66 protein-coding genes (1 of these 66 cut by a window edge) are annotated in these 55144 nt (G+C 45.3%); 36 read left to right on the plus strand and 30 right to left on the minus strand.

The genetic code is table 11. From position 1 onward, the window contains the following. The coding region (locus ICN21_RS03430; protein WP_216123889.1) for an IS3 family transposase at nt 1-96 on the plus strand (96 nt) is incomplete at its 5' end. Between the two features lie 72 nt (nt 97-168). On the opposite strand, the gene ICN21_RS03435 is transcribed toward ICN21_RS03430, so the two are convergent. From ICN21_RS03435 to ICN21_RS03455, 5 genes are all read right to left on the minus strand, one after another. Beyond that, nucleotides 169-1212, minus strand: coding sequence for a fumarylacetoacetate hydrolase family protein (locus ICN21_RS03435; RefSeq protein ID WP_215318296.1), 1044 nt, complete (start codon nt 1210-1212; stop codon nt 169-171). 113 nt (nt 1213-1325) lie between these two features. After that, nucleotides 1326-3239: a ferrous iron transporter B gene (locus ICN21_RS03440; RefSeq protein ID WP_216176755.1), complete on the minus strand. Its 1914-nt coding sequence runs from the start codon at nt 3237-3239 to the stop codon at nt 1326-1328. Continuing rightward, a complete protein-coding gene (locus tag ICN21_RS03445) occupies nt 3232-3477 on the minus strand; it encodes a FeoA family protein (RefSeq protein WP_215318298.1) in 246 nt (81 codons plus the stop codon). Before ICN21_RS03445 ends, ICN21_RS03440 begins: the two co-directional genes overlap by 8 nt. A 191-nt stretch (nt 3478-3668) precedes the next feature. Then, entirely contained in the window at nt 3669-4436 is a 768-nt protein-coding gene (gene modA, locus ICN21_RS03450) for a molybdate ABC transporter substrate-binding protein (protein ID WP_216176757.1), read from the minus strand. A gap of 34 nt (nt 4437-4470) precedes the next feature. Further along, nucleotides 4471-5487 carry a substrate-binding domain-containing protein gene (locus tag ICN21_RS03455; RefSeq protein WP_215295088.1) on the minus strand — a complete coding sequence of 339 codons (1017 nt, stop codon included), beginning with the start codon at nt 5485-5487 and terminating at the stop codon, nt 4471-4473. Nucleotides 5488-5562: 75 nt separating this feature from the next. Between ICN21_RS03455 and ICN21_RS03460 the strand changes: the two genes are divergently transcribed. Continuing rightward, complete coding sequence (locus ICN21_RS03460) at nt 5563-6387, plus strand: substrate-binding domain-containing protein (protein WP_216176759.1); 825 nt, start codon at nt 5563-5565, stop codon at nt 6385-6387. Nucleotides 6388-6467: 80 nt separating this feature from the next. Here ICN21_RS03460 and ICN21_RS03465 read toward each other — a convergent pair whose 3' ends face one another. The 3 genes from ICN21_RS03465 to ICN21_RS03475 form a co-directional block, all read right to left on the minus strand. Next, a complete protein-coding gene (locus ICN21_RS03465; protein ID WP_216176761.1) occupies nt 6468-6917 on the minus strand; it encodes a thioesterase family protein in 450 nt (149 codons plus the stop codon). Beyond that, a complete protein-coding gene (locus tag ICN21_RS03470) occupies nt 6914-8062 on the minus strand; it encodes an iron-containing alcohol dehydrogenase (protein WP_216176763.1) in 1149 nt (382 codons plus the stop codon). Before ICN21_RS03470 ends, ICN21_RS03465 begins: the two co-directional genes overlap by 4 nt. Nucleotides 8063-8212: 150 nt before the next feature. Next, nucleotides 8213-8794, minus strand: coding sequence for a hypothetical protein (locus tag ICN21_RS03475; RefSeq protein ID WP_255534192.1), 582 nt, complete (start codon nt 8792-8794; stop codon nt 8213-8215). 145 nt (nt 8795-8939) lie between these two features. Here ICN21_RS03475 and ICN21_RS03480 point away from each other — a divergent pair, with 145 nt between their 5' ends. From ICN21_RS03480 to selD, 5 genes are all read left to right on the plus strand, one after another. Continuing rightward, nucleotides 8940-9380 (plus strand): GNAT family N-acetyltransferase, encoded by a 441-nt coding sequence (locus tag ICN21_RS03480; RefSeq protein WP_216176765.1) that lies wholly within the window; start codon nt 8940-8942, stop codon nt 9378-9380. A gap of 21 nt (nt 9381-9401) precedes the next feature. Next, nucleotides 9402-9824 carry a YbgC/FadM family acyl-CoA thioesterase gene (locus ICN21_RS03485; protein WP_216176767.1) on the plus strand — a complete coding sequence of 141 codons (423 nt, stop codon included), beginning with the start codon at nt 9402-9404 and terminating at the stop codon, nt 9822-9824. Nucleotides 9825-9834: 10 nt separating this feature from the next. Beyond that, entirely contained in the window at nt 9835-10413 is a 579-nt protein-coding gene (locus tag ICN21_RS03490; RefSeq protein WP_216176769.1) for a hypothetical protein, read from the plus strand. 142 nt (nt 10414-10555) lie between these two features. After that, nucleotides 10556-11836, plus strand: coding sequence for a DEAD/DEAH box helicase (locus ICN21_RS03495; protein WP_216176771.1), 1281 nt, complete (start codon nt 10556-10558; stop codon nt 11834-11836). A 25-nt stretch (nt 11837-11861) separates the two neighbouring features. Next, the gene (gene selD, locus ICN21_RS03500) at nt 11862-12929 is read left to right on the plus strand and encodes a selenide, water dikinase SelD (protein ID WP_216176773.1); all 1068 of its coding nucleotides are present in this window, start codon (nt 11862-11864) and stop codon (nt 12927-12929) included. Here the strand turns inward: selD and ICN21_RS03505 are convergent. Further along, complete coding sequence (locus ICN21_RS03505; protein ID WP_216176775.1) at nt 12926-13201, minus strand: cupin domain-containing protein; 276 nt, start codon at nt 13199-13201, stop codon at nt 12926-12928. The two genes, selD and ICN21_RS03505, sit on opposite strands and share 4 nt — an antisense overlap. A 65-nt stretch (nt 13202-13266) precedes the next feature. On the opposite strand from ICN21_RS03505, the gene ICN21_RS03510 reads away from it, so the two are divergent. Next, the gene (locus tag ICN21_RS03510; RefSeq protein ID WP_216176777.1) at nt 13267-13560 is read left to right on the plus strand and encodes a DUF1330 domain-containing protein; all 294 of its coding nucleotides are present in this window, start codon (nt 13267-13269) and stop codon (nt 13558-13560) included. 53 nt (nt 13561-13613) lie between these two features. On the opposite strand, the gene ICN21_RS03515 is transcribed toward ICN21_RS03510, so the two are convergent. Beyond that, nucleotides 13614-13802, minus strand: coding sequence for a hypothetical protein (locus ICN21_RS03515; RefSeq protein WP_087909716.1), 189 nt, complete (start codon nt 13800-13802; stop codon nt 13614-13616). Nucleotides 13803-13961: 159 nt separating this feature from the next. On the opposite strand from ICN21_RS03515, the gene ICN21_RS03520 reads away from it, so the two are divergent. Together ICN21_RS03520 and ICN21_RS03525 are read left to right on the plus strand one after the other, a co-directional pair. Then, nucleotides 13962-14945 (plus strand): tripartite tricarboxylate transporter substrate binding protein, encoded by a 984-nt coding sequence (locus ICN21_RS03520; protein ID WP_216125318.1) that lies wholly within the window; start codon nt 13962-13964, stop codon nt 14943-14945. Between the two features lie 19 nt (nt 14946-14964). Continuing rightward, the gene (locus tag ICN21_RS03525) at nt 14965-16554 is read left to right on the plus strand and encodes a rhodanese homology domain-containing protein (protein WP_216176779.1); all 1590 of its coding nucleotides are present in this window, start codon (nt 14965-14967) and stop codon (nt 16552-16554) included. Between the two features lie 7 nt (nt 16555-16561). On the opposite strand, the gene ICN21_RS03530 is transcribed toward ICN21_RS03525, so the two are convergent. Then, entirely contained in the window at nt 16562-17362 is an 801-nt protein-coding gene (locus ICN21_RS03530; protein ID WP_251369953.1) for a fumarylacetoacetate hydrolase family protein, read from the minus strand. A gap of 85 nt (nt 17363-17447) precedes the next feature. Here ICN21_RS03530 and ICN21_RS03535 point away from each other — a divergent pair, with 85 nt between their 5' ends. Next, the gene (locus ICN21_RS03535; protein ID WP_215318312.1) at nt 17448-17759 is read left to right on the plus strand and encodes a hypothetical protein; all 312 of its coding nucleotides are present in this window, start codon (nt 17448-17450) and stop codon (nt 17757-17759) included. 12 nt (nt 17760-17771) lie between these two features. Beyond that, on the plus strand, nt 17772-17993 hold the full coding sequence (locus ICN21_RS03540) for a TIGR02450 family Trp-rich protein (RefSeq protein WP_215295114.1): 222 nt from the start codon (nt 17772-17774) through the stop codon (nt 17991-17993). 49 nt (nt 17994-18042) lie between these two features. Here ICN21_RS03540 and ICN21_RS03545 read toward each other — a convergent pair whose 3' ends face one another. Continuing rightward, nucleotides 18043-18570, minus strand: coding sequence for a hypothetical protein (locus tag ICN21_RS03545; RefSeq protein WP_215295116.1), 528 nt, complete (start codon nt 18568-18570; stop codon nt 18043-18045). Nucleotides 18571-18679: 109 nt separating this feature from the next. Between ICN21_RS03545 and ICN21_RS03550 the strand changes: the two genes are divergently transcribed. Both ICN21_RS03550 and ICN21_RS03555 read left to right on the plus strand, forming a co-directional pair. Continuing rightward, nucleotides 18680-19066, plus strand: coding sequence for a group II truncated hemoglobin (locus ICN21_RS03550; protein ID WP_215295118.1), 387 nt, complete (start codon nt 18680-18682; stop codon nt 19064-19066). 104 nt (nt 19067-19170) lie between these two features. Next, a complete protein-coding gene (locus ICN21_RS03555; protein ID WP_216176781.1) occupies nt 19171-19938 on the plus strand; it encodes a TerC family protein in 768 nt (255 codons plus the stop codon). A 12-nt stretch (nt 19939-19950) separates the two neighbouring features. Here ICN21_RS03555 and ICN21_RS03560 read toward each other — a convergent pair whose 3' ends face one another. The 3 genes from ICN21_RS03560 to ICN21_RS03570 are packed head-to-tail and all read right to left on the minus strand — an operon-like array spanning nt 19951 to nt 22591. Continuing rightward, entirely contained in the window at nt 19951-21168 is a 1218-nt protein-coding gene (locus ICN21_RS03560) for an NAD(P)/FAD-dependent oxidoreductase (RefSeq protein WP_216176783.1), read from the minus strand. A gap of 3 nt (nt 21169-21171) precedes the next feature. After that, nucleotides 21172-21684 carry a hypothetical protein gene (locus ICN21_RS03565; RefSeq protein WP_216176785.1) on the minus strand — a complete coding sequence of 171 codons (513 nt, stop codon included), beginning with the start codon at nt 21682-21684 and terminating at the stop codon, nt 21172-21174. Between the two features lie 49 nt (nt 21685-21733). Then, nucleotides 21734-22591, minus strand: a complete 858-nt coding sequence (locus tag ICN21_RS03570) for a TIGR00730 family Rossman fold protein (RefSeq protein WP_216176787.1) — start codon at nt 22589-22591, stop codon at nt 21734-21736. A 179-nt stretch (nt 22592-22770) separates the two neighbouring features. On the opposite strand from ICN21_RS03570, the gene ICN21_RS03575 reads away from it, so the two are divergent. From ICN21_RS03575 to ICN21_RS03590, 4 genes are all read left to right on the plus strand, one after another. After that, on the plus strand, nt 22771-22983 hold the full coding sequence (locus tag ICN21_RS03575; protein WP_215318317.1) for a hypothetical protein: 213 nt from the start codon (nt 22771-22773) through the stop codon (nt 22981-22983). Nucleotides 22984-23037: 54 nt separating this feature from the next. After that, nucleotides 23038-23859, plus strand: coding sequence for an ABC transporter substrate-binding protein (locus ICN21_RS03580; RefSeq protein WP_255534193.1), 822 nt, complete (start codon nt 23038-23040; stop codon nt 23857-23859). 62 nt (nt 23860-23921) lie between these two features. Further along, nucleotides 23922-24824, plus strand: a complete 903-nt coding sequence (locus tag ICN21_RS03585) for an NAD(P)H-hydrate dehydratase (protein ID WP_216176790.1) — start codon at nt 23922-23924, stop codon at nt 24822-24824. 6 nt (nt 24825-24830) lie between these two features. Then, the gene (locus tag ICN21_RS03590) at nt 24831-25808 is read left to right on the plus strand and encodes a DMT family transporter (protein ID WP_216176792.1); all 978 of its coding nucleotides are present in this window, start codon (nt 24831-24833) and stop codon (nt 25806-25808) included. Between the two features lie 14 nt (nt 25809-25822). Here ICN21_RS03590 and ICN21_RS03595 read toward each other — a convergent pair whose 3' ends face one another. The 3 genes from ICN21_RS03595 to ICN21_RS03605 all read right to left on the minus strand — a co-directional run bounded on the left by ICN21_RS03595 (nt 25823) and on the right by ICN21_RS03605 (nt 27636). Further along, nucleotides 25823-26071 carry a protein tyrosine phosphatase gene (locus ICN21_RS03595; RefSeq protein ID WP_216176794.1) on the minus strand — a complete coding sequence of 83 codons (249 nt, stop codon included), beginning with the start codon at nt 26069-26071 and terminating at the stop codon, nt 25823-25825. Nucleotides 26072-26145: 74 nt separating this feature from the next. Next, complete coding sequence (locus tag ICN21_RS03600) at nt 26146-27294, minus strand: aminotransferase class V-fold PLP-dependent enzyme (protein ID WP_216176796.1); 1149 nt, start codon at nt 27292-27294, stop codon at nt 26146-26148. Nucleotides 27295-27348: 54 nt separating this feature from the next. Then, the gene (locus tag ICN21_RS03605) at nt 27349-27636 is read right to left on the minus strand and encodes a tripartite tricarboxylate transporter substrate-binding protein (RefSeq protein ID WP_216176798.1); all 288 of its coding nucleotides are present in this window, start codon (nt 27634-27636) and stop codon (nt 27349-27351) included. A 25-nt stretch (nt 27637-27661) separates the two neighbouring features. Between ICN21_RS03605 and ICN21_RS03610 the strand changes: the two genes are divergently transcribed. Beyond that, nucleotides 27662-28630, plus strand: coding sequence for a tripartite tricarboxylate transporter substrate binding protein (locus ICN21_RS03610; protein ID WP_216176800.1), 969 nt, complete (start codon nt 27662-27664; stop codon nt 28628-28630). Between the two features lie 11 nt (nt 28631-28641). Here the strand turns inward: ICN21_RS03610 and ICN21_RS03615 are convergent, their stop codons facing one another. The 3 genes from ICN21_RS03615 to tcuA are packed head-to-tail and all read right to left on the minus strand — an operon-like array spanning nt 28642 to nt 32188. Beyond that, entirely contained in the window at nt 28642-29616 is a 975-nt protein-coding gene (locus tag ICN21_RS03615; RefSeq protein ID WP_215295144.1) for a tripartite tricarboxylate transporter substrate binding protein, read from the minus strand. A gap of 38 nt (nt 29617-29654) precedes the next feature. After that, the gene (tcuB, locus tag ICN21_RS03620) at nt 29655-30797 is read right to left on the minus strand and encodes a tricarballylate utilization 4Fe-4S protein TcuB (protein ID WP_215295146.1); all 1143 of its coding nucleotides are present in this window, start codon (nt 30795-30797) and stop codon (nt 29655-29657) included. After that, complete coding sequence (tcuA, locus tag ICN21_RS03625; protein WP_216176802.1) at nt 30785-32188, minus strand: FAD-dependent tricarballylate dehydrogenase TcuA; 1404 nt, start codon at nt 32186-32188, stop codon at nt 30785-30787. Before tcuA ends, tcuB begins: the two co-directional genes overlap by 13 nt. Before the next feature lie 112 nt (nt 32189-32300). Here tcuA and ICN21_RS03630 point away from each other — a divergent pair, with 112 nt between their 5' ends. Beyond that, the gene (locus ICN21_RS03630) at nt 32301-33254 is read left to right on the plus strand and encodes a dihydrodipicolinate synthase family protein (protein WP_215318326.1); all 954 of its coding nucleotides are present in this window, start codon (nt 32301-32303) and stop codon (nt 33252-33254) included. Here the strand turns inward: ICN21_RS03630 and ICN21_RS03635 are convergent. Then, complete coding sequence (locus ICN21_RS03635; protein WP_216176804.1) at nt 33251-34171, minus strand: DMT family transporter; 921 nt, start codon at nt 34169-34171, stop codon at nt 33251-33253. The genes ICN21_RS03630 and ICN21_RS03635 overlap by 4 nt on opposite strands. 141 nt (nt 34172-34312) lie before the next feature. On the opposite strand from ICN21_RS03635, the gene ICN21_RS03640 reads away from it, so the two are divergent. The 5 genes from ICN21_RS03640 (at nt 34313) to ICN21_RS03660 (ending at nt 37307) form a co-directional block, all read left to right on the plus strand. Then, complete coding sequence (locus ICN21_RS03640; protein ID WP_216176807.1) at nt 34313-35458, plus strand: L-lactate dehydrogenase; 1146 nt, start codon at nt 34313-34315, stop codon at nt 35456-35458. A gap of 192 nt (nt 35459-35650) precedes the next feature. Beyond that, nucleotides 35651-36259, plus strand: coding sequence for a hypothetical protein (locus ICN21_RS03645; protein ID WP_251369955.1), 609 nt, complete (start codon nt 35651-35653; stop codon nt 36257-36259). A gap of 25 nt (nt 36260-36284) precedes the next feature. Beyond that, on the plus strand, nt 36285-36473 hold the full coding sequence (locus tag ICN21_RS03650; RefSeq protein WP_215295156.1) for a hypothetical protein: 189 nt from the start codon (nt 36285-36287) through the stop codon (nt 36471-36473). Between the two features lie 102 nt (nt 36474-36575). Then, nucleotides 36576-37118 (plus strand): cytochrome b, encoded by a 543-nt coding sequence (locus ICN21_RS03655; protein WP_216176809.1) that lies wholly within the window; start codon nt 36576-36578, stop codon nt 37116-37118. A gap of 12 nt (nt 37119-37130) precedes the next feature. Beyond that, nucleotides 37131-37307, plus strand: a complete 177-nt coding sequence (locus ICN21_RS03660) for a hypothetical protein (protein ID WP_216176811.1) — start codon at nt 37131-37133, stop codon at nt 37305-37307. 57 nt (nt 37308-37364) lie between these two features. Here the strand turns inward: ICN21_RS03660 and ICN21_RS03665 are convergent, their stop codons facing one another. Beyond that, on the minus strand, nt 37365-38465 hold the full coding sequence (locus ICN21_RS03665; RefSeq protein ID WP_216176813.1) for an alkene reductase: 1101 nt from the start codon (nt 38463-38465) through the stop codon (nt 37365-37367). Between the two features lie 70 nt (nt 38466-38535). Then, nucleotides 38536-39456 (minus strand): hydrogen peroxide-inducible genes activator, encoded by a 921-nt coding sequence (locus tag ICN21_RS03670; RefSeq protein ID WP_215318331.1) that lies wholly within the window; start codon nt 39454-39456, stop codon nt 38536-38538. Nucleotides 39457-39606: 150 nt separating this feature from the next. Between ICN21_RS03670 and ICN21_RS03675 the strand changes: the two genes are divergently transcribed. Both ICN21_RS03675 and ICN21_RS03680 read left to right on the plus strand, forming a co-directional pair. Next, nucleotides 39607-39771 (plus strand): rubredoxin, encoded by a 165-nt coding sequence (locus ICN21_RS03675; RefSeq protein ID WP_215295166.1) that lies wholly within the window; start codon nt 39607-39609, stop codon nt 39769-39771. 65 nt (nt 39772-39836) lie between these two features. Continuing rightward, complete coding sequence (locus tag ICN21_RS03680; protein ID WP_216176815.1) at nt 39837-41006, plus strand: NAD(P)/FAD-dependent oxidoreductase; 1170 nt, start codon at nt 39837-39839, stop codon at nt 41004-41006. 76 nt (nt 41007-41082) lie between these two features. On the opposite strand, the gene ICN21_RS03685 is transcribed toward ICN21_RS03680, so the two are convergent. Further along, on the minus strand, nt 41083-41676 hold the full coding sequence (locus ICN21_RS03685; RefSeq protein WP_215295169.1) for a urate hydroxylase PuuD: 594 nt from the start codon (nt 41674-41676) through the stop codon (nt 41083-41085). Between the two features lie 169 nt (nt 41677-41845). Between ICN21_RS03685 and ICN21_RS03690 the strand changes: the two genes are divergently transcribed. Further along, nucleotides 41846-42826, plus strand: coding sequence for a tripartite tricarboxylate transporter substrate binding protein (locus ICN21_RS03690; RefSeq protein ID WP_215318333.1), 981 nt, complete (start codon nt 41846-41848; stop codon nt 42824-42826). A gap of 45 nt (nt 42827-42871) precedes the next feature. Here ICN21_RS03690 and ICN21_RS03695 read toward each other — a convergent pair whose 3' ends face one another. From ICN21_RS03695 to ICN21_RS03715, 5 genes are all read right to left on the minus strand, one after another. Continuing rightward, complete coding sequence (locus tag ICN21_RS03695) at nt 42872-43648, minus strand: 3-hydroxybutyrate dehydrogenase (protein WP_216176818.1); 777 nt, start codon at nt 43646-43648, stop codon at nt 42872-42874. 129 nt (nt 43649-43777) lie between these two features. Beyond that, complete coding sequence (locus ICN21_RS03700) at nt 43778-46174, minus strand: xanthine dehydrogenase family protein molybdopterin-binding subunit (RefSeq protein WP_216176820.1); 2397 nt, start codon at nt 46172-46174, stop codon at nt 43778-43780. A gap of 19 nt (nt 46175-46193) precedes the next feature. Next, nucleotides 46194-46703, minus strand: coding sequence for a (2Fe-2S)-binding protein (locus ICN21_RS03705; RefSeq protein ID WP_215318336.1), 510 nt, complete (start codon nt 46701-46703; stop codon nt 46194-46196). Nucleotides 46704-46730: 27 nt separating this feature from the next. Continuing rightward, nucleotides 46731-47585 carry a xanthine dehydrogenase family protein subunit M gene (locus ICN21_RS03710; RefSeq protein ID WP_216176822.1) on the minus strand — a complete coding sequence of 285 codons (855 nt, stop codon included), beginning with the start codon at nt 47583-47585 and terminating at the stop codon, nt 46731-46733. Nucleotides 47586-47687: 102 nt separating this feature from the next. After that, nucleotides 47688-48164 carry a CoxG family protein gene (locus tag ICN21_RS03715; RefSeq protein WP_215295181.1) on the minus strand — a complete coding sequence of 159 codons (477 nt, stop codon included), beginning with the start codon at nt 48162-48164 and terminating at the stop codon, nt 47688-47690. A 112-nt stretch (nt 48165-48276) separates the two neighbouring features. Between ICN21_RS03715 and ICN21_RS03720 the strand changes: the two genes are divergently transcribed. The 8 genes from ICN21_RS03720 to ICN21_RS03755 all read left to right on the plus strand — a co-directional run. Then, nucleotides 48277-48969: a TetR/AcrR family transcriptional regulator gene (locus ICN21_RS03720; protein ID WP_216176824.1), complete on the plus strand. Its 693-nt coding sequence runs from the start codon at nt 48277-48279 to the stop codon at nt 48967-48969. A gap of 14 nt (nt 48970-48983) precedes the next feature. Beyond that, nucleotides 48984-49442 carry a glyoxalase gene (locus ICN21_RS03725; protein WP_216176826.1) on the plus strand — a complete coding sequence of 153 codons (459 nt, stop codon included), beginning with the start codon at nt 48984-48986 and terminating at the stop codon, nt 49440-49442. Between the two features lie 10 nt (nt 49443-49452). Further along, nucleotides 49453-50694: an FAD binding domain-containing protein gene (locus tag ICN21_RS03730; RefSeq protein ID WP_216176828.1), complete on the plus strand. Its 1242-nt coding sequence runs from the start codon at nt 49453-49455 to the stop codon at nt 50692-50694. Between the two features lie 74 nt (nt 50695-50768). Further along, nucleotides 50769-52004 (plus strand): ABC transporter substrate-binding protein, encoded by a 1236-nt coding sequence (locus ICN21_RS03735; RefSeq protein WP_251369956.1) that lies wholly within the window; start codon nt 50769-50771, stop codon nt 52002-52004. Nucleotides 52005-52120: 116 nt separating this feature from the next. After that, entirely contained in the window at nt 52121-52975 is an 855-nt protein-coding gene (locus ICN21_RS03740) for a branched-chain amino acid ABC transporter permease (protein ID WP_251369957.1), read from the plus strand. Between the two features lie 13 nt (nt 52976-52988). Continuing rightward, a complete protein-coding gene (locus ICN21_RS03745) occupies nt 52989-53948 on the plus strand; it encodes a branched-chain amino acid ABC transporter permease (protein ID WP_215295189.1) in 960 nt (319 codons plus the stop codon). After that, nucleotides 53948-54700: an ABC transporter ATP-binding protein gene (locus ICN21_RS03750; protein ID WP_216176830.1), complete on the plus strand. Its 753-nt coding sequence runs from the start codon at nt 53948-53950 to the stop codon at nt 54698-54700. Before ICN21_RS03745 ends, ICN21_RS03750 begins: the two co-directional genes overlap by 1 nt. 13 nt (nt 54701-54713) lie before the next feature. Further along, nucleotides 54714-55144, plus strand: the 5' portion of a protein-coding gene (locus ICN21_RS03755) for an ABC transporter ATP-binding protein (RefSeq protein WP_216176832.1). 274 nt of this gene lie beyond the right edge of the window; 431 of the gene's 705 nt are visible here — the first part of the coding sequence; the start codon lies at nt 54714-54716; its stop codon lies beyond the right edge, outside the window.

Consider the following 55144-nt stretch of genomic DNA (forward strand, 5'->3'; position numbering starts at 1 on the left):
GAATATATCCACTACTACAACCATGATCGAATCAAGCAAAAACTAAAGGGATTGAGCCCGGTGCAATACCGAACTCAATCCCTTGTGCTAACCTAACTAAACTGTCCAACTACTGGGGGTCAGTTCATAGGGTGACTTTTCTAATGTACGGCTTAGTTTTAAGTTAGCTTATGCCAAGGTAAATTTGAGTTCACCAAGATTTCCTACTGAACTGACTACCTTATCGCCCTTCTTTAGCCAGACTTGTTTGTCTTTCGGCATCCCTGCAATTACGCCTTCCGGAGTTCCCGTAAAGATAATATCGCCAGGCTCTAGAGTCCAATAGGTACTGATATAAGAGATCATCTTTTGGGTGTTATGAATAAAGTCTGAGGTATTTGAGTTTTGACGTAACTCACCATTGACCCAAGTTTTGACCGTCAAGTTGTTAGGGTCACCCACTAAATCAGCCGTCACAAAATAAGGACCGATTGGTGCGTACTGATCTAAGGTCTTACCTACCATCCACTGACCATTGGGTAGATCTAGCTGCAAGTCACGTGAGGAGAAGTCATTAGAGGTGCAATACCCGCCAATATAATCGAGCGCCGCAGATTCAGGGATGTTACGTCCTTGCTTGCCCACCACAATCAACAGCTCAGTCTCATAGTCAAGCTTGTAAGACACTGATGGCGGAGGAATCTGCAATAAGCTGTTATGCGCAGTCAGAGTGTTATTGTATTTATTAAACAATGGTGGAACGCGTGGGTAACCACGACCAACCTCATCGGCATGGGCACGGAAATTTAAGCCAACACAGATAATCTTGCCTGGATTTTTAAATAGACGTCCAAAAGTAATGTCAGATTCTTTTAAGTAAGGAACACCAGATTTATCTGCGCTAGCCACTACTCTATTAAATCCTGCAGCATTACCTTCTTGCAACAACTGATCTAGCGTAGTTGGAGCGGCAATCTTCATCTTCTTGGCTACAGCGCGGACATCAATTACACCCTTTGGAGTTACAACCCCTAAAGTCTCTGTACCGTCAGAATTCATGATGGAGAGGATCTTGCTGTTCTTCACCATTTCACGAGGACCCTTGTATGGCTCACCACCCCATACTGAAGTTTGATGTGCAGAAGCTTCTTGCATTACACCCATAGTGGAAGCTGCTACTAAACCAGCACCTGCTGCTGATGCGGTTTTCATAAATTGACGGCGTGAACTCATCCATTTCTCCTTTTGTTTTAATAAATTATTTCAATTACTAATTAATCACTACAAAAGGAATATTACTGCAGCAAAATATGCGGTGGTGCAGCAAATAGAATGAAAGCGGACGACTAAGCTAAGCCGAGGAAAGTCGCAATGCGGTAGGTAATGAATGAAGCAATGTAAGCTAGTCCGAACAAGTAGCTCAGCATAATGATTGGAATCTTCCAACCGCCTGTTTCGCGCTTAACCGCAGCAATGGTTGAAAGGCACTGCGGCGCAAACACAAACCATGCCAGCAAAGAAAGAGCCGTCGCTAACGACCAACCACTAGAGATCAATGGAATCAATGCTTCTGCTGCATCAGCACTAGAGCTTGATAAGGCGTAAACCGTTGCAAGTGAACTCACGACTACCTCGCGCGCAGCCATGCCAGGCACTAAGGCAATGCTGATCTGCAAGTTAAAACCAATTGGCGAGAAGACATGCGCTAGGGCCTGTCCGATGACGCCAGCAAAACTATATTGAATTGGAGATCCAGTTGCGCCTTCTGGTGGCTGCGGAAAGCTCGATAAAAGCCATAGACTAATGGTCATGATCAAAATAATGCCGCCCACACGACGCAAGAAAATTTCTGCGCGTTGCCATAGACTGATGGCTAAATTGCCTAAGCGTGGCAAGTGATAACTCGGTAACTCCATCATGAGGGCATTCATTCTGAACTGCTCACTAGTAAATCGTTTCAGCACCCAGGCTACAGCCATGGCCCCCAAGATACCGGCCAAGTACAACAAAAACAGTACTAAGCCTTGCAAATCAATGCCGGCCCATAATTTCTGTTCCGGAATAAATGCAGAGATTAATAAAGCGTACACCGGCAGACGCGCTGAACAAGTCATCATCGGTGCGATCAAGATGGTGACTAAACGATCGCGCGCATTAGAGATACTACGCGTTGCCATGATGCCAGGAATAGCGCAGGCAAAGCTAGATAGAAGGGGAATGAATGAGCGCCCCGATAAACCAACGGAGCCCATCACGCGATCCAAGAGATAGGCCGCTCTGGGCAAATAACCAGACTCTTCTAGTAACAAAATAAAGAAGAACAAAATCAAGATCTGCGGTAGAAAGATCACAACCCCACCTAATCCAGCCAAGATGCCATTAATCAACAAGCTACGTAACCAGGTGTCTGGCAGAACCTCACTCATTTGTGTGCCAAGATATTCAATCGAGGTCTTGATCAATTCCATCGGCATGGTTGCCCAAGTAAAGACGGCTTGGAAAATGCAAAAGAGTAAGACAACCAAAATCATCGGACCAACTATTGGGTGTAGCAATACTGCATCCAAGCGATCACTCAGTTGATCGGGAATAATTTGGTCAAGACCCAAGTTCTGCAATATACGTTGTACCTGCACGTTGTCAGATTCTGTATGGGCAATATGCGAAGCAACATTTTCTAAGGTGGCATCACTAGTACCGGTGCGCAAGGCATTGAGATTGCGCCAATCTAATTCTGATAAGAACTGCTTGATACCATCTGCGCCATCTGACTGTATGCCAACACTCGTAATCACCGGTAGCCCCAGTTCCTGAGAGAGTGCAGCTGTATCAATCTGCAAGCCTTGGCGTTTAGCGATGTCGAGCATATTGAGCACTACAACGCATGGCAATCCCAAGCGCTTCGCAGCTAATACTAGGCGTAGATTGCGACGCAAGTTCATAGCACTCAAAATGCACAAAACTAAGTCAGGACGTTTCTCCCCTTCTGCTCTGCCCAAGAGGACATTACAAGTAACACGCTCATCCAAAGATCTTGGATAAAGACTATAAGCACCTGGCAAATCTAAGATACGAATATTTTTTCCAGACCCAAGTGCTAGTCGACCCTCTTTACGCTCAACAGTTACACCAGAATAATTGGCGACTTTCTGGCGACTGCCAGTGAGTAAATTAAATAATGCGGTCTTTCCACAATTGGGATTACCCAATAAAGCGACGATTGGTTCGTTGGGGAAAAAATGGACGGTAGATTCAGACATGAGGAATTAACTCAACCTCAATCATCCGAGCTTCTGATTGACGCAAGGCAAATGTGGAAATACCAACTCGAACTAGATAAGGCCCTTTTTTCAGCAGACCTTTGCGCAGCAAAGTGACCTGCTCACCGGGAAGAAAACCAATATCTTCCAACTGCCCCTTAATTTGAGGGGCGCCTTTGGGGGCATTCACTTCACTCACCCGATAGAGGTTACCAAGGTCGACCTGATCTAAATTCATTCAATATGCTTTTTAGCTAGCTAAGAAGGGATTATAGCTTTAAATGAGAATGAATATCATTCATTCAAAAGCGAAATTATTCCCTTTAATAATGAGGCATCCTAAGCCTTTAGGATTTGATCCAAAGCAAAAGTAATAGGCTTAATCCAGACTCATTTGAATTGATTGAGAAGAGACGCAAATACCTGAAATCAATTCAGTGCAGTAGGTGTTGTGAAGCCGTATTTACGCAGAATCGATTTTGCCTGCGGGCCCTGCATAAATTGATATAGATCTTGCGCCTCTTGTGGGGCATCTTTGATCAACACCATTCTTTGTTGAATGGGGGGATAGAGTTTGCTATCGACCAATATGAAGTTGGTCTCTTTTGCGACCCCTGATGACTTCACTAATGACAAAGCAGTAAAGCCAATATCTGCAGCACCACTCACTACGTATGTTGTAGCCACGCCAATGTTATCGGCATAGACCAGTTTATTTTTCGCCAGATCCCATAAGCCCTCTGCTTTGAGATATTCCATCGCCGCTTTTCCATAAGGCGCTAACTCAGGTTTTGCGATAGCAATCTTGTTTGCCTTCATGATGACTCTGCTGACCTCCGCCTTGCTGTTAACTAGCTGAATGCCAGCAGAGGTTTTGGCAATCAAGGCAAGCTTGCCAATGGCGTAGACAACTCCTTCATTGATCGTCTTGCCATTTTTATAAAGCTCAAGAGGAAAATACTCATCAGCGGCGATCAAGAGATTGAATGGCGCACCATTCATAATTTGAGCTGTGAAATTACCAGAGGAGCCATATACTATTCTCAACTCTGATTTACCAGTAGCCTTAAACGCACCGGCAATCTCACTAAAGGCATCTTTCATATTGGCAGCAACAGCAACCGTTGCACCCTGAGCAAAAGCAAAGTTTGCAAACAGCAGGAGTGATGCGAATAGCGATAGTAGGCGCAAAGACATATTCAAAGAGATTGTAGCCTTCGATCAAACTCGCTCAAAGCCAGTCTTTTACCTGTCTATTAAGGCTAACTGCCTTATAGCCTGGTGTATTTCCAGAATAGCTGCGAATTTTACGAATCAACTTTGAAGATTCAGGCTGAGACACCATCTCCTTGTGCATGGCAATGAAGAAAATTTCATCTTGCAAAGGCACAAAGCCAAGACCATTTTCAAGTGCAATATTTTTTACTCCGATTCCAACGTCAGCCTTATCAGCCAGAATCGCATTAGCTACTGCAGAGTGCGTGAACTCTTCTTGTAGGTAACCATTAATCTCAAAGGGATCAATTCCCTCATTAATCAATAAGGTGTCGAGCATTAATCTAGTGCCTGAACCTATTTGACGGTTGATGAAGCGAATTTTTTGATTGAGCAAGTCCTCAATTGATCGAATGTGTCGTGGGTTCCCCTTTTTAACGATCAGACCCTGCGTTCGCTTCATTACTGGATATATTTGAATATCGCTTTTGGATAAACGCTGATAAATGGCCTTTGAGCTCTGCTCATTCGATACATGGTAGCCAGCAATATCAGCCTCATTATTGAGAAGCCTTTCTAGAGACTCTCCAGAGCCAGCAATTTTCAGATTAAAGCCTTTTACTTCTCTGACAGCCTGCTGAATAATCGAATCGCTACTCGACAAAAACTTCCAGCGAGCGCTTTCTGATTTTTGTACGCGATTCATTTCTTTCATCAAGGCTTCTTGATAGGCGTTGCCGTACTTCAAGTGCCCAGCCTGCATGTCATCAATAAATTTAAAGAGAAAAGATCCAAACTCCGTTAACTTAGATCCATGTCCTTTAGTACGAACAATCAGAGGCATTCCCAAAGTAGCTTCAACCTCATTCAATTTGCCCCAAGCACCCCGATAGGAGGTGCCCGCCCTTTTGCTGGCTACCACTAAGGAGCTGCCACTCTCAATGTCCTTAAGGAGTTGAGATAGCCAAATGAGATCCACAGAGTTTTTGCCCTGGCTTTGCACGACAAGAGATGGACGAACTTCAATTTGCATATGTAATTTTTTGCATATTCATTAAGTATTAATGTATGAGATGATATCCGCCTAGTCAACTCTTTGGTATGTTTTATGAAAAAACTGATTCCTAATCTCTTCTTTAGCTTACTAATCGCTTTTTCTTTCAATGCCCCACAAGCACTCGCACAAGAAAAGAGCATTGTGGTTTCCTCAACTACCTCAACCGAACAATCTGGTCTATTTGGTTTCATCTTGCCAATCTTCAAGATGAAGACTGGGATAGATGTCAAAGTGGTTGCCGTTGGTACTGGCCAAGCATTAGATATCGGTCGTCGTGGCGATGCAGATGTTGTCTTCGTTCATGACAAACCAGCAGAAGAGCTATTTGTCCAAGAAGGCTATTCCACCAAACGCAATGAGGTGATGTACAACGACTTCGTATTAATTGGACCCAAATCTGATCCTGCAAAAGTTGGCGGTGGCAAAGATATCCAAGCGGCATTCCAAAAAATTGCATCCGCCCAAGCACCCTTTGTTTCTCGTGGTGATAAAAGCGGTACACATGCGGCAGAATTGCGTTACTGGAAAGGTGCCGGCATCGCAGTCTCGCCAAGTCAGACTTGGTACAAAGAAACTGGCTCCGGTATGGGCCCTGCCCTCAATACCGCCTCAGCAATGAATGGCTATATCTTGGCAGACCGCGCAACCTGGTTAAGCTTTAAGAATCGTGGTGACCTCACTATATTGGTTCAAGGCGACCCCAAGCTCTTTAATCAATATGGCGTGATGCTAGTCAATCCAGCCAAGTACCCGTCAGTGAAAAAGGCTGAGGGCCAAGCATTTATAGACTGGCTCATTTCTAAGAATGGTCAAGACGTGATTGCGAGCTATCAAATTGGTGGCGAACAACTCTTTTTTCCTAATGCTAAGAAATAGACTTATTGGGAAAAAATCTTGATGCTTCTATGCGCGCTTTGCCAACCATGTCCATCTAAATACTTCGGTTAAGCATGTATTCATTTATCTACTTTTACAAGTTTCTGTAACACCTCGCGAACATCCTGTGGAATTGGTGTTGGTTTATTAGTCTTCCGATCAACATAAACATGGACAAAATATCCCATCGCTGAGGCAAGGTCATCTTCATTCTTAAAAATGGCGACTTCATATTTGACGCTACTATTTCCTAAATGTGCTACTTTCAATCCAACATGAATCATGTCGGGATAGGCAATTGGTGAAAAATATTGGCATTGGGTCTCAATCACCAAGCCGATAGCGCTGCTTTCAAGTACATCCAAAACATTTTGCTCAATGAGATAACGATTTACTGCTGTATCAAAAAAAGAGTAGTACACCACGTTATTAATGTGCCCATAAACATCATTATCCATCCATCTAGAATGAACCTCTTCAAATGCTACAAAATCAGCGCGAACTGGTGGACTAGCTTTTTTATCGCTCATAAAGCCTCTCTATAAAGCAGTGCGGCATCATTCAAAGTAATTTCACGAGGACTATTTTGTAATAAGCGTGTTTGCAGCATTGCATCCGCAGCCAACTGATCAATATCCTCTGCGGTGATACCAACCTCAATTAATTGTTTTGGCAACCCCAACTCACCAGCAAGACCGCCAAGATAGTTGGCCAGTTGAGTAGCCTGTTCAATGGATGAGCCTTGTAAGCCAGGCTTGATAATTTGACCCAACTCGGCATACATACTGTGCGCAGCTTCTAAATTAAAGCGCATCACAGGCCCCAGCATTAATGCATTTGATAGACCATGCGGCACATGAAATCTTGCGCCAATTGGATAAGCTAATGCGTGTACACCTGCTACAGGGGCATTCGTAAATGCCATTCCCGCGAGACAAGCACCTAATAACATGTTTTCACGTGCATCAATATCGCTACCAGTTCTAACCGCTTTATGAAGATTACCGGCCAATAGACGCAAAGCCTCTTTGGCTAAACAATCAGAAACAGGATTTTTTAAGCGTTTGGTTGTAAAGGCTTCAATAGCATGAACCATGGCATCAATACCAGTTGCAGCTGTGACATGGGCTGGAAGTCCCAGCGTTAACTCGGCATCAAGCAATGCAAGGTCTGGGAGCAATTGAGGGGAAACGACGCCTTTCTTTTCACTCTCGCTAACAGTAACAATAGAAATGGTGGTTACCTCAGAACCAGTGCCTGCTGTTGTAGGAACCAAGATCAGGGGTAAGCGCGGCCCTTTCGCCATGCCTACACCATAGACATCTGCTAACTTTTCTTTACCGGGGGCTAATAGGGCAACTAATTTGGCTACGTCCATTGAGCTTCCACCACCAAAACCAACGATGTAATCCGCTTTGGCATCTTGAGCTGCTTTTACAGCAGCATCAATCACTGATTCGGGCGGATCAGCCTGCACATCAGAAAATATTTGCACTGGCAAACCAATTTCTTTGAACTGAGGTAAGGCTTTCTCAAGCAAGCCAGAGGATAGAACTCCTGGATCAGTAATGATTAGTACAGATTTTCCACCCCGCTCGGCAATTCTCTTGGCAAGATGATGAGTGCCGCCTCTTTCTACCAGGATGGAGCGGGTTGAGTGAAAGTCAAATTGCATATTTGCCTCTTACTAATTTTCTAAATTACTTCTTTTAATTTAAAACGCTTTATTTTTCAGGGCCTGCTCTCGACATCTCTTTCGCCAGATGAACATCTGTATGAAGAAAGATAAGGATGGGTCCCAGGTCTTGAACCTGGGGCCAAAGGATTACTTCTTAGGTGTTACGAAACCAATCGCTGTGTCGTCAACAAACTCAACGATCACATCATCACCAGCTTTAAATTTCTCAAGACCTAACACTGCTGGATCTACTTTCACTTTTTGCTTCTCGCCGCTAGGCATTGTGAAAGTGACGATACGGGTCTTTTGATCGATCGTTGAAATCTTCACAGTTGCATAAATAGTGTCTGTTGTTTCTTCGAATGGCTTAGCAGAACCTTTGCCAGCGATCGTTACAGAACGCACACCAGAAACGCCTGGCTTAGCATCTTTAGCAGCAGCAGTTAATCCAACCGCAACCGCTTGTGCATGCTCAACCAAGAATACGTCACCTTTTTTGACTTTATCCAAGTCATTGATTGCTTTAGATACATTCATCTGTGCCAAGTTACCATTTGCATCTTTCAAGACAACAATACGTTTTTTAACATCTACAGAATCCACGGTTGCGCTAAGCACAATCACTTCAGCAGCTAAGGGCAACATTTTTGCAGGCGTTTGCGCAAAAACAGAAGTTGCACAAGTAATACCAACGGTAGCGAATAAACCAGCAAGTAAAGATTTCTTCAAGATAACTCCTAATTGAAAGGGTTCGATGGAACTAGATTCGGGCTTGATACGCCACTAGTGCATTGTAACCATGGCATATTTAATTAAAGTTTCTTATTTGGTAAATTAAACCTATTTACACATTGCATTTCATACTGTCAAACCATTGAAAACTATAGAAATCTTCCTTTTGCCCTGGGAGCGCGCCTCAGAAGCCGCTTACTCCATCCGCAAGCAGGTGTTTATTGAAGAGCAAGGGGTTCCAGAAGAGCTTGAGCTTGATGAGTACGATCCCTCAGCAATTCATGTTCTGGCTCACCAAGACGGCCAATGTGTTGGCACCGCAAGACTAGTCGATTTGGGTAATGGGCAAGCCCAGATTGGGCGTATGGCTGTCTTGGCAAACTTTCGAGGCCAAAACATCGGCAGGCAAATACTAGAAAAGCTACTGCTGACTGCCAAATCAAAAGACTTCTCTTCTCTGATCTTGCACTCTCAATTAACAGCAATGCCTTTCTATGAAAAACTGGGTTTTGTAGCTACCGATCAAACCTACGATGAGGCGGGCATTCCCCATCGTAATATGATGCTTATATTATCTAAATAAATTAAAAACCAATCGCTAATAATGAGTTTGCCAAGCACTTTTATCTACACTCATCGGGTCTGCTATGCCGATACTGATGCTGCAGGATTTATCTATCATGCGCGCTACCTTGATATCTTCGAACGTAGTCGGGCTGAATGGTTAGCTCAAAAAAATCTCAGCCCCAGCAAGCTGATTACTGAATTCAAAATTTTGATGCCCGTTCGTGAGCTTCAGATGGAATTTCATAAACCAGGTCGCCTCGATGATATGCTGCATATCGATCAAGTCATTGAACGCCGAAGTAGAGCTCAGGTTAGCGTTCGACAAACCGCAAAACGAGCTACTTTAAAGACTGCTATGGAACTGGAATTAATTGCCAGCGTTTTAATTAATATCGCCTGCCTGGATGTTGATACCTTAAAACCCAAAGCTTTTCCTGATTTTCTATTTGCTGCTGAATAAAAGGTATCCCATGTCTGATGGAACATTACTCACCTTCGTTAAAGAACTCAGCCTATTACTTGAGCAAAAACCAAGTGAAGCAGTGATTTTCACTAAAGGCAAAAAGCTCTTAGAGAATCTCATTGCTGTCGACGATTGGCTACCAGTCGAATTTACTAAACCACATCCTCAGTATTACCAACAATATCTTCTCTATGCAGATCCATTGGATCGCTTTTCGGTTGTGAGTTTTGTCTGGGGCCCAGGTCAAAAAACACCCTTACATAACCATACCGTCTGGGGCATGGTCGGTCAATTACGCGGAGAAGAAAAAGGGACTCCATACCATCGTCAAGCAGAGGGTGGCTTTAGAGCTGGCGAAGCTTGTATTTGTCCTCCGGGTTACGTGGATACCGTCTCACCGAATACGCATGACATCCATGTTGTTGAAAACAATCATCTCCATCAAACGTCCATCAGCATTCATGTGTATGGTAGCAATATCGGCAGAATTCAGCGCTCGGTATTTGACCCAGTGACTGGTGCAGAAAAATCGTTTGTCTCTGGTTATGCCAATACCGTTGTTCCTAACCTCTGGAATCCGGGTTAATTCAATAAAGTGAGTTCTTTGAGGTCAATGACTTAAAATAGAAGCTCTTACTGCAAACGCGCTTGCGTGGCAGCTCACCCCATTGACCGGGATAGTCGATTTTTAATTACGTTGAATACGGGTCAATACTTTATTGGTCCCTATGTTATTTGCAGATCTTGGTTTATCAGAACCCATTCTTCGCGCTATTGCAGAAGAAGGCTATACCAGCCCTACCCCTATTCAAGCGAAATCCATCCCCGCAGTTCTGAAGGGTGGAGATCTTTTAGCAGCAGCGCAAACTGGCACTGGCAAAACTGCTGGCTTCACACTGCCTATCTTGCAACGCCTCAGCAGCACTCCCAAAGCGAGTGGCAAAAGACTGTTACGGGTATTAATTTTGACCCCTACTCGCGAATTAGCCGCGCAAGTTCAAGAGTCTGTGCTGACTTACGGCAAGTACACGGGCCTAAAGTCAACTGTCATCTTTGGCGGTGTTGGCGCCAATCCCCAAATTAAAGCGATTGCTGGTGGCCTTGATATTTTAGTTGCTACACCAGGTCGCTTGTTGGATTTGATGTCGCAAAAATGTGTCTCACTCAACGATATTGAAATTCTGGTGTTGGATGAAGCTGATCGCATGCTCGACATGGGCTTCTTACGCGATATCAAAAAGATCTTGGCTGCCTTACCCAAGAAACGTCAGAACCTACTCTTCTCGGCAACCTTCTCAACCGAGATTAAACAATTAGCCGATGGCTTACTCAACTCACCAGAGTTGATTGAAGTCGCCCGTAGCAATAGTGCGAATGAAGCCATTGCGCAGTTAATCCATCCCGTTGATAGAACCAAAAAGCATCCGCTCTTAGCGCATCTTATTAAGAGCAATGACTGGAAACAGGTTCTAGTATTTACACGTACCAAGCATGGCGCCAATAAGCTCGTCACCCAATTAGAAAAAGATGGCATCACCAGCATGGCCATTCATGGGAATAAAAGTCAAACTGCGCGCACCAAAGCGCTAGCTGATTTTAAGGCGGGTAAATTAACAGCATTAGTAGCCACTGATATTGCTGCGCGGGGTATTGATATTGATCAGTTACCGCATGTGGTGAACTATGACTTGCCAAACGTATCCGAAGATTACGTCCATCGTATTGGTCGTACTGGTCGTGCTGGCTCTAATGGGGTTGCCGTTTCTTTAGTTTGCGTTGATGAGCACCAGATGCTGCGGGATATTGAAAAACTCATCAAACAAAAACTTCCTCAAGAAGTGATTGCGGGATTTGAGCCAGATCCAAACGCAGTAGCCCAACCCATACAACTGCGTAGCCAACAACACCAACAATCCAGAAAGCCCCGTGGTGGTGGCTCAGGAAGCGCTCCAGCTCGTCAGGCGCCAGCTAAGCGTAGCAGCCCACCGAAAAGAAGCTTCAATCGCTAACATTCTTACGGATTAAAATGTTTGTATGACACAAACAACCATTGCCGAAACACTTGAACCACGCTTAACCTCCCTCTCTCATGGTGGCGGCTGTGGCTGCAAGATTGCACCAGGGGTACTCGCAGAGATTTTGAAGAATGTTCCTCAGTTGCCCTTCCCCAAGGAATTGCTGATCGGCATTGAAACCTCGGATGATGCTGCGGTTTATCAAATTAATGAGTCGCAAGCTATTGTTGCAACGACTGACTTCTTCATGCCCATCGTGGATGATCCATTTGATTTTGGCAAGATTGTAGCAACCAATGCAATTAGCGATATCTATGCAATGGGTGGCACTCCATTATTTGCACTTGCTTTAGTTGGCATGCCGATCAAAGTCTTATCCAATAAAACTATTGCGCGCATTTTGGAAGGTGGCGCTGAAGCGTGTCGTAGCGCCGGTATTCCGATTGCTGGTGGTCATACGATTGATTCAGTGGAGCCAATTTATGGCTTGGTTGCAATTGGCATTGTTGATCCTCAGCGCGTAAAGAGTAATGCGAGCGCTAAGCCCGGTGATGTATTGATTTTAGGAAAACCCCTTGGCGTCGGTATTTTGTCGGCAGCCTTGAAAAAGGATTTGCTTGGCCCAGACGGCTATCGAGAAATGATTTCGAACACAACCAAACTCAATGCTGCAGGTCCTGATTTAGCAAAGCTTGCTGGGGTACATGCTCTGACCGATGTTACAGGCTTTGGCTTAGCAGGTCATATGCTGGAGTTAGCACGGGGCTCTGGTTGCACCGCTCATATTGACTGGAGCCAAGTGCCACTCCTCTCAAACGTACAACATCTTGCCGATGAGGGAATTATCACAGGCGCATCGGATCGCAATTGGCAAAGCTATGGTGACGAAGTAGGCATCCCAGCAGATTTCACCTTAGCACAGCGTGCCTTGTTAACCGATCCGCAAACTAGCGGTGGCTTACTCGTCTCTTGCAGCCCAGATTGCGTTAAAGCAGTATTAGATATCTTTAACCAACATCAATTCTTAGGCGCTAGAGTGATTGGCCAAATGAGCAAACGCCAAGGTAAGCCCTTAGTTGTTTCTTAGTTGACCGTTTGGCGAGACGCTAAATACTTTACGCCTTGTGGTCCATAGCGCTCTGCATGTTCTTGTTCAAAGGCTAGCTGAAAGACATCGCCTACTTCGTATTTTTTTGTCTCACCTGCGATATCAATCTCGATATATCCATCCAAGATTAATGCTTGCACTGCAAATGGATGGGTGTGATTGGCTAGCTGACCATTGGGAGGTTGTTGCACTTCCACTGGCGTGGGATACCCCGCTTTTTTGAGTTGCTGTAAAAATTGGGCTTGGTTCATGCTTTTACTATAGCGCGGATATACACTGCTGACATCAGTCATTTAAAGCGAGAAAACGAGGGTATATGGCAGTCAAAGTCATCGGATTAATGGAGCTCAGTGATCAAACTGCCTTTGAGCAATACCGCAGTCAGGTAGGTAAAACCGTGGAGCAGTACAAAGGCAGTATTGAGCACCGTGGCGAGATCACCGAAGTGTTTTGGAATGAATTATCCATTCAAGCCTTTAGCGCATTTGTAGAGTTGCATTTCCCCAGCAAGGAAGATGCGCATACCTGGGCTTATAGCCCTGAATACCAATCTCTTGTCGCTATTCGCAATCAAGCAATGCGACTTACCCTCTTTGGTGTGGCGATCTAAAAGAAAAAGCCTAGTGGATTAGACTAGGCTTTTAGATCAATTGGGGGTAAGAATTACTTCTTAGCTTCCATTGCTTCTTTTGTAGCGGTAATTTCTTTACGACGCTCCTTACAAGCACCAGCGATTTCTTGCAAGGCTTTACGAGCGCGAGCTGCAGATGCCTTAATACCTTTTTCAATAAATTTTTCGTTCTCAGCTTTGTATGTTTCGAAAGCAGCTAACAATGTATCGTGTTGTGACATCTTGTCTCCCATTCATCAAATAAATATTCATACCAACAACGAAGTCAGTATATCCCCATAAAAAGCACTAAAAATGGCGATTTTTATCAGGGATAACTCTTAGAAGCAGTCATTCAGCCAAAATGCTTTAATCAGACAAAATATCCTGGAGACATCAAAATGCTCAGAAAAATCCTAGTTTTAGCAACTGCCAGCCTGCTCTCCCTTGTCACCTTGATGGCAAGTGCTCAAAACACCACCTGGCCCGCCCCGAACAAGCCCATCACCTTTATTAACCCCTTCCCCCCAGGCGGCGCTGTAGATGCCTTTGGGCGCCCTTTGGCCAAACAGCTTTCTACCCAGCTCAATGATTCCATCGTGGTAGATAACCGCGGCGGGGCAGGCGGCACCCTGGGTGCTGGCGTTGCAGCAAAAATGGCTCCTGATGGATATACCTGGCTTCTTGGTGCAGTGCATCACTCGATTGCACCCAGCATGTACCCCAACCTGCCTTATGACATTACCAAAGACTTTGAGCCCATTGCCATCATCGGCAGCGTTCCCCATGTGGTCGTCGTCAACCCTAGTAAGTTTCCAAAAAATGATTTGAAATCCATCATTGAAGAAATTCGTAAGCATCCTGGCAAATACAACTATGCATCGACAGGCAACGGCACATCACAACACTTAGCTGGTGAGCTGTTTAAGATGCAAAACAAATTATTCATCACCCACATTCCCTATCGTGGCACTGGTCCAGCATTACAAGATTTAGTTGCCGGTCAAGTCGATATGATGTTTGACACCCTAGCTGGTGCAGCACCGTTTATTAAAAGCGGTCAACTTATTGCTGTCGCGGTTGCAAGTAATCAACGCAACCCTGCTTTTCCAAATGTACCTACCGCACAAGAATTGGGTATCAGCAATTTTGTAGTCTCGAGCTGGTATGCCATGTGGGCAATTAAAGGTACGCCCAAAGAGATTGTCGATAAGATGAGCACAGAAGTACAAAGCGCGCTTGCCTCACCTGAGATTAAAGAACGCTGGGCTGGCATGGGCGCTACCGTACCAAAAATGAGCCGCCCTGAATTAGCCAATTACATCAACCAAGAGATTGTGCGCTGGAGCGAAGTGGTTAAAAAGTCCGGCGCTAAATTAGATTAATCAAAACAGTAGAGACAATATGAGCATTCCAGTAAAACATTATTCCTTTGTACGCAATAAGCTTTTAAACAAAGAAGAAATTGCTTTTATAGATGTCCGTGAAGAAGACCCACATGCACGCGAGCATCCTTTATTCGCTGCCAACTTACCACTCTCTCGTATTGAGATAGATGCTTACGGAAAACTACCAAACACACATATTCCGATTGTGACGCTCGATGATGGCGAGGGCTATGCAGAGTTGGCTGCACAACGCTTACTGTCTTTAGGTTTTAGCGATGTATCTATATTTGAGGGTGGTGTGCAAGCTTGGAAAGCTGCAGGTGGCGAAGTCTTTAAGGATGTAAACGTACCCAGTAAATCTTTTGGTGAGTTAGTGGAATCAAAGCGCCATACCCCATCCCTCTCTGCCCAAGAAGTAAAACAGCTCATCGACAATCAAGCAGATGTCGTCGTAGTAGACGTGCGTCGCTTTGATGAATACAACACCATGAGCATCCCTACTGGCATCAGCGTACCAGGCGCTGAGTTGGTTCTTCGTTTACCAGAGTTAGCACCCAATCCCAAAACCAAGATCATCGTCAACTGCGCCGGCAGAACTCGCAGCATCATCGGCACACAATCACTCATCAATGCGGGCATCCCCAATGAAGTCAATGCACTACGCAATGGTACGATTGGCTGGACTCTAGCGGGACAAGAACTGGACAAGGGTCAAACTCGCAAATTTAAAGATGTGAGCCAAGGCACTACCAGCGAAGCAGCGCAGCGGGCACGCAGGGTGGCTGATAGTGCTGGTGTGAAACGCGCCACTATAGCTGATGTAGATCAGTGGAAATCTCAGAGTGAGCGGACAACTTATTTCTTTGATACTCGCACCCCAGAAGAATATGAATCCGGCCACCTTCCAGGATTTCGTTCGGTACCTGGTGGGCAACTTGTTCAAGAAACAGAAATGGTTGCTCCAGTGCGCGGCGCACGCATTGTCTTAGTGGATCCTAGCGGTGCCAGCGTTCGAGCCAATATGCCTGCCTCTTGGTTAGCACAAATGGCTTGGGAGGTTTATGTTCTCGATGATGTCGGCACTGCTGCCCTCACTGAGAAAGGTCCATGGCAGCCACCTTTACCAAACCTTCCTCAAGTGAAGATGGTTGATGCAATCACTTTAGCGAACTGGCTAAAAGCAGATAGCACTACGATTGCGGTAGATTTCAGTACACACGCTAATTATGTCAAGGGTCACATCCCTGGTAGCTGGTATGCCCTGCGCTCTCAATTGGCGGATGCGATGCAAAAAATTCCCAAAGCCAATCGTTATGTTCTTACCAGCGCACCTGCAGAATTAAGTCTATTTATTGCTCAAGAATTTTGGGTGCCAACTAACGCAGAAGTATTCGTTTTAGAAGGTGGCAAAGCCGCATGGATTAGCGCTGGCTTAGAGCTAGAGAAAGGTCCTAGCCATCTAGCTTCCCCACCACTAGATCGCTACAAACGTCCGTATGAAGGAACGAGCGTAGATCCTGCAGCAATGCAGGCCTACCTCGATTGGGAGTTTGGTTTAGTGGAACAACTGGGCAAAGATGGAACCCATCACTTCTGGGTTCTTTAGCAATGAATCAAACTACCTTGATCACCAAATCGGGTAGTCGATCAATCGTGCAGCGGATCACATCCCCTTTGACTACTGGACCTACATTTTCTGGGGTTCCTGAATAAATAATATCCCCAGGAAAGATCTCATTCGCTTCAGATAACTTGGCGATCTGCTCTGCTACTGACCAAATCATTTGATTGAGGTCTGCACTTTGCTTGGTTACGCCGTTCACCGATAAGGTAATTTTTCCACTCTGAAAATGCCCCACTTGCGCCACAGGAAAGATCGGGCCAATAGGAGCGGAGTAATCAAAAGACTTACCAATTTCCCAAGGCTTTTTTTGATCCCCCATAAAACGCTGTAGATCCCTTCGAGTCATATCCAGACCCAAGGCATATCCATATACATGCTCTAGCGCTTTTTCTACTGGAATATTCTTGCCACCCTTGCTGATTGCAGCGACTAACTCAACTTCATAGTGATAGTTTTTAGTCAAGCTTGGGTAGGGATGATCGACGATTTTATTGGGAGCCACAAATTGAATGGCATCGGTTGGTTTTTGAAAAAAGAATGGCGGCTCTCGAGTGGGGTCAGAACCCATTTCTCTAGCATGAGCGGCATAATTTCGACCAATACAATAAATACGTCTGACAGGAAACTCTTCTGCACTGCCAGCGATGGGAACATAAGTTTGCCCAACGATAAATGGAGTTTTGATAGAAGCCGCCTGGGTCTGACCTGAGACTGCCGCCGTTGTGAAGGCAGCAGCACCAAGGCTTATTTTGAGGGCACTACGACGACTCATATTTTTATTGATACTCATGTTGTCTCCACTATCAAATAGATTGCACAATCTTAATACTAATTTAAAGAGTGAATGAAGTCATAAATCAGGGTAAGCTAGCGCCATGAAATTTGCTAAAAAAGTACTCCATGCCCAGCTGCTCATTGTGATATTGGCTTTACTTAGTGGGTGCGACAGAGAAACCTATACGACTTGGACTTGTCATTCCGCCAGCGAAACCAAAATCCCCATGGTGCTTCGCAAAGCACAAATGGCGTTTAAAGGGGGTAAGCTCGATTACTGCGGTAGTCTAGGTAATCTCAGCTATTTTGCTCAACAATGTCCCGCTCAAATTGAGCAATCAGGAACATTATTTACACCCTCCACTGGCCTACTTATTATGAATGGGCAAGAGTATCAATGCTCAGCTCTCTAGGTAGCATTTCAGATGAATAAACTGAGTCCCAAGAAACTGCTACTCACTAAGTGGACTGCAGTAAAGCCGATTGCCAAACAAAAGCATTTTCTAGTGAGCAAGGTCATTCTTCCCGAACCCCCTAATGAAAAAATAGAGTTCGTCGAGATTGAGGCCGTCTATAGCAAGAAGACGACACAGATTGCTTGGCGTGACCTCACTAATAGTGAGCTATGGGTACAAGGCTGGAAATAAAAAAACCGCCTCAACAATTGAGGCGGCTCTTTGGCTAATACACGGAGAATTAGTCAGACTTTTTCTTCGATGATGGTGTTTTCTTAACCAATTCATCAATATTTTTTTCTGCAGCATCCGCAACTTCATTCACAATACGGCGCCCTTCTTTAAACATATTCTGACCAGTAGTAGACATTTCGTGAACCACTTTAGATAACTTGTCAGCATGTGCTGGCATTTTATTTTCAGCATCTTCAAGCCAAGTTACCAGAGATGCACGTACTTTTTCAAGATGCTTCTCTGTTTCATCAGCGGCACCCTCACTCAAGTCTTTCAAGACAGCTTTCACTTTCTTTTGATAAGCGTTCGCCCGTTTAGCAGCCTCTTTTGTTGCTTCATCTTGCAAATCCTTCAACTTCGCCAAATCATTTTTAGCGGCAGATTTTGCACTATCTAAAGCATTCTTCATGCCCCACTCAATCTCAGCTAAGTGATGTTCACTCAATTTTTTTGCAGCCTCTAGCAAAGTATGTGAATAATCAAATAATTCTTTGGCTTTTTCACGTTGCCATTTTTGCAGTTCTTGTGCATCCATTTTTTAACTCCTATCAATATGGGGTTTATCAAATCTCTCATATCCACTCTATACCGAAATTGGCAGACTGCCAATTCCTTCTAATTTATGGCATTAAAATGACAATACCATGGAAAAACACAGTATTTATGAGGCCATTGGGGGCATCGATAAGGTAGATGAATTGGTCGATCGTTTCTATGATCTCATGGCACTAGAACCCCAGTTTGCCGAACTTCAGGCTATCCACCCCCCAGACTCAACCAGCTCTCGAGAAAAGCTTAAGTTCTTCCTCACAGGCTGGATGGGCGGACCTGACATTTATTCACCCAAATATGGGCACCCTATGCTGCGTGCTCGTCATCTGCATTTTAAGATTGGCATCCTAGAGCGCAACCAATGGCTAGCATGTATGTATCGTGCGCTTGAAGAGTGTGGCATTGACGGCAATATTGCTAAACAACTAGAAGAATCCCTCTTCAATACTGCCGATTGGATGAGAAATCAGCCCAACTAAATTTTGTAGTTTTATCCTGATGATTATTAGGGGTTTAGTTTAAGCAAGCACTTTTTTTTGACTTCGATACACTTTAGCTTGAATTCAATTTAGAGAAATAAGCAATGATCGAAAGTGCCCTGCAATTATTAAGTGATCCCAATGCTTGGATCGCTTTTTTAACGCTCTCTGCTCTGGAAATTGTTCTGGGGATAGACAACATTATTTTTATTAGCGTCATTGCCAATAGACTGCCGATAGAAATTCGGGAAAAAGTACGGCGCTTTGGCCTGTTCTTTGCTTTAGCCACCCGCATCTTATTATTACTCAGCCTGACGTGGGTAATGAGTCTTACCACCCCACTCTTCGCATTGTTAGATCATTCTATTAGCGGTCGTGATCTCATCCTATTGCTGGGTGGATTCTTTTTAATCTGGAAAGCATCTAAAGAAATCTACGTTGAAGTAGAAGTGGGCGAACACGATGCACAAATTGAAAATGTCGATAGCGATACGGTCAAAAAGTCGATTCCCGCTCTATTTCTTAGCTCTGTATTACAAATCGGCTTACTCGATATTATCTTCTCGCTCGACAGTGTGATTACGGCAGTAGGTATGGTCGATGAAATCAGTGTCATGATTGCTGCCGTGATTGCTTCGATTCTCATTATGCTGATTGCTGCCAAGCCGATTGGCGACTTTGTACAACGTCACCCTTCTATCAAGGTCTTAGCCCTCTCCTTCTTAACAGTAGTTGGCGTGGTACTGATTGCTGAAGGAATGGGTATGCATATTCCTAAGGGCTATGTATATGTTGCGATGGGATTTTCACTCACCGTAGAGTTACTGAATATTCGCTCGCGTGAGAAGAAAAAACTCAAGAAAAGTCATTAGTACTGGGGCTACCTAAAGAGCTTGAGCACAAGCATGGCCACTTGCCCAGGCCCACTGGAAATTGTGACCCCCTAAGTGCCCGGTGACATCAACACATTCGCCAATGAAATATAAACCTGGATGTTGGCGCGACATCATGGTTTGCCCATCTAAGTCTTTTGTATCTACACCGCCCAACATGACTTCAGCCTTTTTCCAACCCAAAGTTCCGGCCGGCTTCACAGCCCAATTGGTGATGAGCTCTTTGAGGGCCTGACGATCTTTCTTGGATACCTCGGCCCACTTACGACCCAGCAGATTTCTTTGTTCTGCAAAAGCTTTGGCAAGCCTTTGGGGCAAAACTGAAGCCAATATGGTTTCTGTCAGCTTAAGACGATTGTCTTCATTGTTAAATAAGGTATCGCAGTTAAAGCCACCTGGTCGCTCAATAGCACCTAACCAATCAATATGGATAGGCTCACCCTCAAGCCAATAACTACTGGCTTGCAGTACCGCAGGTCCAGATAAACCTTTGTGGGTCAGCAATACATCTTCATTAAAGCGACATGTACCATAACGATAGCCTTTAGAGCCAGATGCGATCCGGACTGGAACACTCAGCCCAGCAAGCTCATTCAGATTACCAAAGGTCTCTGCAGTAAATGAGAGTGGCACTAATGCCGGCCTAGGATCAACCACCTCAAGACCAAACTGTTTTGCAATATCAAGAGAGTAAGCAGTTGCGCCAATTGCGGGAACAGGCAAGCCGCCCGTAGCCATGACTACAGAATGGGTTTTCTCTACACCCTCGCTGGTATGAATGAGCCAATGCTCACTCTCTTTTGTAACAGCTTCTACTACTACGGGATTACGGATTACGACTTTTCCTGTGGCACATTCAGTGAATAACATCTCGATAATCTGCTTGGCAGAGTCATCACAAAATAATTGCCCTTGATGTTTCTCATGGTAGTGAATGCCGTGAGCAGTCACAAGTTTGATGAATTCTTTTGAGGGATATTTTGCTAAGGCACTCTTCACAAAATGAGGATTGAGCGAGAGAAAATTAGCAGGGCTGCTATGGACATTAGTAAAGTTGCAACGCCCTCCACCGCTAATACGGATCTTTTCACCTAAAACTGGCGCATGATCTAAAACGAGTACTTTTTTGCCAAGCTGACCAGCTACACCAGCACAAAACAGACCAGCTGCACCGCCACCGATAACGATGGCATCCCAAGCCTTCGTCATGATTTATTCAAAGCGATCAATGATCTCAGAAGAGATATTGAGTTTTTTCATGTGTAGCTTGGTATAGGCCTGACGAAAATTCTTGGTCATTGAAATCATGACAGAGGCAGTCCATGCAAAAGAAAACATCCCCGAGAAGGCAATGATGACTGCCAGCATTTTCCAGCCATCTGGCAGAATATCTTCCATGAAACCCATCGCGGTATAGGTGCTGCCACTAAACAAAATGCTTTGCCCTAAAGTAGGCACTAATTTCAATACAAACAGTGCGATACCCCAAATGAAAATTTCTGTAATGTGGGTGAGGAATAAACAAAATACACTGATGTAAAAGCAGACAGCAACCGTAGAATATTTTTTCTCAGCTAAATACAGAAAAGTTTTGACTTCATAGCGCTTAGCAATCTGCAGTAACAAAACACCATGAAATACCATCACCACCAATAACATGACTCCACCTAAGAGGTAGCCGGGTAGGTCTAAATTGCTAGCAATGCTAGTTTGTGCAGGGTTCATAAATGGATTCGATTGTCTTTAGGCTATTTTACTTTGGCCGACAATGCCTTTAGGCCAATTGATACCAGTCTTGAATGATCTTCCAAGCTTCTTGGGCAGTCTCGACAAAATGGATCGCTTTCATATCCTCTTGATCAATCACCCCAAACTGCACCATTCCCTTAAAGTTCACCATCTCATTCCAAAAAGCTTTGCCGACTAATATGACTGGGATGCTAACTACCTTTTTAGTTTGCATCAAAGTTAACACCTCAAATAGCTCATCAAAAGACCCAAAGCCACCAGGATAAGCAACGATGGCCCTAGCTCGCAACATGAAGTGCATCTTACGTAAAGCAAAGTAATGAAAGCGGAAACTTAAGCCTGGACTAATATAAGGATTCGGGTGCTGCTCTCTTGGCAAACTAATATTAAAACCAATCGTTTGATCGCCCGTTTCAAATGCACCACGATTAGCTGCTTCCATAATTCCCGGGCCACCGCCAGTACAAATATGTAGCTTGTTAGAACTCTGTTGTTGAGTCGCGTTGTAATGCGCTACTAAAGCCCCGAAGTCTCTAGCAGACTCGTAATACTGACTATGAAGTAATGCTTTCTTGGCAGACTCCAACTCTGTAGATGTCTTAGCATCCTTGATGAATACTTCTGCATGCTCTCGACTGACAAAACGGGTAGAACCAAATACTGTAATCGTATGGTCTATGCCATGTTCTTTTAGCAGTATCTCAGGCTTGAGTAATTCCAATTCAAAACGAATACCGATCGTTTCCCTACGAGACAAAAATGCTTCATCGTCAAAAGCAAACTTATAAGAATCAACGGAATCTTCTTCAGACGTCTGACTCTTGTGAAGATTTAAAAACTCAGTAATGGTTTGAGCATTATTAATGGGAAGCTTTGGACTCATATTGCTACCTTAAAACATCTATGTGAAATCATCTTATCCTTTGTGCTGCCCCACTCAATATTCTCAGTATTAATACCTAGTTTAACCAGGAGAATCAGCCACTAGGGCTTGCGAGGATTTACTGAGGCTCTAAGTAGAGTTAATATTGACAGAATTTAAACCAAACCGAGGGAAAATCCATGAGCAACCGTTCAATCATCATTATGGTACTTGTATTAGTTGGTGCCACAGCCTACTTACTCCTCAAGGGCGATGGCAATATTGATATGGGCGGTGAAAAGCATGGTGCTGAAGCAGTTCATATTGAAGATGCTAAAAAAGATGCTCCTGCAGCAGCTCCGGCTGCACCAGCGGCACCAGCAGCGGCCCCTGCAGCTGACGCGAAGAAGTAATTCTTCAATAGCAAATGAAACCGCGGTTCGCCGCGGTTTTTTTATACTTACTGAATGAACAAAGTTCTTTTCTTCCTCGCAATACTGTGGATTTCACAATCTAGCCATAGCCAACCCTCTGGCCAGTCCTATCGCCCCATGAAAACTATTGATCCCTCCATGATTTCCTCGTTTGCGCCTACAGGCACTCTACGTGTTGGCATTAACTTAGGTAACCCCATTTTGGCCAATGAAAATCCTGTGAGCCACCAAGCCCAGGGAGTGACGGTTGATATCGCCCAAGAAATCGGGAAGCGTATTGGTCTACCAGTCAAACTCATTCCATTCAAAACAGCAGGCAATACAGTGGATGCCGTGAAGACTGGGGAGATTGATTTAGTGTTCGTAGCAATTGATCCCGTCAGAGGCGCTGATATTAGCTATACGCCAGCCTATATCCAGATAGAAGGTGCTTACATGGTCAAAGCTAATTCATCCATTAAGACAAATGAACAAGTTGACGTAGCTGGTAATGAAATCGTAGTTGGCAAAGGGAGCGCCTATGACCTCTACCTCACACGAGAAATCAAACATGCCACTCTTCTCCGAGCTACAAGCTCACAAGCAGTCGTGGATGACTTTATGTCAGGCAAAGGTAATGTGGCAGCAGGCGTAAAACAGCAGCTAGAGAGTGATGCCAAGCGCTATGAGGGATTGCGGATGTTGCCAGGTCGCTTTATGGCAATCAATCAAGCCATTGGTATTCCGAAGGCAAGACCTCAATACGAACTGACCACTGCATATTTAAGCGATGTGATTACTCAGCTCAAACAATCCGGCTTTGTGGCACAAGCATTGCAACGTCATCAGATTGAAGGCGCTAAGGTAGCGGACTAAGCTTACCCAATAAAGTAGCTCAATCAGCTAAATTCCAATGCATTCAGAGCGATACTATTGGTATGACCTTAGCACCTAGCAAGCTCGATATCCTCCAAGCGCTGAGCCCACTCGGCCCACTCATGCGCCTCAAGCGTGAACCTGCTGAGCACAAGGGTCATGCTGGTAAAGCCGTCTTGATCGGTGGTGCACCTGGAATGGCAGGCGCCCTTCTCCTTGCCGGAAATGCTTGCCTTCATCTTGGTGCTGGCTGGACCATATTAGAAATGCTTGATCCTGCGTCTGCGCGCGCTGATAGCAATCAACCTGAACTCATGATTCGCCTGGCCAACAATGAACCTAGCGAGGCATTAAATCAAAACCAACCTGATGTCATTGCAATCGGACCTGGGCTTGGTAATTCTGCATTAGCGATTAAATGGCTCAAGGCTTGCCTGGCTTATCCCAAGGTTCCGTTGATTCTTGATGCAGATGCACTTAATCTGATTGCGGATTCAACTGAGTTACTCAGTGCACTTCAACTTCGCAATCAACAATTTCCAGGTCAAAGTATTCTGACTCCTCATCCAGGTGAAGCGGCCCAGTTATTAAAATCTTCATCCGCAGAAATTCAAGTAGATCGCTTCAGCTCGCTTCATCAATTAGTTCAGTTAACTCAGTCTATGGTTGTTCTCAAAGGTCAACACACCTTAATTGCGGGACCCCAACACTCTGCAGTTCAATGTGAAGCCGGTAATCCCGGTATGGGCACCGGTGGCATGGGTGATGTATTGACCGGCAGCATTACAGCAATCGCTGCTCAAGGGGTGCATCACCATCTGAATCTTTGGGACTCTAGCTGTATCGCTGTTCAGCTCCATGCTTGCGCTGCCGATAGCCTAGTACAAAAAGGGGTTGGCCCAATAGGGTTGACGCCTTCTGAAGTGATTGCAGAGATGAGAAGTCTCCTGAATAAACTGTTATAAAACCGTATGCAATCCACTAGCGCAGAACATCACCACCGACGTTACCTCTATGGCATTTTGATGGCCGGAGTGGGCTCCATGCTCTTTTCCGGTAAAGCTGTATTGGTAAAGCTGGCTTTTGGTTATGGGGCCAATGCAGAAACTTTATTAGCATTACGTATGCTAATGGCACTCCCAATGTTTTGGAGCGTCTACTGGTGGGAGTCTCGCAGAAAACCAATGAGCCCGATTACTTGGCAAGACCGTGGCAAATTATTTTTCCTCGGTTTCTTAGGATATTTTTTATCTAGCTATATTGATTTCTTGGGACTGCAATATATCTCCGTTGGATTAGAGCGCATTGTTCTCTACCTGACACCAACGATTGTTTTACTCATTTCCTACTTTGCCTTAAACAAGCACATTTCAAGAATGCAGTGGTACGCTCTTTTGGTGGGATACCTTGGGGTATTTGTCGTGTTTATTCAAGATGCGAGCTCGACGGGCATCCACGCATGGCTCGGAATGATATTAGTCTTTGGCAGCGCGTGTAGTTATGCCATCTATATGATCGGCTCCGGCGAAATGGTCAAGCGCATTGGTAGTGTGCGCCTAGTAGTCTACGCAAGCACGGCGTCTGCAGTATTTAGCGTGATTCAATCCTCACTGTATAACCCTAGCGCTGTGTTTGAACAGGCTGCACAGATTTACTGGCTCAGCCTTCTCAATGCAGGATTATGTACAGTAATTCCCATGTTCCTCGTGATGATTGCGATCAATCGCATAGGCTCACCACTCGTTGCACAGGCCGGCATCCTCGGTCCTGTCTCCACTATTTTCTTGGGTTACTTTATTTTGTCTGAGCCAATTACCTTGATGCAGATTGGCGGAATGGTGCTAGTGATTGCTGCTATGTGGTTATTAGTACGTAACGATGCCCCAAGAAAAAAGTCATCTGACTCTAAAACATCTGATGACTTTAATGAAGTGGAACCCCTCAACTAAGAGCTTAGAAACTACTAAGCTGCTGGTTCTGTAGCTTTAGCTCTTTTCTTAGACTTCTTCTTGGTTTTTTTCTCGGCTTTCTTTTCTTTTTTAGCCTTCTTTGCGCCTGCTTTATCGGTTGGCGCCACATCTGGAGCAGCAGTAGGCGCTGAAGCAGGAGCAGCTGTCGTGGAAGAATCGGCAGCCATCGCGGAGATGGAAGATAACCCAATCGCTGCTGAAACAAGGGTGGCCAAACTAAAGCGAGCGATACGAGAAATCATACGACCCTCCAAAAAGGTTATGAATCATTTAAAAAGGCCATCATCAGACGGCCTTTTTGTTTTACTAAATCGCCTTATGCAGGCTGGGCTTCTGCCTCAGTAATTTTTTCTAGGGCGGCAGCTAAGTGACCAACAGTACGGTCAACATGAGCCAGCTTTTCTAAACCAAATAAACCTAGACGGAATGTACGGAAATCTGATCTTTCATCACACTGAAGTGGCACACCTGCAGCAGTTTGCATGCCTAGCGCAATAAATTTTTTGCCAGACTGAATATCCGGATCCTTGGTGTAGCTCACAACTACGCAAGGGGCTTGGAAGGCTTTCGCAGAAACTGAGTGATAGCCTTTGGATACGAGTAATTCACGAACTTTGGTGCCCAGATCAACTTGTTTTGCTTTTAAAGCAGCAAAGCCAAGTGATTGCGTTTCTTTCATGACACCGCGCAAGATCTTGAGTGCATCTGTAGGCATGGTGGTGTGATACACATGGCCGCCCTTTTCATAGGCCTCCATGATTTGTAACCACTTTTTCAAGTCCATTGAAAAACTACTGCTTTGAGTAGTATCAATACGCTCACGGGCTCTTTCGCCTAATGCGATTAAGGCGCAGCATGGTGAGCTGCTCCAACCTTTTTGTGGCGCTGTAATCAAGACGTCCACATTACAAGCTTTCATATCAACCCACATTGCACCAGAGGCAATGCAATCTAATACAAACAAACCATTTACAGAGCGGACTGCCTCACCAACTGCTTTGAGGTAATCATCTGGCAAGATGATGCCGGCAGAAGTTTCAACGTGAGGAGCAAAAACCACGGCTGGCTTTTCTTTCTTAATAAAAGCTACTACTTCCTCAATCGGTGCAGGGGCAAATACACCCTGTGTAGAATCTTCTAATTGACGACCTTTGATAACAGATACATTGTCAGCAATATGGTCCAAGTCAAAAATTTGGGTCCAACGATAGCTAAACCAGCCATTGCGCAACACTAGACACTTCTGTTTATTGGCAAATTGACGAGCAACTGCTTCCATGCCGAAAGTACCGCTACCAGGAACGATCACTGCAGAGCTGGCGTTATAAGCATCCTTAAGGACACTAGAAATATCGACCATCACACGTTTAAATTCTTCAGACATGTGATTTAAAGAGCGATCGGTGTAAACAACCGAAAACTCTAACAATCCATCTGGATCAACATTGGGAAGTAAGCCTGGCATAGTAATTTCCTAGGGATTTCTGTGATTAGCCCTAAATGATACCGATTTAAGCATTTATTGCACTGCAATCTTGTTTTCTTTGATCAATTTGGCCCATTTTGACTGGTCTAGACGTAAAAACGCAGCAAATTCCTCGGCACTACCACTGGCAGGGTCACTTCCCCGCTCCAACATAGCCTTCCGAATTCTCTCCTGAGCCAAAATAAACATCATGGTCTGGTTGATCTTTTGCGCGACTGATTTTGGAGTATTGGCTGGAGCAAGCAGTAAATCAATATGCCCCACCAACAAATTCGTTAATGCCTGTTTAGATGGAGCATTAATGATTAAAGTTGATACCATACAATAAAAATCATCGGAGACAAGCATGAAAATTCAGCAGTGTTTTTGTGGCGTCATTGCCTTTCTAGTGTTGCACTGTTCAATAGGTATGGCACAAGAATACCCAAATAAACCAATCAAGGTTGTGATTCCTTATGCTCCAGGCGGCCCGTCTGATATTTTCGGTAGGCTGCTCTTCCAAAAAATTACTGAAAATGCTGGTTACACATTCTTTATCGAAAATAAGCCTGGAGCAAGTGCCAACATTGGTATTCAATATGTTGCCAAGTCTAATCCTGATGGCTACACACTTCTTCTTAGTAGTAGTGCATTTGTGATTAATCCTTCTCTTATTGCAAATTCTGGATATGATGCAAGTCGTGACTTTGCGGCAATTTCATTGCCAGCAAGCTCACCTAATATCATCGTTGTTAATCCCACATTCCCCGCCAAAAATTTCAAGGAATTTTTGGCCTTAATCAAACAAAACCCAGGCAAGTATGACTATTCATCGCCTGGAGCTGGCACAAGTCCACAACTGACAGCCGAGTTGCTAAAGCTAAAGGCCAATTTGGACATTAAACACATTGCTTATAACGGTGGTGGGCCAGCGCTTCAAGCAGTCTTAAGCAATGATGTGCCCATTGGTTTTGCAGTGTTACCGCCAACTGTCCAGCAAATTTCAGGAGGCAAGGTGCTTGGCTTAGCAGTAACTAGTTCAGCAAGATATCCTTCCCTACCAGATATCCCTACAGTTGCAGAATCTGGACTACCGGAATTTGAAGGGGAAACCATTCAGTTTTTGATGGCGCCTGCAGGAACCCCAAAATCGATCATTCAAAAACTTCATCAGGAAATTACCAAGGTCCTTGGTAATCAAGAGATGCGCAATAAACTATCCGGCATGGGCTTTATTGTCAGCCTCAGAACTCCAGAGCAATCCGAACAAAAGATTAAGCTCGAAGTTGAAAAATGGGCTCAGGTCATTAAGGCAAATAAAATTCAAGCAGACTAATGAAAGCATGATTAATTGGCTGTAATTCCTGCAGCCTTCACTACTAACTCATTCTTTTTTAACTCACTAGCCATAAAGTTTTTAAATTGCTCGGGGGTGCCCCCTATGATCACCGTACCCTCAGCGGAGAATATTTCGACAACTTCTTTATTGGCTAATCCGACATTCACCGCTTGATTTAATTGCTGAATAATTTTTTGCCCAGTACCAGCAGGGGCGAGGATTCCATACCAAGTACCAGCATCTACTCCACTTACCCCAGCCTGCACGAGGGTTGGAACTTCTGGCAATAGCGCAGATCTATTTTTAGAGCTTACCGCTAGTGCTCTTAGCTTGCCAGACTTAATAAATGGTGCAGATGTGCTCACCGTATCAAACAAGACATCAATCTCCCCGCCAAGCAAGGCAGTTAATGCAGGATTAGTTCCCTTAAATGGGATATGGGTCATATCTATTTTCGTCGCCATCTTAAAGGACTCGCCGGCAAGATGCGCTGCGCTGCCATTCCCAAAGGATCCATAATTCATTCTGCCCTTGGCATCCGATCCGGCCCTCAATAAATCAGCAACAGAATATATTTTTGAATCTGCATTAACTACCAACACTAAGGGTTGAGCAGATATCAGTATCACTGGCTCAAAACCTTTTACTGGGTCATACGGCAAATTAGGGTAAGTAAATGGGCTAACCGTTAAGGGCCCAGCTGCACTAAACAATAAGGTGTAGCCATCTGGCGAAGCTTTGGAGACAAAGTCCTGACCGATCGTGCCACCAGCACCCGCTTTATTCTCAACAAGAACAGGTTGATTCAGGCTTGAGGAAAGTATCTTGGCAATCAGCCTCGCCGTAATATCAGTGCCACCGCCAGGCGCGTACGGAACCACTAGCTTAATTGGTCTATTGGGGTAGGGTTGAGCCCATGTTGAGCTAATCCCAAGAACCATTAAGGTCAGTAGAAAAACAGAATGCAGGAATTTTTTCTTCATCACAGTTCTCGCCTTCTTTGTGGAGTTAGAAATACATACTAGTCAGAGCCTAACTTCAATGTACTTGGCTGACGTTTCTCAACTGCATTTTTTAATAAGGCTGCCATACGATAAATGCCGTGTGCAAATTTTCCATAGGGCATGGTTAAAAATAAGCCCATCACAAATCCCAAATGAATGATCAGCAAATAAGACATCAAGGCACTTTCTCGAAGTACCAGTAAGAATAGGCCAGATAAGCTAATCAAAAACAGTAGCAAAATAAAAGCTCTGTCCATCGGCTTTTGGCGTGCATCACCATGAAGGGGATTGCGACGTAGATTTAAAAAGAGTAGTCCAATTGGGCCAATCAAAAGACCCAGTCCGCCAACCGTACCAAGAATCACTGGCAGACTATTAAACGCATAAGGAGCGTCTAGTTTCAGAACATAGTGGTATAGCGTTGCAACACTAGTAGATGCAAAACAGAGCATGAAGCCATAAAAGGTAAAGTGGTGAAAACGCTTTCGCCAAAGCGTGAAACCATCATCCTCATTATTACAACCCTCCCCGTGTCCGCCATCCAGGTATTTCATTGTCAAGGCGTCATGAGCTGATTCACCAATAGCAGCAATTGAAGCACCAGTCTTAGAAATATTGCGCCAGAAGTTATAAAAACCAATCCCTAGCGCAAGTATAGAAAAGGAAAATACGGCACCAAAGATTAAAACCAATACATTGTGAGGAAAGACGGCATAAAAGTTTCCATCTAAGGTTACGTTTGAATTTTCTCTGAGCGCTGTTGATAGCCACAAAAAGAAAGCCAAAGCCAAGGAACAGGCAAGCGCAACAATGACACCATTATTTTTATAAAGCCTACCGAATGATTTGGGCCAAGCATATTCAACATAGGTTTCTTGGCGAACAGCTGCCATAGCCTGCGGGACATTTACGGCAAATTCATTCGGAGGAGCATATTGGCATGAATGCAGGCAAGCACCACAGTTATGACAAAGATTTGCCAAATAATTAATATCTGCCTTATTAAATTGCAAACGCCTTGTCATAGCGGGAAACACTGCACAGAAACCCTCGCAATACCTACAAGCATTACAGATTGTCATGATGCGATCAACTTCACCCTCCTGATCGCTCATGCCAGTTAGCCTGGCCTCCTGAATTAAGTCATTTAACTGTTGCATCTTGATTCATTCCCTGCTGCAGAGGCGGCATTTCTACCAGCTATTCGACCAAAAGCAGTCCCTATGGCCATCCCAATACCAGCCGTGTAACCTTTGCCTAAAATATTTCCTGCCATCATTTCTCCAGCTACAAATAAATTGTTGCTGCGAGTGCCATTCAAAAATATCGCGGATGTCTCATCGGTTTTGAGACCAAGATAGGTAAACGTGACACCGGGTCGCAAAGGGTAGCCATAAAATGGGGGCACTTCAATCGTGGTAGCCCAATGTGTTTTTTCAGGGGCTATACCTTCGGTATGGCAATTATCCAAAGTCGTATGGTCAAACTCGCCGGGTTTACAAGCCGCGTTAAATTCTTGTACCGTATTTTTTAACACCTCAGCGTCCAAACCAAGCTTAGAAGCTAACTCATCCAGACTATGAGATTCATTGCCGGAAAATACTGGGGGCATAAAGCGACCAATCGATTTCGAGTCAATAATCGAATAAGCAATTTGATCAGGCTGTTGGGCTACTAACCTGCCCCAAATTGCATAACGCTTAGGCCAAAAATCTTCACCCTCGTCATAAAAACGCTTGGCATGCTTGTTTACAACGATACCAAGAGAAACACAATCAATGCGGGTGCAAATACCGCCATCATAAAGTGGCGACCGCGCATCAATTGCTGCCATATGTGCCTGAGTGGGATCTCCAACCTGATCCGCGCCAGCGTCAATCATGTGTTTTAGAAGAACCCCTTTATTGAAGGTGGTTCCGCGGATTAAAAAATTATCCGCCGGACTTGCGCCATGCTCGTCAATGCCCCATGCTTCTCGCTGCCATTCAATATTAGATTCAAAACCACCTGCAGCAAGTACGCAACTTTTTGCTGCAATTCTTCGACCGTCCTTAAGATGGGCTGCAACAAATTGTTTATCTGAAAGCTCAATTGAAGTAACCTCAGAGTCATATTGAATATCAATACCAGCCTTTTCAGCGCTTCGGTAGTAGGCGTTTACCAATGCCTTGCCACCACCCATAAAAAATGCGTTAGTTCTAGATAAGTGCAAAGTACCAGAAAGAGGAGCCTGAAAATGCACTCCATATTTTTGCATCCAAGTACGACAAGTTGCAGATTCACGAATGGCAATCCTCGCTAGAGGCTCATTGGTTAAGCCACCAGTTACTTTGAGCAAATCCTGCCAATATTCATCTTCAGGATAGGATTCCAATAAAACATCTTGAGGCTCTTCATGCATACAACGGATGTTTCGAGTGTGTGAAGAGTTGCCACCACGCCATTCCTTGGGGGCAGACTCAAGCAATGTCACAGACGCCCCAGACTCTCTTGCCATTAACGCTGCACATAAGGCAGCATTACCTCCGCCAATTACTAGTACGTCGGTCAAAATAAACCTTTTTATTTACTGTTGGTGTACGAAAAGTAACTTTACTATAGAATTTGCTACAACATCATCGAGCCCTAAAAGCACTCTCCCATTTAAAACCTAAAGGTCTGCAATGCCTGAAAATCAAAAATCCCTTGTGCTTCGCGGCCTTTACCCTGCAACGATTACACCCTTCAAAGCCGACCTGAGCGTAGACTATGAAGCCTTAGCCCGCCACCTTAAAGAGACCGCTCATACACCTGGGGTCAAGGGGCTTGCAGTAAATGCTGGGCTCGCAGAAATCCTACAACTTTCAGATGATGAGAAAAGGAAAGTACTGCATTTAGCTCGAGAAATTTTGCTCCCCGGACAAATATTGATTAGCGGAATTGAAGGAAGAGGACCTGCAGCCGTTAAAGATGGTCTTCTAGCAAAAGAAGCTGGGGCAGATGCACTATTAGTACTCAATCCATTTGATGCGCGCCCATATCGTAGACTGGCTCAAAACCCTGCATCAGCTTATCAATTCTTCAAAATGTTGGATGAGCAAGTTGATTTGCCAATGATTGTTTTTCAATACCCCGATCCATCTGGCTGCGCTTACTCACTAGAATCTTTGGTCAAAATTTCTACCATTCGAAATGTGGTTGCAGTGAAAGCCGCCTGCGGAACAGTGACTCGTTATGTACAAATTTGGGAAGCATTGCACGACAAACTCACTGTCTTAGCCGCACTTGATTCACCTCCACTGCTAGGAATGCTGCTGCATGGCGTTCATGGAGCGTTAATTGGTATCAGCGTTATAGACACTCCAAAGTGGGTTGAGTTAATTGATGCCGCAATGAATGGCGACGCCGTTAAAGCACAAAAAATTCACCGTGATTTTTGTATTCCAATCATGGATGGAGTCTTTGAAAACCAAGAGCCAAGCTCTCCCACCAGTGAAGTGGCTTGCGTTAAAGAAGCTTTAGTACAGCTTGGGCAAATTCCTAACTCTCTCGTGAGACCGCCAGCAGTAGATGTCACTGAGAGTCACCGCGCGCATGTTAAGCGCGGTTTAATTGCTTCCGGCTTATTAAAAGGCTAAGCAGCATTTCCTTTTGGGCTGGTGGTTTTAGAGGAAACCCAAATCCCAACCACAATCAAGGCAAACGCCAAGCCATGAAATAACTGTGGGGGCTCACCTAACATGGCTGCAGATAAGATGGCAGTAAACAGCGGAATAAAGTTTGCAAAGAAAGCGGCTACGGTAGGACCCGCTCCACTGACACCCATACCCCAGCAGCGGTAAGCAATGAGTGAGGGTCCAACGGCGACAAACAGAATCAAAGAGCCAGTCCATAGATTGAGATCAAGATAAGCATGCCCAGTGGCAATCTCAAAGCCATCAAACAGTCCGGTCCATAAGAGGCCCACCAATACTTGGGCCATCAAAAAATCTGCCCAAGGCCATTGACGTTCCGAGCTTGAACCAGGCTTACTAAGCATCCAGCTATAAGTAGCCCACAAGAACGTGGCTAACATAATAAAGAGATCGCCGATAACCAATTGCATCTCCAGCAAAGTGGATGGCTCACCTCTCGTTAATACAATCGCTACCCCAATCAAAGAAACGATGGCACCAATCAATTGCAGTAGATTTGGCTTCACTTGGTAAAACACAGCACCAATAAACAACATCCAAATTGGCATACTGGCACCAATTAAGGTGACATTGATTGCGGTAGAAGTTTGTAACGCTAGATATAAAAGAACGTTATAGCTACCTACCCCAAAGAGACCTAAGAGCACAAAACGCTTCTTGTTCTGCCATAAATCACTTCCCGGTTTAAAGACACGCCAACCCAAAGGTAGTAAGAGTAAAGCGGCTAGACCCCAACGCACCGTACTCAAGGTAATCGGCGAAACACTGCCCACCAATAAGCGCCCAGCTATCGCATTTCCAGCCCATAAGGCTGTCGCGATCAACAGATAAGTAGCAGTAGCAAAGGTCAGTTTAGGCATGCAATCGTGAGGGATGGATAGCCATTAAAGGCGCTCTGAATAGGTATACCCTAGCATTGTAGAAACAAATCCTCGGTATTGCTAAGATAGAGCTTAATTAGATAAATGCTAATCCAAAAGAGCAATCAATAAGGGTTCACAGTGCCAATCATTACCAATATCGAAGACTTACGGGTTCTTCACCAAAAACGTACCCCCAAGATGTTTTATGACTATGCAGATTCAGGGTCTTGGACAGAGTCTACCTATCGTGCGAATGAATCTGATTTTCAGAAAATCAAATTACGTCAACGTGTCGCAGTCAATATGACCAATCGCACCACCAAAACAACGATGGTGGGTGAAGAGGTGGCAATGCCAGTAGCGCTGGCACCCACTGGTTTAACTGGTATGCAACATGCAGATGGCGAAATTCTGGCAGCAAGAGCTGCTGAAAAGTTTGGTGTACCCTTCTGCTTGTCAACGATGAGTATCTGCTCGATCGAAGATGTGGCAGAACGTACTACCAAACCCTTTTGGTTTCAGCTTTACGTCATGAAAGATCGTGGCTTTATTGAGCGCCTCATTGAGCGTGCAAAAGCAGCGAAGTGCTCCGCCCTAGTCTTAACACTCGATTTACAAATCTTAGGTCAACGTCATAAAGATTTAAAGAACGGCTTGTCTGCCCCTCCAAAGCTAACGATCGCCAATATGATGAATATGGCCACGAAGCCACGCTGGTGCTTAGGAATGGCGATGACTCCGCGCAGAACATTCCGCAACATCGTCGGTCACGCTACTGGTGTAGGCAATATGTCTTCACTCTCCTCTTGGACTGCGGAGCAATTCGATCCAGGTTTGAACTGGGGCGATGTTGAGTGGATCAAAGAACTCTGGGGTGGCAAGCTCATCATCAAAGGCATCTTGGATGAAGAAGATGCGCGCCTCGCAGCAAACTCAGGCGCTGATGCATTGATCGTCTCAAACCATGGCGGTCGCCAACTCGATGGTGCGATTTCGAGTATCCAAGCGCTACCCGGGATTGTGAATGCCGTAGGCAAAGATATTGAAGTCTGGATGGATGGTGGCATTCGCTCTGGTCAAGATGTTTTAAAAGCATGGGCATTGGGTGCGCGCGGTACGATGATTGGGCGCCCCTTTCTCTATGGCCTAGGCGCCATGGGTGAGGCTGGTGTGACTAAATGCCTTGAACTCATCCACAATGAGTTAGATATCACTATGGCATTTACAGGTCACCGTGATATTCAGGATGTGACTAAAGACATTTTGTATCCGGGAACTTTCTAAATTTCTTATCTCCTTAACCACCCCGCTTTAGTCTTTGGGATTGCATTTCTGTGCTTCGCTTTATCTGTTCTTTTTGGTAATGCAGTACTGAGTCGCTTTCGCACGAAAGACACCGAAACCTCAGAAGACCTCGGTGTCATTCAAACGGCAACACTGACCTTACTGGCACTGATTATTGGCTTTACTTTCTCAATGGCGATTGACCGGCATGACAATCGAGAGACCCTCGAGGAAGGTGAAGCCAATGCCATTGGTACTGAATATCTCAGGGCGGATCTTCTACCGAGCAAGGCTTCCGCTAGAACCAAGGACCTCCTCAATCAATACCTTGATCAGCGCATTCTCTTCTATTCAAGACAAAGTAAAGATAAAGTTCAGGAGATACAGCAAAAGACCGATGCACTTCAGAATGCCCTTTGGGTTGAAGTGCTTGAGGTCGCTCGTTCACAGCCAAGCCCCACTATAGCCCTGGTCATTTCAGGGATGAATGATGTTTTAAATTCTCAAGGATATGTACAAGCTGCCTGGTGGAATCGAATCCCCTATCCTGCCTGGGCCCTCATGTCAGCAATTGCCATATGTGCAAACATGTTGGTTGGCTTTGGTGCCCGCAATTTTAGAAAAAATGTAGGGCTTTTCATGATCTTCCCTTTTGTGACATCGATATCTTTCTTTTTAATAGCAGATATTGATAGTCCGAGAGGTGGCGTGATCCGTATTGAACCGCGCAATCTCATGACTCTGAAACAAAACTTAAATCCCAAGATGGTCATCACCAATCCATCTTCAACCAATCATTAAGCTACACCCTAAATAGGCGGTAATCATGAAACGTGTTGTTGATGTGTATAAGAACCGCGGCCGCGAGTTGGTATGGACTTACGTTATTCACCTGCAAAATGATGATGAGTTTCATCCTGGCCAACTCGATTTTGAGGTCGAAGCGCTACGCCTATCTCTACTGGACAAAAGAGGCCTGCTGAGCGAGCTCAGCGCCAAAGTGAGGCTAAATTAACCCTGGGATACCCAGAAATAGGGGAAATTACCCATAGTCTTGTTATTGCTAATGAGAGTCATTATCATTTATGATGAATCATTACTTCAATAACGTCTTACTATGTCTAAATCACAATATCACCCTGCCTCTATCTTTCTTCACTGGTTTGTATTCCTTCTCGTCATCGCAGCATTTATTGCTATTGAATTAAAAGGTCAGTTTCCTAAAGGGAGTGAGCCCCGTGAGCTTTGTAAAATAGTTCACGGTGTGATTGGGCAGCTCATTTTTTTAGCCATGGCCCTTCGCCTCATGGTTCGCTTGGTTTATGGGGTACCTAAGCCCACTAACCCCAAACCGATATTGACTTCTTTTGCCCAAGCAATGCATTGGCTCATGTATGCCCTGCTGTTAATATCGCCCATCTTTGGCATGCTTTATTTCCAATACGGTGGCAAAGAAATCCATTTCTTTGGATTGGTATGGCCTCAGCTACTAACCCCTAATCCGGAAATGAAAAAACTCGTTGAAGGAATCCATGAGTTTTTAGGAAATTCACTTTACTTCCTGATTGGCATTCATGCTTTAGCTGGCTTGTGGCAACATTACATTATTAAGGACGACACCCTACGTCGTATGCTCAATAAGATCAAAGCCCCCGCTTAAGGACTTTTAAAGATGAAACCGCTTTCTAAAAAAGCCAAGATGGCTGTTGGATGGACGATTTTGATGACCGTAGTAGGCACCGCTTTGCTGCATCAATGGCAATTCTTTGCAATGGGTTGTGCCTCGCTTGCTTTATTACTAGTAGCTAATCACTACGACCTTCTCAAAGACCCCGATGACAAAAAATAAACCCCACCGATAAGAGTGGGGTTTATTCAGTAGCTTCATGCGCTTACTGTCATTGCTCTAGAGCGTTGGGTAATCGGTATAACCCGCCTCTTGACCGCCATAGAAGGTAGCGCGGTTATAGGGATTCAGAGAAGCATTACTTTGGAAGCGCTCAACTAAATCTGGATTAGAGATGTAGAGACGACCGTAAGCTACTGCATCAGCCAAACCTGCTTCTAATACTTTTTCACCCATTGCCTGATCGTAGCCACCAGCAGTAATAAATTGCCCCTGATAGGCTTTACGGAAAAGCTCTGAAGTCACTGGCGCATCCTCATTTACCTGATCTCCGCCACCAGCACTGGTAGCGCGTGGCTCAATCATATGGACATAAGCCAAGTTGTAAGTATTTAACTTCTGAATTGCTGCAGTAAATAGCGCCACTGGATCGCTATCAGCCATGTCATTAAAGGTGCCATAAGGTGAAAGACGAATGCCAACCTTATCACTGGGAAATACTTTGCTGACTGCATCAATCACTTCGCCTAATAAACGCAAACGATTGTCGATTGAGCCGCCATATTGATCAGATCGTTGATTGGTTTTATCTTGCAAGAACTGATCCAATAAATAACCATTGGCAGAATGAATTTCAATCCCGTCAAAGCCTGCAAGCTTTGCATTCTGAGCGGCCGCTGCATACTCTTTCAAAAGACGCGCAATATCATCTAAGCTCATTGCCTTGGGAGTTTCGTAGTCGTGCAACTTCCAATCAGCGCCATAAGTTTGGCCTGATGCAGCAATGGCCGAAGGAGCCTCCGGTACGCCCTGCTCTGGATGTAATGAAGAATGAGAAATGCGCCCCACATGCCACAACTGCGCGACGATAGTGCCACCTTTGGCATGCACAGCGTCAACAATTTCTTTCCAGGCAGCCGTTTGCTCTGGCGAGTAAATACCCGGCGTTGCTGGATAACCCATTCCCAAAGGGGAGATTTGCGTTGCTTCTGTAATGATGAGGCCAGCACTCGCACGCTGCGCATAATAAGTCTTTGCCAGTGGATTTGGTACGTCACCTGCTACTGCACGCATCCTTGTCAGCGGCGCCATGACCAGGCGATTCTTTAATTGAATAGAACCCAGCTTTACTGGGGTAAACATAATTTCTTTTCCGGACATTAAATACTTTCTTTATGAATAATGAAACAACAGGGGTGACTCTAACAATGTTTACTATTTCGTGCAGGGCTTACTTTGACTTTTGAAGATTGATACCAAAGCGCTCCCGAATACAAGCCGATAGTGCAGCAAACTCTGCGAGGTGGGCAGTAGACGATCTTGCAACCAAAGCAATGATCCGTTTTGGCGCAGGTGCAGCCATGGCTTTGGCAACCAAATCGCTGTTATTGAGCAGACTACTTTTCACGGCCATCTCTGGAAGCAAAGCAATCCCAAAACCAGATTCAACCATTTGCAACAAGGTCAACAAGCTAGTCGCTTCCATGCCCTCATCCTTCCGAATGTCTGCTTTTTTGCAGGCTTGCAAGCTATGTTCGCGCAAGCAATGCCCCTCTTCTAAGAGCAATAGTCGCTCCGCCATTTTGGCAGGCAAAGTGACCTCTTTACCTTTGAGTGCTGGATCACCCTCGCGAGCTACCAACCAAAAGTGATCATCGAATAATTCTTCTACTAGCAGACCGCTGACATCATAAGGTAAGGCAATTAAGGCGAAATCCAATTTATGCTCAGCCAACCTAGATAACAAGTTCGCTGTTAAATCTTCTCGCAAAGTAATTTTAAGATCTGGAAATCGTTTACGGACTTCCGGTAAGACTGTGGGCAATAGGAATGGCGCAATCGTTGGAATCACCCCTAACCGAATGGTTGCTGTCATGGGCTTGCCTGAAGCACCCGCATACTCCACTAAATCTTCAGAGGCCGTCAAAATTAATTTAGCGCGCTCAAGAACCTCTACACCCGCAGGAGTAATAGAAACATTTTGGCGATCACGCTCAACTAGCTTTATCCCCAAACCCTCTTCTAATTCTTTTAAGCCAGCACTGAGAGTAGATTGCCCGACAAAACAGGTCTCAGCGGCACGAGTGAAATTCAGCTCTTTAGCTAAAGCCACCAAATAATTCAGCTGTCTTAATGACGGTAAATACGCCATGACGCCTCCTTATCGATTAATTTGATCAATAATAGCATATTCATTCATTAGAATGATATCAAAATACCCTCTGCAACAAGCTGTTGAGGCTCAGCAAGAAATAAAGCGGAATTAAATTTAAACTCATCCTTCAACATTAAAGGAACCAAAATGAATTCTTGGCAATGTATCGTATGTGGCTTTATCTATGATGAAGCAAAAGGTCTTCCAGAGGATGGGATTGCCCCCGGCACCGCTTGGGCGGATGTACCAGATAATTGGGAGTGTCCAGATTGTGGAGTATCAAAATCTGACTTTGAAATGGTACAGATTTAATCATCAAATCTATACCGATATCTATATTGCATCACCACAATTAACGCATTACTAGGGAGTCCAGCTTGGATCAAAATAATTCGAAATCCTCATCTGCTATTATCATTGTTGGTAGCGGATTGGCTGGATATACCGTCATACGCGAAATCCGGAAACTCGATAAAGAGATTCCTATTACGCTTGTGACAAAAGAGCCGGGATACTTTTACTCCAAGCCAATGCTCTCAACTGCGCTAGCTGGGAAAAAAGAGGCAGCTCAATTAATTTCTACTCCAGCAGAGGCTATGGTAAGCCAATTAGGGCTCAACATCTTGTCTGAAACAGATGTGCATGCGATCGATAGCGCCAAGCAAATCATCAACACGAGTAAAGGTGAGATCACTTACCGTCAACTCGTCTTGGCTCTGGGCGCAGATCAGATTCGCCTCCCACTCCAAGGCAATGCCGCTCATGAAGTATTGACTGTCAATGATCTTGAAGATTATGCAAAGTTTCGCAATGCCATTTCAGGCAAAAAGAAAGTTGCCATTTTGGGTGCGGGACTGATTGGCTGCGAGTTTGCCAATGACTTAGTGCTAGGCAACTACGAAGTCGATGTTATTGATTTGGCACCTCAAGCTCTTGGACGCTTGATACCAGAGATGGCAGCAAACGATTTGCAAAGTAAACTAAGTGCTGCTGGAGTGCGTTGGCATTTCAACACCACTGTGCAATCCATCGATCGTAATAGCAATGAACTCAATATCACTTTAGCCAATGGCACTCTGATTGCTAGCGATGTAGTGCTGTCAGCTGTGGGACTAAAACCTCGCCTTGATCTTGCTAAAGCAGCTGGCATAGCTACCGGCATTGGCATTCAAGTCAACCGAGAATTAGAAACCAATGCACCCCATGTATATGCACTAGGTGATTGTGCTGAAGTAGAAGGTCTGGTACTGCCTTATGTGATGCCTATCATGCAAGCAGCTCGAGCATTGGCAGTGACGCTGACTGGTCAACGTACTGCCCTCACCTATCCTGCAATGCCCGTGATGGTGAAAACACCGGCATTGGCTACGATCGTTTCGCCCCCAGCCAAAGGTGTCGCTGGGCAGTGGAAAACCAATCCCATTGAAGGCGGACTAGAAGCGCGCTTTGAGTCTGATGATGGCAAGCTTTTGGGATTTGTACTGATGGGCACAGCGACTGCACAGCGTGGCGCTCTCACCAAGGAGTTGCCCGCTATTCTGGCCTAGCGTTTTTACGCTCACCCTATAGGGAATAAAAAAGGCCCGCATCGCGGGCCTTTTTACTAATGCGAACTCAGAGTGATTATGAAACGATCACGAACCAAGTAGTGTTATGTGATTGTGCAGACATCAAGAACAACATTGGCACTGAGAGCACTGTGTTCAAGCGGGATGTCAACATCGCAACGCGAGCAGATTTTGCTTTGACATCAGCTTCAACAGTTACGATGCCAAGAGCACGTTTCTGATTAGGCCAAATGATGAACCATACGTTGAAAGCCATTATTAAGGCAATCCACATGCCCAAGCCAATCGCACGGAATGGTGCTTGCAATGTAAACGCTTGATGGAGGTAGCCATTCAAAGCAGCAACAATCAAACCAGTCACTACTGTGAAGAGTGCTGCGTAACGGAACCAAAATAATGCTGTTGGAGCAATCACTTTACCAATCGCTGGCTTTTGCTCATCTGGGATTTTTGGCATAGATGGAATTTGCACAAAGTTGAAGTACCAGAGCAAACCAATCCACATCACACCAAACATCACGTGCAACCAACGGAATATGAATGGCAATTCAGCAGAGCTAAAGTTACCGCCCAAAGCGAGAATAATTAAAACGAGGAGCACGAAACCAGCTAATACTGTGCGTCCCAATGAGGTCAAAATTGAAGCCATGAAAGGATCTCCTAGATATAAGAATGCACTGTAACTATAAACGATTCTGCTGATTTTGTTCGGGTAGCCAAAATTCCATCATTCTTACCCAAAATTGTCACTTCGATAGTGACTTCGCCCAGTTTGGGGCGCAAAATAAGCAAAAAACAGCAACCGAACGAGACGATATATGCCTGCCCCATCTTTTTTCAAAACACTGATTTACCTCACGCTCACAGCATTTACTTACATCTCTAGCGTCTACGCTCAGGAATTTCCACCTAAGAAGACCATCACGATTGTGGTTGGCTTTGCAGCCGGCGGATCTGCTGACAGTGCAGCTCGTGTGATTGCCAAAAAATTAAGTGAAGATCTTGGACAAAATGTGATTGTGGACAATAAGCCCGGTGCTGGTGGCAACATTGCGCATGCTTATACCGCTACTGCACCAACTGATGGATCGGTCATCCTCTTTGGCTCCATCGGACCACTGTCTATCGCACCGCATCTGATGAAGTTACCCTATGATCCCCAAAAAGATTTAGCCCCCTTAACGATGGGGGTTACCTTCCCGAATGTCTTGGTGGTAATTCCAGAGCTGGGTGTCAAGAACTTTAAAGAATATATAGCGCTAGCCAAAAAGAATCCTGGCAAGATTACTTTTGCCTCTACAGGTAGTGGCTCTGCATCTCACTTACAGGGCGAACTCTTAAACGTACGTGCTGATATTGATACCGTTCATGTCCCCTATAAAGGTGGCAGCCCAGCGATGGTCGATCTTCTAGGTGGCCGAGTCTCTTCTTATTACTCTGCTCTAGCGACTGCTGATCCATATATCAAAAATGGCAAGCTCATTCCGATTGCGACCACTGGATTAAAACGCGCGCCCACCCTTCCCAATGTTCCAACGATTGCAGAGTCTGGCTATCCAGGATTTGATGCCAGTAACTGGTATGCATTTGTAGCACCAGGAAAAACGCCTGACATCATTTTAGAGAAGTGGAATAAAGCGCTAGTAGCAGCGCTGAAAGATAAGGCCACTAGTACGCAATTAGCCGAGCATGGCTTAACGCCCAATCCAGGTAGCAGGGAAGACTTACAAAAATACATTGCGAGTCAATCTGCGATGTGGGGCAAGATCATCGCAGATAAAAAGATCACTGATGAGTAAGCTCTGCAGAGTTACTCAAAGCTAGCGCTATTTGGTAACAAATATTTACTGAGCAGCCCAACCGCCATCCATATTCCAAGCTACGCCACGAACTTCAGAGGCGTCAGGACCACAGAGAAATACTGCAAGCGCGGCTAACTGCTCTGGAGTTACAAACTCTCCAGACGGTTGCTTCTCCGATACCAAGGCAGCCTTAGCGGCGTCATTAGAGATGCCTTCACGCTCAGCGCGGGCATCTACCTGCTTTTGTACCAATGGTGTCAATACCCAACCTGGGCAAATCGCATTACAAGTAATACCAGTGCGGGCATTTTCAAGTGCAGTGACTTTGGTTAAACCAATGATGCCATGCTTAGCAGCGACATAAGCTGCCTTCTGCATCGACGCAACCAAGCCATGAACAGAAGCAATATTAATAATACGGCCCCAGTTACGCTGTTTCATTCCAGGGAGCGCATGATGTGTCGTATGGAATGCAGAACTTAAGTTAATGGCAATGATGGCATCCCATTTATCTGTTGGGAATTCTTCAATATTGGCGGTGTACTGAATGCCAGCGTTATTCACCAAAATATCCAATGAGCCAAAACGTTTTTCCGTTTGCGCAATGAGATCTTTAATCTCGGCATGCTTACTCATATCTGCGCCGTGGTAATCCACTTCGACCCCACAGGCCTTGATCTTGGCAATCGCTTCCTCTTTTTCGCCAAAGCCATTGACCATGATGTTGGCACCTTGTTTTGCCAAAGCAATGGCCATACCCAAACCAATACCGCTAGTAGATCCTGTCACTAGGGCTGTTTTACCTTTTAATGAAGACATATCGATTTTTACCGTATCAAGTTAACCCAAAGACTAGCCCAATGAGGGCTTGCCTAAAAACTTGATGTTACAGGATGTGCAAACCCTAATTCGGGGTTATGCACCGAGGTCATGGGAAGCCTTGAAAAATTAGATTTTCTTGAGCGCCCGCAGGATCTTCTCACAGGTAATTGGCTGATCAAACACTGCAGTATTAAACGGCAGCAAAGCATCGTTGATAGCATTTTGGACTGCGCCAGGAGCACCAGCAGTTCCGGCTTCACCAGCCCCTTTGGCGCCCAGCTTAGAAGATTGGGTTGGGGTTTCTACGTGAGCCACCTCAATATCTGGCATCTCGTTTGCCATCGGCACAAGGTAGTCAGCCATACTGCCATTACGCAGCAAACCACTCTCATCGTAGAGGCACTCTTCAAAGAGCACACCGCCGATACCCTGAACAATCGCGCCGCGAACTTGCTCATCCACCAACATCGGATTAAGTACGCGACCACAGTCTTCTACCGCCCAATGTTTGAGGAGCTTCACAAAGCCGGTATCAGGATCTACTTCCACATAAGAGGCTTGCACACCGTTAGTAAAGATGAATGGATAATCTTTTTGGGTGTAATGACGAGTCACCATTAAGTCTGCAGAAAAGCCCGCTGGCAAAGTATCGGTCCGGAAATAGCCAATGCGGCCGATTTCACTAAAAGGCAATAACTGTTCACCAGTTGCTTTATCCAAAACATGACTGCGATGCACGCTTAACTCAGCAACCGGACGATTCAAAATCGCACCCGCCAGTTTCAAAATATTTTCTTGCAATGCTTGGCAGGCCAGCAATACTGCTTCGCCACCAACGCCAGCCCCACGGGAAGCCCAAGTGCCCCCGCCGTAAGGAGTGACATCGGTATCGCCAGTAACAATACGTACTTGATTAATAGATACACCTACAGCATCTGCAGCAATCTGCGCATAGATACCTTCTGTGCCTTGACCTTGTTCACCAACACCTACTAACACGGAAACTACACCACTAGGATCTAAACGCACTGAAGCGCCATCTTGAGACGCAATACGCGCACCACCCACTCCATAGAAAGCAGGACTTGGGTTAGTGAGCTCAATCAAGGTTGCAAAGCCAATACCACGATAGATACCCTTCTTACGTAACTCTGCTTGCTCTTTGCGCAAAGCTGGGTAATTCATCATCTTTTCAATCGTACGCAAGCATTGTTCGTGTGAGAGCACTTCTAATTTGATGCCCGAGATTCCAGAACAGGGATAAGCATCATCAGGGATCACATTGCGCTTACGAAACTCTAGCGGATCCATCTGCAACTTTTGAGCAGCCAAATCGACCAAGCCCTCAGTCACCGCACACGCAATTGGGTGACCAACTCCACGGTATTGGCAAGTGGGGGTTTTGTTCTGAAATACCACATCTAAATGCGCACGATAGTGCTGATGCTTGTAAGGACCACCAACCAAGTTCACTACTTGGTTGCCCTCAATTGCACTGGTCCTGGGGAACATGGAATAAGGTCCAATACCCGTTAGGTCATGAATCTCAAAGGCTAAGATATCGCCTGCTTTATTAGCCGCAATCCGCCCTTTAATGCGGTGCTCACGAGCATGAATATCGCTCGTAAAGGATTCCAAGCGATCGGCCACAAACTTCACTGGGCGCTCTAGCATCATAGCCAAACCGACGGTCGCAAAATCATCAGGATAGGCGTGTACCTTAATACCAAAAGATCCGCCAACATCTTTACAAATCACATGCACATCAGATTCAGATAAACCAAACTGACGGCAATACAAGTCTTGCATCATATGCGGCGCTTGTTGCGAGTGATATACGGTCAGACGACGCTCGCCGGGGTTGTAATCCGCAATTTGGCAACGCGGCTCTAGGGTTACGCCAGTGTGGCGCCCAAAACCAAAAGTAGCCTCAGCGACAACATCTGCAGTCGCAAAGGCTTCATCAACATTACCGACATCTAAGCTGCGGGTGAAGCACAAGTTGTCACCCAATTCTGGATGAATCAATGGCGTCTTCGGATCTAAGGCAGACTCCATAGAGATCACAGCAGGCAATTCTTCCCACTCCACATCAACGAGTTGCAGGGCATCTTCTGCCTGCGCCCTTGTCTCTGCGACCACGGCAACTACCGGCTCACCTTGCCAGCAAGCCCTATCAATTGCAAGAGCATGCTGAGGTGCGGATTTCATACCAGCTAAGTGACCTAGGGTAGCAACCCAAGGCTTACAAATTTTTGCCATCTGAACGCCATCAACGATCGCCAGAACACCTGGCATCTTGCTCGCTTGCTCAGTATGAATTTTGCCGATCTTCATATGGGCTACTGGTGAACGCCAGAAGACCACGTGACCCATGCGCGGCAATTGAATGTCATCAATGTAAGTGCCTTGACCTTCCAGCAAGCGACGCGCGCTATGTCTTGGTTCGCTATTACCGATGTAGCGTTGATCGTTAGTAACGGGATCGAGAACGAGTCCCTTTAAATCGCTTGGCTTATTCATAATACGTTTCCTAAATCCCTTAGGCGTGAGCAACGACAGGTTTAATTTTTTGACCCTTAGCACGAGCCTCTAAAACATCGACGATCGCATCAACGATAGAGTGATAACCAGTGCAACGACAATAATTTCCAGAGATCCATTCGCGAACCTCCTCACGACTAGCCTTAGGCTGCTTTTCAATCAGCTCAGCAGCCGCCAGCAACATACCCGAAGAGCAGAAGCCGCATTGCATAGCGTTATGGCGCATAAACGATTCTTGAAGATCAGCTAGAGCACCGCTTTTTGTTAGACCTTCAATCGTTTCAACTACGCAGCCATCAGCTTGCACTGCCAAATATAAACAACCGCGGATGATTTGACCATCCACCTTGACGGTGCAAGCACCGCAAGCGCCCTGCTCGCAACCGAGATGTGGGCCTTTAAGATGTAAATCCTCGCGGAGAAAATCAACCAAATGACGACGCGGCTCAATCTCTGCATTGACGGCAACACCATTCACCGTCATCGATACTTTTTTCTTCAAGCTCATTTTCAAATCTCCGAACAATCTGAGTAATTAGGCAAGCATGTGCTTGAGACCACGCTCAAGCAATACACCAATCAAATGGGTCTTCGCTTCTGCACTATTGGTAATATCTGCAATCGCATCAATTTCTTCGCGCGCACTTGCTACCGCCTGTGCAATCAACTGATCATTTAAAGACAGCCCATTGATCAAATCTTGCGCAGCACTTGCCATTACAGGTGTAGCACTTACTGAGAAGAAGGTAAATGCGCAGTGACTTAATACGCCCCCTTGTTTCTCAGCCACCGCTGCCAAACCAGCAACTGCATAATCACCATGACGCCTTGCTAGTTCGTGGAAGTAAAAAACTTGATTGCTAGTAGCCAGTGGAATTTCAGTAGCGACCAGAATTTCATCTGGCTCTAATGAAGTGGTGTACAGATCAATAAAGAAATCTTTGGCAGCAATTTTGCGCTCGCCACTAGGCCCATGAATCACCATAGTGGCCTGTAAAGTCAAGCTGCAAGCAGGCCATTCCGCCGCAGGATCGCCATAAGCGAGTGAGCCGCCCCAAGTTCCTAAGTTACGAATCGCTCGATGCGCAATATGAGGCGCCGCAGCTTTTAAAAGTGGTGCGTGTTTTGCAACTAAAGCAGAATCTTCGATTTCGGTATGGGTTACTAAAGCGCCAATCCGCAGTTTGTCGCCAACAACAGAAATCCCCTTGAGCTCGGCAACATCGGTAATATCAATCAAGATGCTTGGCTCTGACAGTCGCATATTGAGCGTAGCCAGAAGTGTTTGTCCGCCAGCAATTAATCTCGCGTCATCACCGCCTTGCTCCAGCAAAGACAAAGCATCACTTAAAGCCTTTGGCTTTACATAGTCAAATGCTGCTGCTTTCATTCTGTCTCCTCCACCGCTAATTGAAGTAAGCCTTTGTGGCTCTTTTGATTTCTATTTTTGATTTCTATTTTTAACTACTATTTTATTTTTTGAACTACTTTTTTATTCACTACCAGCGCCAGACTCCAGCGCCACTGTCTCCCCGCCTAATTCTTTTGCAAACTTTTGAAAAAAGTCATCTGCAATCTTTTTTGCGGAAGCGCTAATTAAGCGCCCGCCAATCTGACCTAACTTTCCACCAATGGATGCTTCAGTTGTATAGGAAATTAAGGTACCACCTTCAGCAGCTTTGAGCTCGACGCGTGAGCGTCCTTTTGCAAAACCGGCGGCGCCTCCTGAACCTTCGAATGCCATAGAGCAGGATTGGTCTGGAATCACATCACTGAGCAGCAACTTGCCCGAGAAGCGGGCTCTGACAGGCCCAATCTTGAACATCACCTTGGCATGGACTTCTTCTGGCGATATACGGCTAATCTCTTCGCAACCAGGAATGGATTTGGCAAGCACATCAACATCGTTCAATCCTCTCCAGACATCAGGGATCGATGCGGCTATGAGTTGTTCGCCATTGAGTTCCATTTAACTTCCTTGGGGTTTGTACGGATAGAGTGTTATCTACCAATTGTTCAACAATGTACCATTATTTAACTTTTGGTCAATAAGTCCAAATTCGGATAAACCCTGAGAATCCATGCGTTTTACTGAAGATAGCATTTCCAGCCCAGAGCAAGCCGAAAATTCGGCAGAAATACTCATACCGGCACGTCGCAGAATGAATACCACCGATCGGAAGCGCCAAATTTTGGATCGAGCGATTCAGTTTTTTGCTAAATACGGTATTGAAGCTCAACTGCGTAATCTCTCCAAAGAATTGGGCGTTACCCATACCCTGCTCTATCACTACTTCCCCACTAAAGAAGCCTTAATTCAAGAAGTCTACAAAGAGGTTTTCGAATCCCGCTGGAAACCCGAATGGGAAGCATTGTTAGACGATCACAATCTGACGCCAGAAGAAAAGTTCAATGCCTTTTATTTGGATTACACCAAGACAGTGCTCACTTATGACTTTGTACGGATCTTAATCTTTTCAGGATTAAGCGATCAATCGATTAGTGACCGCTTCTTTGAGCTCTTGCGCTCACGCTTGTTGCCCCGACTGATTCGTGAAACACGCAAATACTGCAATCGACCAGTAGAGCCAAAACCAACCGAGCGCGAGCTTGAATTCTTAATGGGCCTGCATGGCGGTATTTTCTATATTGGCATGCGCCGCTGGATCTATGGCCAAGCCATCTATGCCCCGAGCATTCCAAATTCTGAACAGGAAATCATTCGCGACCGCGTTGAGTCCTACTTGCATTCCGCTAAAACTTTATTTGCTTAATTAAAAAGGTCATCATGTCCAATCTAAGCCTCAATCACTTCTCGATCCGTAGTCTAGAGATTGAAAAAACAACAGAATTTTTCAGTAAGCTGCTGGGCTTAACCGTAGGCCCAAGACCAGAGTTTCCTTTTCCTGGTGTATGGCTCTATAACGGCGACGATAGCAGCTGGGCAAACGCAGTACTGCATTTGATTGCGATTGATAAAAATGATCCAGATGGTTTAAAAAAATATCTAGGTGATCGTGATACCAGCTCACTTCATGGGTCAGGCGCGGTTGATCACATCGCCTTTTTTGCAACTGGCCTAGAAGAAAAAATTACCTTGTTGAAGCAACTCAAGGTTCCTTATCGTGAGCGCACGGTTCCCGTCTTAAAACTTCACCAAATCTTTTTGGATGATCCTAACGGTGTGGTGATTGAGCTCAATTACCCTGCCGAAGAAAAAACAGCCTTAGACGCGAAGGCTGCATAAGGAATTAGCCATGGCAAAAATACTAGTGGTTGGCGGATCCTTAGGCGGTTTATTTGTAGCAAACATCTTGCTACGCCAAGGTCATGACGTCACCCTTCTAGAAAAAGCGACTGGCTCCCTTGATGGTCGAGGCGCAGGCATTGTGACGCACGATGCCCTTGCCCAAGCTTTACGTGCCGCTGGTGTAAGCGTTGATCACACACTAGGGGTACCAGTAACTCAACGCGTTACCCTAGGTTCAGATGGTCAAAGTCTAGGTGAGATGGAGTTGCCACAAATACTCACATCTTGGAGTCGTCTGTATCACATGCTGAAGGAAGCATTTCCAGTAGAGCGCTACTTGCAAGGCAAGACTGTCAAAACCGTAATGCAAGATACCAATACAGTAGAGGTGCGTTGCGAAGATGGTAGTCAATACAAAGCAGAATTATTAATTGCGTCTGATGGCATTCGTTCAGGTGTTAGAGCACAAGTTGCCCCAGATATTCAACCTGAATATGCTGGCTATATTGCTTGGCGCGGTGTCTGTGATGAGGCCTGTCTCTCGCAATACACGCTTGAGACGCTATTTAATCGTTTTGGTTTTTGCCTTCCTAATGGAGAGCAGATGCTCGGTTATCCCGTAGCCGGATCTGGCAACGATACCCGCCCAGGCAAACGTCGTTATAACTTTGTTTGGTATCGACCTGCTTCTGAGCAGGAAGAGTTAGTTAGCTTACTCACTGATGATGATGGCCATTACTATCCTACTGGCATTCCCCCATTAAAAGTTTCCTGGAAACACATTGCCCATATGCGCAAAGTCGCTCGTGACATTTTGGCGCCACAGTATGCAGAAATTTTAGAAAAAACGGCGTCTCCTTTTTTGCAAGCCATTTACGACGTGCGCTCTGAGCAAATTGTATTCGGCAGAATTGCCTTGATGGGTGATGCGGCATTTGTAGGTAGACCCCACGTTGGTATGGGTGTTACCAAAGCGGGTGATGAGGCTATCGTGATTGCAAAACAGATTGAAACCCTGGGCGTCACCCCGGAAGCTTTGCAAGCCTATAGCGCTGAGCGCCTCAAATTAGGCCAACAAGTAGTAGCGCGAGCCCAGTATTTAGGGCGTTATATGCAGTCTCAGGGTAGCAAAGGAACAAGGGATGCCGATAATCTCAAACGGAATGCCGGTACGGTCATGGCAGAAACTGCCATCGACATTAGCGATTTATTAGCCCAAGGGAAAGCAGTACCTGAATCTGCCCATTAAAAGGCGCATTCAGTTAAGATTTGATAAACAAAAAGTATTCTTATTTAAACAAGTTTTATATGGAGGAGACAACCATGAAACAAAAAGTAACGAATCAAACTAGAAGAAAGATGTTGATTGGCGGCGCTGCTGCTGCAAGCACCCCACTTTGGCTCAACGTTGCCAATGCCCAAGCCGAAACTATCAAGATTGGTTTTCCAACTCCATTGACTGGGCCATTCTCTGCTGAAGCGCAAGACCAAGTCAAAGCTGCTGAACTGGCTATTAAAGAATTCAATGATGCTGGTGGATTTAATGGTCGTAAAGCAGAACTTCTAGTACGCGACGACAAACTTAATCCTGGTGAAGCCGCTACTCGCACTCTCGAATTGATTGAAAAAGATAAAGTGAATTACGTGGTTGGCTCACTTTCTGCTGCTACCCAACTCTCCATCAATGCCGTATGTAAAGAGCGCAAAGTACTCTTTAACTCCATCAGTCAATCTGATGCGATTAACGAAGTAAAAGATTGGAGTGTCTATACATTCCATGAAGCTTTGAACCCAACCATGACAGCGGGTGCAGTAGCGCGCTACTCCATTCCCCGTTTTGGTAAGAAGATTGTGTTCCTCACCGCTGACTATGCGTACGGACATGAGATGGTGCGTGCGTTTGAGCGTGCTGGTAAAGAAATGGGTGCCACTACCTTGGCTGATATTCGTCATCCATTGGGTGCATCGGATTACTCCGCATTCTTGCCACGCATTAAAGCCTTGAACCCTGATATTTTGGTACTCTGTAACTTCGGACGGGATTTGGTAAATGCTGCCAAACAATGTACTGACTTTGGTCTGAAATCGAGTATGAAGATCGTGACACCAGTCTTGTTGTATACCTCACGTCTAGCAGGTGGTCCAGAAGCGTTTGAAGGCATCATCGGCGGCACCTCTTACTACTGGGGTCTAGAAGATCGTATTCCAACAGCCAAAACATTTAACGATGCTTTCCGCAAGATGTATAACGGCTCTGTTCCATCCGATTACGGTGCATTAGGTTACGCTGGCGTGAAGAGCGTATTGGCATCGGTCAAGATTGCTAAGTCCACCGACACTATGAAAGTAGTGAGTGCGATGGAGAACCTCAAGTACGACTGGTACAAAGGTCCTGAGTACTATCGCAAGTGCGATCACCAAGCAGTTCAAACCGTCATCATCGTAGAGTCTAAATCTAAGAATATGAAAGACAAATATGATGTCTTCAATATTTTGACAATTGAGCCCACTACTGAGAAGAACATGCGCTCCTGCGCAGAGTTAGGTCACAAAGCCTAATAGCAAAATCAGGGAGGATCAGTTGATCTTCCCCGAACCACTCCCCTTGCACCTGATGGTCTTGGGGAGTTTTTCTGAGTACATTTATGACTGGTCTGACGTTTGAACTTTTATGCATGCAACTGCTTACGGGAATTGCCCTAGGCAGTATCTATGCGCTTTTAGCGCTGGGTTTGTGCCTCATTTTTGGCATGCTCAACGTAGTGAACTTTGCCCATGGCGCTTTTTTTATGGTCGGCGCTTTCTTGGGCGTGTATTTCTTAGGTGTCACTGGCAACTTCTGGTTTAGCTTAATCCTCACACCTTTGCTCACTGGATGTCTTGGCTTGGTAACGGAACGCTTCTTAGTAAGACCGCTTTATGGTCGCGGACTAGACTATCCGCTGCTGCTCACTTTTGGTCTGTCATATGTATTGATTGAAGTCATGCGCGTGACATTTGGTATCGAAGGCTTACCCTCCATCACTCCTGATGGCTTAACTGGCACCATGAACGTTGGCATTGGTTACTTCCCCAAATACAGACTCTTTTTGATTGGTGCAACAGCACTCATTATTTTTGGCGTTTGGTTCTTGATTCAAAAGACACGCTATGGCCTCATTATTAAAGCAGGCGCGGCTGATCAAGAGATTGTTAAAGTACTCGGGGTCGATATCGCCAAAGTATGGCTCTTAGTGTTTGGTCTGGGCTGTGCTATTGCTGGCCTGTCAGGCATCCTGGCTTCACCAACCCGCTCCGTCAACCCAGAGATGGGTATTCCCATTTTGGCGGAGTCATTTGTGGTGACTGTAGTTGGCGGCATGGGCTCACCTGTTGGCGCTGTGGTTGCGGGCTTATTGGTTGGAGTGGTTTACAGCATGACCTCCCTCTTCTTTCCTGACCTGTCCGAATTATCTATTTTTGTATTAATGGCTGTTGTCTTATTAATTCGACCACAAGGCCTCTTTGGCAAAGCGGGGGCGATGGGCTAAGGCTCCGTATTTTATGAATTCATTTTTCCAACTCATCGCTCGTCATCGCGTTTTAGCGAGCACCCTATTCTTAGCGATCTTCCCGTTCATCATGCCGTATGAGGCGCTGGCAATTAATATCCTCATCTTCGGTTTATTCGCCATGGGCTTTAACCTGCTGTTTGGCTACATGGGCTTGCTCTCATTTGGACACGGAGCCTTTTTGGGTATTGGCAGCTACCTTACTGGTATCAGCATCGTTCACTATGGCTTAGGATGGGCCACTGCCATCTTGGTAGGCGTGATTGGTGCTGCAATTGGCGGACTCATCATGGGCTTTTTAGCGATCCGCACTCGGGGAATTTACTTCTCGATGGTGACATTAGCGCTTGGCCAAATTGTCTATTACATCTTCTACAAAGCAGAAAGTCTGACTGGCGGTGAAAATGGTTTACGTGGTGTCCGCGTCGACTCATTCAACATCTTCGGTATTCCAGTTGACTTCCTCAACCCCATGGTGAAGTACTACATCATTCTCTTCTTCGTAGTCATTGCGATTTGGTTGATCTCCCGTATTTTGAACTCACCGCTAGGCGCTGTCATGGAAGCCATTCGTGAAAATGAAAAACGCGCAGCAGCCTGTGGCTTTGATGTCGCTAGAACTAAATTACTCGTATTTGTATTATCAGCTGCCATCTGTGGATTAGCCGGATCATTGCGCGCCCTACACCTTTCCATTGTTCCGATTGATTCCTTACACTATCTGCAATCTGGTCAAGCGGTGATGATGAGTATCTTGGGCGGCATGGGCACCTTCTTTGGTCCATTTGTAGGTGCCGCAGTGATGCTCTACCTTGAAGACGTTGTTACCACCTTTACAAAACATTGGATGGCAGTGGTTGGCCTAGTATTTATGTTCTTTGTGCTGTTCTTCCCTAAAGGTATCTGGGGAACCATTCTGAGCAAGCTACAAGTTAATCGGGATTTAAAATAATGAATAGCGCAAGCACTCCTATTCTTGAAGCGCGCAATGTCAGCAAGAGCTTTGGTAAATTCAAAGCCCTACAAAATGTTTCTACCAGCTTTATGCCTGGAACATTAACCGCAATTATTGGCCCCAACGGCGCAGGGAAGAGCACTTTCTTTAACGTCTTAAGTGGCGCATTCCCTCCGACTAGCGGAGAAATCCTCTTTAACGGCAAAGATATTACCGGCATGCAGCAACATGAGTTTGCACGTATTGGTATTTCTAAAAGCTTTCAGATCACGAATGTTTTTAAGCAACTGACCGTTCATGAAAATGTCCGCGTAGCTGCACAAATGGAAATAGCCCGCTATAACTTTCTGCGAAATGCTCAAAGCTATCCAGGTCCGATTGAGCTCGCAGACCAACTTCTACGCCGCGTGAACTTAGAACATCTGCGCAATAAGAAAACGGGTGATCTCGCTCATGGTCAACAACGGGCTCTAGAAATTGCGATGGCTTTAGCTTGCAACCCCAGCCTCCTCCTTTTGGATGAGCCTACTGCAGGCATGTCCCCCGAAGAGACCTTAGTCATGATGGAACTCATTCGTACTTTGGCTAGCGAGCGCACCGTCATTTTGGTAGAACACAAGATGAAACTCATTATGGGCTTATGCAAGCGCATCATCGTGTTACATCATGGTGAATTTTTAGCTGAGGGCACTCCCGAAGAAATCCAAAATAATGCTGAGGTGCGTCGTGTGTACCTCGGTCATGGTTAATTGAAGGTTCCTTATGTTGCGCATTGAAAACTTAAACGCTTGGTATGACCGCAGTCACGTCTTGCAAGGCATCTCACTTGAAGTACATAAAGGAGAAATTGTGACCTTAATGGGTCGCAATGGTGCCGGTAAGACCACTACCCTGCGCTCACTCATGGGCTTGCTCTCTAAGCGTCAAGGCAAAGCCTCAATCGATGGCACATCCTTTTTAGATCTGCCTGCACATGAGCGCTTTCACTTAGGTCTTGCTTATGTACCAGAAGACCGCCGCATTGTTCCAGGTTTGACTGTTAAAGAAAATCTGGAGTTAGGTGTGATTGCCCAAAAGAGTCGTGGTGATATGAGCGCTTTAGTAGATGAAATTGCTGAGACCTTTCCTAGGTTGAAAGAGCGTCTTCAACAGGATGGCACTTCCATGTCGGGTGGAGAACAACAAATGCTCGC

Source organism: Polynucleobacter sp. AP-Feld-500C-C5, from assembly GCF_018882265.1.
In the GTDB taxonomy this organism is placed as follows: domain Bacteria; phylum Pseudomonadota; class Gammaproteobacteria; order Burkholderiales; family Burkholderiaceae; genus Polynucleobacter.

Coding starts and splice junctions, on each gene's coding strand:
- ICN21_RS03435 (WP_215318296.1), bottom strand. CDS start 1,212: ATGAGTTCACGCCGTCAATTTATGAAAACCGCATCAGCAGCAGGTGCT.
- ICN21_RS03440 (WP_216176755.1), bottom strand. CDS start 3,239: ATGTCTGAATCTACCGTCCATTTTTTCCCCAACGAACCAATCGTCGCT.
- ICN21_RS03445 (WP_215318298.1), bottom strand. CDS start 3,477: ATGAATTTAGATCAGGTCGACCTTGGTAACCTCTATCGGGTGAGTGAA.
- modA (WP_216176757.1), bottom strand. CDS start 4,436: ATGTCTTTGCGCCTACTATCGCTATTCGCATCACTCCTGCTGTTTGCA.
- ICN21_RS03455 (WP_215295088.1), bottom strand. CDS start 5,487: ATGCAAATTGAAGTTCGTCCATCTCTTGTCGTGCAAAGCCAGGGCAAA.
- ICN21_RS03460 (WP_216176759.1), top strand. CDS start 5,563: ATGAAAAAACTGATTCCTAATCTCTTCTTTAGCTTACTAATCGCTTTT.
- ICN21_RS03465 (WP_216176761.1), bottom strand. CDS start 6,917: ATGAGCGATAAAAAAGCTAGTCCACCAGTTCGCGCTGATTTTGTAGCA.
- ICN21_RS03470 (WP_216176763.1), bottom strand. CDS start 8,062: ATGCAATTTGACTTTCACTCAACCCGCTCCATCCTGGTAGAAAGAGGC.
- ICN21_RS03485 (WP_216176767.1), top strand. CDS start 9,402: ATGAGTTTGCCAAGCACTTTTATCTACACTCATCGGGTCTGCTATGCC.
- ICN21_RS03490 (WP_216176769.1), top strand. CDS start 9,835: ATGTCTGATGGAACATTACTCACCTTCGTTAAAGAACTCAGCCTATTA.
- ICN21_RS03495 (WP_216176771.1), top strand. CDS start 10,556: ATGTTATTTGCAGATCTTGGTTTATCAGAACCCATTCTTCGCGCTATT.
- selD (WP_216176773.1), top strand. CDS start 11,862: ATGACACAAACAACCATTGCCGAAACACTTGAACCACGCTTAACCTCC.
- ICN21_RS03505 (WP_216176775.1), bottom strand. CDS start 13,201: ATGAACCAAGCCCAATTTTTACAGCAACTCAAAAAAGCGGGGTATCCC.
- ICN21_RS03510 (WP_216176777.1), top strand. CDS start 13,267: ATGGCAGTCAAAGTCATCGGATTAATGGAGCTCAGTGATCAAACTGCC.
- ICN21_RS03515 (WP_087909716.1), bottom strand. CDS start 13,802: ATGTCACAACACGATACATTGTTAGCTGCTTTCGAAACATACAAAGCT.
- ICN21_RS03520 (WP_216125318.1), top strand. CDS start 13,962: ATGCTCAGAAAAATCCTAGTTTTAGCAACTGCCAGCCTGCTCTCCCTT.
- ICN21_RS03525 (WP_216176779.1), top strand. CDS start 14,965: ATGAGCATTCCAGTAAAACATTATTCCTTTGTACGCAATAAGCTTTTA.
- ICN21_RS03530 (WP_251369953.1), bottom strand. CDS start 17,362: ATGAGTATCAATAAAAATATGAGTCGTCGTAGTGCCCTCAAAATAAGC.
- ICN21_RS03535 (WP_215318312.1), top strand. CDS start 17,448: ATGAAATTTGCTAAAAAAGTACTCCATGCCCAGCTGCTCATTGTGATA.
- ICN21_RS03540 (WP_215295114.1), top strand. CDS start 17,772: ATGAATAAACTGAGTCCCAAGAAACTGCTACTCACTAAGTGGACTGCA.
- ICN21_RS03545 (WP_215295116.1), bottom strand. CDS start 18,570: ATGGATGCACAAGAACTGCAAAAATGGCAACGTGAAAAAGCCAAAGAA.
- ICN21_RS03550 (WP_215295118.1), top strand. CDS start 18,680: ATGGAAAAACACAGTATTTATGAGGCCATTGGGGGCATCGATAAGGTA.
- ICN21_RS03555 (WP_216176781.1), top strand. CDS start 19,171: ATGATCGAAAGTGCCCTGCAATTATTAAGTGATCCCAATGCTTGGATC.
- ICN21_RS03560 (WP_216176783.1), bottom strand. CDS start 21,168: ATGACGAAGGCTTGGGATGCCATCGTTATCGGTGGCGGTGCAGCTGGT.
- ICN21_RS03565 (WP_216176785.1), bottom strand. CDS start 21,684: ATGAACCCTGCACAAACTAGCATTGCTAGCAATTTAGACCTACCCGGC.
- ICN21_RS03570 (WP_216176787.1), bottom strand. CDS start 22,591: ATGAGTCCAAAGCTTCCCATTAATAATGCTCAAACCATTACTGAGTTT.
- ICN21_RS03575 (WP_215318317.1), top strand. CDS start 22,771: ATGAGCAACCGTTCAATCATCATTATGGTACTTGTATTAGTTGGTGCC.
- ICN21_RS03580 (WP_255534193.1), top strand. CDS start 23,038: ATGAACAAAGTTCTTTTCTTCCTCGCAATACTGTGGATTTCACAATCT.
- ICN21_RS03585 (WP_216176790.1), top strand. CDS start 23,922: ATGACCTTAGCACCTAGCAAGCTCGATATCCTCCAAGCGCTGAGCCCA.
- ICN21_RS03590 (WP_216176792.1), top strand. CDS start 24,831: ATGCAATCCACTAGCGCAGAACATCACCACCGACGTTACCTCTATGGC.
- ICN21_RS03595 (WP_216176794.1), bottom strand. CDS start 26,071: ATGATTTCTCGTATCGCTCGCTTTAGTTTGGCCACCCTTGTTTCAGCA.
- ICN21_RS03600 (WP_216176796.1), bottom strand. CDS start 27,294: ATGCCAGGCTTACTTCCCAATGTTGATCCAGATGGATTGTTAGAGTTT.
- ICN21_RS03605 (WP_216176798.1), bottom strand. CDS start 27,636: ATGGTATCAACTTTAATCATTAATGCTCCATCTAAACAGGCATTAACG.
- ICN21_RS03610 (WP_216176800.1), top strand. CDS start 27,662: ATGAAAATTCAGCAGTGTTTTTGTGGCGTCATTGCCTTTCTAGTGTTG.
- ICN21_RS03615 (WP_215295144.1), bottom strand. CDS start 29,616: ATGAAGAAAAAATTCCTGCATTCTGTTTTTCTACTGACCTTAATGGTT.
- tcuB (WP_215295146.1), bottom strand. CDS start 30,797: ATGCAACAGTTAAATGACTTAATTCAGGAGGCCAGGCTAACTGGCATG.
- ICN21_RS03630 (WP_215318326.1), top strand. CDS start 32,301: ATGCCTGAAAATCAAAAATCCCTTGTGCTTCGCGGCCTTTACCCTGCA.
- ICN21_RS03635 (WP_216176804.1), bottom strand. CDS start 34,171: ATGCCTAAACTGACCTTTGCTACTGCTACTTATCTGTTGATCGCGACA.
- ICN21_RS03645 (WP_251369955.1), top strand. CDS start 35,651: ATGGCGATTGACCGGCATGACAATCGAGAGACCCTCGAGGAAGGTGAA.
- ICN21_RS03650 (WP_215295156.1), top strand. CDS start 36,285: ATGAAACGTGTTGTTGATGTGTATAAGAACCGCGGCCGCGAGTTGGTA.
- ICN21_RS03655 (WP_216176809.1), top strand. CDS start 36,576: ATGTCTAAATCACAATATCACCCTGCCTCTATCTTTCTTCACTGGTTT.
- ICN21_RS03660 (WP_216176811.1), top strand. CDS start 37,131: ATGAAACCGCTTTCTAAAAAAGCCAAGATGGCTGTTGGATGGACGATT.
- ICN21_RS03665 (WP_216176813.1), bottom strand. CDS start 38,465: ATGTCCGGAAAAGAAATTATGTTTACCCCAGTAAAGCTGGGTTCTATT.
- ICN21_RS03670 (WP_215318331.1), bottom strand. CDS start 39,456: ATGGCGTATTTACCGTCATTAAGACAGCTGAATTATTTGGTGGCTTTA.
- ICN21_RS03675 (WP_215295166.1), top strand. CDS start 39,607: ATGAATTCTTGGCAATGTATCGTATGTGGCTTTATCTATGATGAAGCA.
- ICN21_RS03685 (WP_215295169.1), bottom strand. CDS start 41,676: ATGGCTTCAATTTTGACCTCATTGGGACGCACAGTATTAGCTGGTTTC.
- ICN21_RS03690 (WP_215318333.1), top strand. CDS start 41,846: ATGCCTGCCCCATCTTTTTTCAAAACACTGATTTACCTCACGCTCACA.
- ICN21_RS03695 (WP_216176818.1), bottom strand. CDS start 43,648: ATGTCTTCATTAAAAGGTAAAACAGCCCTAGTGACAGGATCTACTAGC.
- ICN21_RS03700 (WP_216176820.1), bottom strand. CDS start 46,174: ATGAATAAGCCAAGCGATTTAAAGGGACTCGTTCTCGATCCCGTTACT.
- ICN21_RS03705 (WP_215318336.1), bottom strand. CDS start 46,703: ATGAGCTTGAAGAAAAAAGTATCGATGACGGTGAATGGTGTTGCCGTC.
- ICN21_RS03710 (WP_216176822.1), bottom strand. CDS start 47,585: ATGAAAGCAGCAGCATTTGACTATGTAAAGCCAAAGGCTTTAAGTGAT.
- ICN21_RS03715 (WP_215295181.1), bottom strand. CDS start 48,164: ATGGAACTCAATGGCGAACAACTCATAGCCGCATCGATCCCTGATGTC.
- ICN21_RS03720 (WP_216176824.1), top strand. CDS start 48,277: ATGCGTTTTACTGAAGATAGCATTTCCAGCCCAGAGCAAGCCGAAAAT.
- ICN21_RS03725 (WP_216176826.1), top strand. CDS start 48,984: ATGTCCAATCTAAGCCTCAATCACTTCTCGATCCGTAGTCTAGAGATT.
- ICN21_RS03730 (WP_216176828.1), top strand. CDS start 49,453: ATGGCAAAAATACTAGTGGTTGGCGGATCCTTAGGCGGTTTATTTGTA.
- ICN21_RS03735 (WP_251369956.1), top strand. CDS start 50,769: ATGAAACAAAAAGTAACGAATCAAACTAGAAGAAAGATGTTGATTGGC.
- ICN21_RS03740 (WP_251369957.1), top strand. CDS start 52,121: ATGCAACTGCTTACGGGAATTGCCCTAGGCAGTATCTATGCGCTTTTA.
- ICN21_RS03745 (WP_215295189.1), top strand. CDS start 52,989: ATGAATTCATTTTTCCAACTCATCGCTCGTCATCGCGTTTTAGCGAGC.
- ICN21_RS03750 (WP_216176830.1), top strand. CDS start 53,948: ATGAATAGCGCAAGCACTCCTATTCTTGAAGCGCGCAATGTCAGCAAG.